This is a genomic window from Actimicrobium sp. CCI2.3, from assembly GCF_035019065.1.
In the GTDB taxonomy this organism is placed as follows: Bacteria; Pseudomonadota; Gammaproteobacteria; order Burkholderiales; family Burkholderiaceae_D; genus Actimicrobium.
On the sequence record NZ_JASJWR010000005.1, the window covers coordinates 115343 to 167761 of the forward strand.

Here is a 52419-nt window from a genome sequence, read left to right on the forward strand (position 1 = left end):
ACTCAACGGAGCCCATCCATGTCACAAGACGCCGCAAGACAGCCTGCCCTGCCACTGACCCTCAACGACCCGACCCTGCTGCGCCAGCACGCTTATCTCAATGGCGAATGGATCAGCGGCACCCGCAGTTTTGCCGTCACTAATCCAGTGGATGATGCGGTGCTCGGTACCGTGCCCAACCTCGGTCCGGCCGAAGCACAGCAAGCCATCGATGCCGCCGCTGCCGCCTTCCCCGCCTGGTCAAAAAAGACCGGCAAGGAACGCGCAGCCATCCTGCGCAAGTGGTTCGACCTGATGCTGGTCCATGCCGACGACCTCGCTGCCATCATGACTGCCGAACAAGGCAAGCCGCTGGCCGAAGCCAAAGGTGAAGTGATGTACGGTGCCAGTTTCCTCGAATGGTTTGCCGAAGAAGCCAAGCGGGTTTCCGGCGACGTGATGGCCTCGACCTGGAGCGACAAGCGCATGGTCGTGCTCAAGCAGCCGATCGGCGTATGCGCCTCGATCACCCCGTGGAATTTCCCGATCGCGATGATTACCCGCAAGGTCGCGCCAGCAGTCGCTGCGGGCTGCACCATCGTCATCAAGCCGGCCGAGCAGACTCCGCTGTCGGCGCTGGCACTGGCCGAACTGGCGCATCGCGCCGGCTTGCCGGCTGGCGTCATCAACATCGTCACGGCGGATGCCGACCACTCGGTCGAAGTCGGCAAGGTGCTGTGCGCCAGTCCGCTGGTACGTCATCTGTCGTTCACCGGCTCAACCCCGGTCGGCCGCATCCTGATGCAGCAATCGGCGCCGACCGTCAAGAAACTGGCGCTTGAACTGGGCGGCCATGCGCCGTTCATCGTGTTCGACGATGCCGACCTTGATGCCGCCGTCGAAGGGGCATTGCAGTCGAAATACCGCAATGCCGGCCAGACCTGCGTCTGCACCAACCGCTTCTATGCACATGAATCGATCTATGACCGCTTCGTTGAAAAACTGGCAGCTGGCGCAGCGAAAATCCAGGTTGGAGATGGCTCCTCCGCAGGCGTGGTACAGGGTCCGTTAATCGATGACCAGGCCATCGCCAAGGTCGAAGATCATGTGCGCGATGCGCTGGCCAAGGGTGCGACGCTGGTCACCGGCGGCAAGGTGCATGCACTGGGCGGCACCTTCTACGAACCGACAGTGCTGTCGAACGTCACGGCCGACATGAAAATCATGCACGAAGAGACCTTCGGGCCGGTCGCGGCAGTCGTGCGTTTTTCGAGCGAGCAGGAAGTCGTCGCGGCCGCCAACGATACCGATTTCGGGCTGGCCAGCTATTTCTATTCACGCGATATCGGGCGGGTCTGGCGCGTTGCCGAGGCGCTTGAATATGGCATGGTCGGCATCAACACCGGACTGATCTCCAATGAAGTCGCACCGTTCGGTGGCGTCAAGCAATCGGGCCTCGGCCGCGAAGGTTCGCGTTACGGGATGGATGAGTATCTGGAGATCAAATACCTGTGCATGGGCGGGATTTGATTCTTTCCAGATCATTGCCAGATCAATGACACGGCTCGTTTGAGCCGTGGTCGGTGCAATATCAGAGTGACTTCAACGGCACGCTGACGATTGCCTTGAGCACCCAGCGGTCACTCGCCGGCGTCAACCCGCGACCCACACCGAGATTGACATCCCAGCCATGGATGTCGGTATCAATGACGCCAAACAGCGTCTGGCTCTGCTGGTTCAGATGGCCAAGATGCTTGATCTGCCCAAAACCGTTGTAACTCTCCGCCCCCACCTCGTAACCCGCATCGGTCTTGTAAGCCAGCTTGGAATCGACACCCAACATCGCCGGCCCGGCAACCGGTCCCGCGATTTTCCAGTCGATGTTCGGATTGGCCGCCATCGTCCAGCGTGTGGTGCGGTAACCGATGATGCCCTTGAGCTGGCCATTCCACGGGTTTTGATCGAGGCGGTGTGCTACCCGACCGACTTCCAGATTCGCTCCCCAGAAATATGCTTGTCCCTCGTATTTCGGCGCAATGAACTTGAGACGGATTTTTTCACCATCCACCGAGGTCATGCCACCCGGACCGATCGAGGTCAGCAAATATGCGCCGAGGTCCAGCGTCGGTGTCAGACCGACCGACAATTCCGGCGTCAGGCGAAACACCTTGCCGGGAGCCTGGGCACCCGGATAGTCCGGCGTGCGATTGCCCTTGACGACGTAATTGCTGTGAACATCCAGACCAAACGCACCAGGAGCATTCATTTCGTCCATGTAGACCTGGATTTCTTCGGAAGCGGCGTAAGCGTGACTGGCGCTAGCGCCAACTAGCAGCAGGCCGATCAGGCGGGACAGAGGGGTGTTGCGAGGGAAGTGATTCATTGCGAGGCTCGGTGAAAAGATGGAAGCGGATGAGCAGGATACTGGTATGCATTCTGCTGATTATGTTAACAAAAAGAAATTTATTAACCATCATGCCACCGCCCCGATTTTCACGTATTTTAAGGAATTTACCTAAAGGCAATTCCCGTTACTCCCTTTACACTGTGTCGAAACCACTGGACGCGATCGCCTTCGACAAGGCGACCGCAGGCTAACCGGCAGCAATCAAATCACGCCATTGCGAATGTGCGTGCGGTGCGCTCCACACGTCCAGATGCAACTGCGACAGCACCAGCGGATCCTGCAGCAGCAGCCGGGTTTGTTGCGGCGTCAGCGCGTCCGCACCCTGCTCCAGCGCTGTCAGGGCCAGCGCTGCATGACTGGCTTGCGCGGCGGCAGGCAAGCCCGGACGCGCAGTCGCGCAGGCACACACCAGCGCATTGAGTTGCGGATCGACGACCGCATCGGCGAAGGTCGGTGCCGGCGCGGTCGCGGCGAGGTAAGCCGTGGTGGCGCGCAGCTCCGGTGGCGGTTTGATTTCTTCGGGAATCACAAACAGGCCGAGGCGTCGCAAGCGCCGTCCCAGCGATACCCGGCTTGACAGCACCGACAACGGAATCGACAACGCCAGCGAGCCGACGATCGGCATCAGCCACCACAGAAAGCCCGGCTCCAGCCAGTACACGCCCGCGCCCCAGACCAGACCGAGCAGCGACTGCAGGCCATGCTTGCGGACAGCTTCGGCCCAGCTGGTTTCGGTATCGCCACGCGGTGGCGATTTCCAGTGCATTTCCCAGCCGAGAAAAGCCGCCGTCACAAAACGCGTATGAAACAGCATGCGTACCGGGGCCAGCAAGGCCGAGAACACCAGCTCGATCAGCATTCCAAGGAACAGCCGCAGCGTGCCGCCGTAACGCTTCGCGCCCTGCAGCGCAATAAGCGCCACGCTCATCAGCTTGGGCAGAAACAGGAGCGTCGCCGTCGCGGTAAATAAGGCCAGTGCTTTTTCGGGATGCCATTCGGGCCAGGTCGGAAACAACTGGCGCGGCATCGTGAAATACTCGGGCACCATCAAGGTATGCGCCGCCAGCATGCCGGTCGACAACGCCAGAAACAGAAACCACAACGGTGCCGACAGGTAAGCCATCACGCCGGTGGCAAACACGGTGCGATGGACCGGATGCATGCCATGCGCCATGAACAGGCGGAAGTTCATCAGGTTGCCATGGCACCAGCGCCGGTCACGCTTGAGTTCATCGAGCAGATTGGGCGGCATTTCTTCGTAGCTGCCCGGCAGGTCATAGGCAATCCAGACCGCCCAGCCGGCGCGTCGCATCAACGCGGCTTCGACAAAATCATGCGACAGGATGTCGCCGGACAAGCCGCCGGTTCCCGGCAGCGGTGCCAGCGCGCAATGGCGCATGAACGGTGCAAGCCGGATGATCGCGTTGTGGCCCCAGTAATGGGATTCGCCCAGCTGCCAGTAATGCAGGCCAGCCGTGAACAGCGGACCATAAATCCGCGTCGAAAATTGCTGGATACGCGCGTACAGCGTATCGCGGCCGGAGGCACGCGGCGCGGTCTGGATGATGCCGGTACCGGGATTGGCTTCCATCAGTCGTACCAGCGAGGTCAGACAGGACCCGCTCATTACGCTGTCGGCATCGAGCACGATCATGTAACGGTAGCTGGCACCCCAGCGCCGGCAGAAGTTATCGATATTGCCGCTCTTGCGCTTGACGCGCAATTGGCGATGCCGGTAAAAAATCTGCGCGCTGCCGTCGACATCGCGGCAAAGCTGCTGCCAGGCGGCCAGCTCGGCAACGCACAGATCGGGGTCGCTGCTATCGCTCAGGACAAAGAAGTCAAATTGCGCCAGCGCATCGCTCCGCCTGACCGAATCGACTGTCGCCCGCAAACCGGCAAAGACCCGGCCGACATCTTCGTTGCAGATTGGCATGACGATGGCGGTGCGCGCCGCAGCCTCGACGGGGCTACCCGCATCGCTTGATGAAATCAGGTAGCGGTCGCCCCGGCGCAGCAGCACCAGAAAACCCGCCATCGCTGTCCAGAACCCGACCGACACCCAGCCGAACAGAATGGCAAACAACGCCAGTGTCACCATTTCCATCGGCTTGGCACCGTGATACGGCAATACTTCACTCATGAAATAGGTGGCCATGCCGCCCTGGCTAATCATCAGCAACAGCAACACAATGCGCCGTATGCTGCCGCCACGCTGCCAGTTACTGCGCGGATCAGGCGCATCAGCCGAGCTTGGCCCGCGGCGAACTTCCTGCGAGGCGCGATCGTACCGGCCGGTCATCGAATGAAACCAGCGCACCAGCGGATTGAGCTCGCCCCATGGCTGGGGAACCATCGAGGTCCGCTTGAGCGCAGGCGTTGTCGGCATGATCTTGCCTCCGACGCGGCGCTCGGTGCCGATCGCTGGCCCGCCCGCCAGGTGCAGCCGTGCAGCGACCGATGAATACGCTGATCCATAAGCCGGATAGTCGGCATGACGGTCACCGGCCAGCTCGGCATGGATTGCCTGCATCGCTGATTGCGGATCGCCAGCAGCGGCCACCGCTTCCAGCGCGCACCGTTGTGACGGTGTCAGCTGCAGCCGGTCCAGATAGGCGGTGCATTGCGCATCAAGCGGGGCCAGGAGAGGGTTCAGTTGGGCGGCAATATGTAGCTCCAGGTTTCTGATAGGACTTCTTTGCCGTTGCGCAGATGGGCGGTCAGTTCGACCGGTTTGGTGTCGTCGTTGCGGTCAAGCCGCACGGCGATACGCCAACCACCTGTGACTTCATTACGGTACGTATTGGATTCCATCAATTTGCCGTTGGCATCAATGGTGACGGCACCTTCGAGCTTGGTGTCGGCCGGCAATTTCTTGAAAGCCGGGCCATCGAAATCGACAATCAACGCGATACTGCCATCGACTTTTTTGGCGTAGCCGTGACCACGCCGGGTCTGCGTCACCCAGGCATTCGGCGGCTGCGTTTCGGACTCTTTTTCCCAGCGCATCGTGTACTCGACGTTGTACGGCTGCCCCGGTTTCGGCATCAGTTCCGGCACCCAGAAGGCCACCGCGTTATCGTTGGTTTCATCGGCAGTGGGCAACTGAACCAATTCGATACGGCCCTTGCCCCATTTTCCGGTCGGTTTTATCCAGACGCTGGGCCGTTTTTCGTAGCGCGCTTCAAGGTCCTGAAAGCTGGAAAAATTGCGCTCGCGCTGCATCATGCCGAAACCCTTCGGACTGTCGAGCGCAAACGAGGTCACCAGCAAACGCTTCGGATTGACCAGCGGTCGCCAGATCCATTCGTCGCTGCCGGTCTGCACCGATACGCCGTCCGAATCATGCACTTCGGGACGGTAATCCTCGACCGGCGCACGCTGATTTTCACCGTAGAAGTACATGCTGGTCAGCGGCGCAATCCCGAGTGTCGTCACGTTTTCGCGCAGGAACAGCTGCGCCTTGACATCGACCTCCGTATCGTTACCGGGCTTGATGGTGAAGCGATAGGCCCCGGTCGCGCGACGCGAATCCAGTAGTGCATAAATCGTCATTTCCTTATCGTTGCCCCGAGGACGCACTAGCCAGAATTCGGAAAACTGCGGAAACTCCTCACCGGAATTTTGCGCCGTATCAATCGCCAAACCACGCGCTGACGCACCGTACGCCTGCCCTTTGCCAAGCGCCCGGAAATAACTGGCACCCAGAAACACGACGACCTCGTCCTTGTATTTTTTTGAGTTCAGCGCCGTATGCACGCGAAACCCGGCAAAACCGAGCTGGGCAAGCTGCGCCGGATCAGTCGGGTTCTTACCGTAATTGAAGGACCGTGGATCGAATTTGATCTCGCGCACTCTTTTCTGAATCACTTCGTTGATCTTCACCGGATGATCGTAAAACAAGCCTTGATGAAAAAAAGCCACCTCGAAAGGCAGCTTGGCGCTGCGCCACAGCGACTTGTCCATGTCGAAACGGATGTCGCGGTACTGGTCGTAGCTGAGGTCATCGACTGCCTTGGGCAAATTGGTGGCCGGTTTTTTATAGCTACTCTGCGATAGCACCTTGGCGCGCTGGGCCACATCGGCAAAATCAAAGGCATACGCGCTGGACCCTGCCAGCGCTGACGAGAGTGCCAGCAGCAAGGCAAGCATGGACCAGAAAGAAAAAACGGAGTGTGACGGCCGTGTTGTTGAATGCATGAATATCCCGTGGAAAACTGTGATTGATGCGCTGACGGCGGCAGGACAAACCGCAGCGACGGGTGCAATGAGAAGTGGATTAGTTCACGACATTGACTTTTCGTTCCCTTGGGAGATGCCGCAGTGTTCACCGGCAAAATTGAATGGCAAAGGCATATTAACCGCGTTATCTCTGCCTGGAATGGAAATAACGTTAATTGTTACCTCCCAAAACCAACAAGAATTAAGCATCAACAACCAGCTTTAACACCGCACGAAAAAACAGGTCGACAATCTCTTTACCGAACCCATCGACAGATTTAGGCAGACGTTTTCCAGCCGTGAAGTGCGTACCATCAATCACTCACCACTCAATGAAAGGAACGTTCCATGAACCTGCAAATGGTTGCCCAGGATTTCTCCCTCACTCCGTCGCTACAGAATTACCTGCAACGCCGCCTCGGTGCCGCGTTTGCACGCGCCAGCAACCGCGTGATGCGCATCGTCATTCGTTTGCGCGATATCAATGGTCCGCGCGGCGGCTGCGACATGGTCTGCCAGATCAGCGTGACGATACCGGGCCAGCCGGAAGTGGTCATCCGCGAAGTGCAAACCGACATGTACAAGGCGATCAACGCAGCAGTCAAGCGTGCCGCTTATCGCACCCGCCTGATCACCCACAGGCGCAGCACGCCCCGCTACGAAAAAGCAGGCCCCAGCCCGGATGCATCCCAAATGAACGAGGAGACCAGCGATCGTGATTAAGACTGCAGGCCTCAGGAAACTGGGGCTGACCCTGCTGAAAATTCCGCCACTGCTGCTATTGGCAGTGGTCAGTCTGCTGATCGGACTGGCCGTCATCGTGGCTCTGAAATGGCGCAAGCCAGCTTCCTTGCCGCCGATGCTGCGCACCTTGCAACTCCCTCGTCTCAAGGAATAAAGGAAGGTATGGCCAAATCATTTCGGGAATGGCTGCGTCACGCCGACATGATCAAGAAGCATCCGCATATCGCACGCTTGCTGGGCAAGGCCCAGCCAGAAATATGGGTACCGCGCCGTCGCTCGGTGGCACTGGGTGCGGCCATCGGCGGCGCGGTCAGCATCATGCCGCTACCCGCGCAAACCATCATTGCCGCGCTGCTGGCGATACGCTTCAAGGCCCATCTGCCAACCGCCGTGGTGCTGACCTTCCTGAGCAATCCGTTCACCGCGTTGCCGCTCTTGTGCCTGGCCTGGATGCTGGGGGCACTGTGCCTCGGCTTGCCGCTCGCCTGGCCGGAGCAATCCGTTGGCACCAGCGGCGTGCAGTGGCTGGACTGGATCAGGCATGCAGGCAAACCGCTGTTGCTCGGGATGCCGTTGCTCGCCACGCTGCTAAGCCTGTCGCTGTTCGGCCTGATCCATGCCGGATGGCGTCTTGCCATCGTGCGTCAATGGCGCAATCGCCGCATTGATCGCGACAGGCGCAACCAGCAAACCATACGGTAATACCCTGCCGCGATCGGCTAGCCGGGAATTTTCTTCGCGCCGAAGCGCCGGCATTGCTCGCGCATGAGCCGGTCATCGACTGCCGCCCCGGCACTGAGGAAGCCGCGCACGAATCCTGCGCTGCCGGCCAGTTCCAGCGATCCGTCCTGCAACTGTCTGAGCAAGCGGTCCGCCACGGCGGCATCGTTACTGGTCCCCAGCTGGTCCTGCAACATCGCCAGTCCTTCTGCATACCGACGCATTTTTTTTGCCGGGTAGAGCGAGGCAAAGAACTCGATGGCGTAGCGCATTTTCTTGACCGCGATACGCAGACGATGGCGTGCCTGCACGCTGCCATCCTCCAATTGCTTGCCGCGCTGACGCAGGCGACGCTGGTGGTGTTCAAGCATGTCGCGCGTATAGCTGGGCAAGCGCTTCATCTGCTGGTCCGGTTGAGCGTCGACCACCAGCAACCAGCGTGACAGTCCCAGCATCAGGCGAGTGGTGCGCGGAGCCGCAACCGCTGCACCAGCCGCCGCGTGCGTCTCACGTGAATGCACCAGCGCCGCCAGTCCGAGCGCCGTCAGCCGCACTTCTCCGCGAGCCGCAGTGGCGACCGCCGGTAAGGTCGTATCAACCAGCGCATCCCAGTCACGCGCAGCACCCAGTTGCGCCATGAGCCAGTCGAGGTCGGTCTGCAACGCCTGCGGTAACGGCTGCAAACCGCGAAACAACTCGAACGCACAGCGCAACCGTCGCAATCCGACGCGCATCTGGTGCAGGCTTTCGGTATCGAGTCGATGCACGACACCGGCCTCGTTGCCCTGAACCTGCGCCAGGCAATTGGTGGCGATGGCCTGAAACGCCTGCACGATCGTCATCTGCCGGTGCAACTGCAACGGCTGCGCGGTCACCGGCGCGACCGGCTGCGGCCTGTACAGTGCGTAACCACGGTCCGCCTTGCTCAGGTTGCTGATCTGCAGCGAGACATCCTGTTGCAACGCCAGCGCCACATCGAACAGGTGGAGCGGATCGCCTGCCTTGAGCTCGAGTTCGATTTCACTCACATCGACGCGCTGCCCGTCGCGCTCAAGATAGCCAAGGTCGAGCACGCATTCGATCTCGTTGCCATCGGCCAGCTCCAAGTCCCAGATGGAACGGGTCACCTGTGTGCTGAATATCGGTAGCAGACTTTGCTCGCACTCTGATGACCGCAACAACTTGCCCCAATCGCTCTTGCGATCGACCAGTGCCCGCAGCATTGCCAGCTCCGGTGCCGGACCGGCTACCGGCGTTTCCCACTCATGCCGGCTATGCAACCCGCCCGCCACGCTGCCGCCGGCCTTCAGTGTCTGGACCCAGTCCTCGCCAACGAGTCGGACCCGCAATCCGGCACCGCCCGCACGCAATTGCAGATCCGGCGTGTCGAAATAAATGTCATGCATCAGTTGTTCGCGCGGCGCGGCGCGGGCGAATTTTTTCAATATCGGATGTTTGCGCAAAGCACTGACATCACGCGGCTTGACCAGCAATTTCAATTCAACTTCCATGAGCAACGATCCTGGTGAACCGGCATGTCACCGGTATGAGTAGGGTAAGAGCAAGGGTAAGAGCGGGCCAGTAAAAAATGGCAAACAACGGCGAACAATGACAAAAAAAACACGCTTGTCGCGTGTTTTTTTTTGAAAAATCAACCGGCACATTGCTGGTTGATCAGCCCTTCTTGGCGTACGCGCTGCACCAGCCCGTAGCCGCAACTTGTTTGCCAGGGAACAGAGCACAATTGCCGTAGCCTGTTGCTGCACCGGCGTACAACTGGCAGCCAGCGCACTTCTGCTCCGCAGTGTGTTTTGGAAACTTGACTTTATCCGTCTTGGTGCTGTCTTCCTTGTACGCAAGGGCAACCGCCTGTGCATCAGTTTCTGAGACTTTGGCAGCTTGTGCCTGGCTCAACGAAGCGGTGGCCAGTGCGGCGGAACCAAGAATGGAATGGATAACGAACGTGCGGCGGTTCATGGTCATATTGAATCCTAAAAGGTGGGACATCAGTTGGCTGGAGAAAAGGCTTACTGCCCGGATCACGTAAAGCGGGCAAAGTCTAGCACCGTTGGAGCGAAGTTTCAGGCCTCCGATGCGGTATTACCGGGTAGCAGACACAAGTGCGCCAGCGCACAGACAACTGGTCCGCGCGCAGCTTACGGTGGTGAAAAAATGTTCATGCGGGCCGGAAAACGCCCCTGCACGAACGACTTCCCTCCCCGATACGAAAGGCACACGATGCATATCCTGATGGTACTGACCTCGCACGACAAACTCGGTGATACCGGCAAAAAGACCGGTTTCTGGCTGGAAGAATTCGCCGCACCGTATTACATTTTCAAAGACGCCGGCGTCACCCTGACACTGGCCTCCCCGCTCGGCGGCCAACCGCCGCTGGACCCGAAAAGTGATGACGCGTCGGCGCAAACCGATGCCACCGGGCGCTTCAAGGAAGATGCTGAAGCACAAGCCGCACTGGCCACCACAGTGAAACTCGCCGGTGTCGACGCCGGCAAGTTCGATGCGGTCTTTTATCCGGGCGGCCACGGACCGCTGTGGGACCTCGCCGAAAACACCTCGTCGATCACACTGATCGAGACCATGCTGGCCGCAGGAAAACCGGTCGTCGCGGTATGCCATGCGCCCGCCGTACTGCGTCATCCAAAAGCCGCCAATGGCAAATCCGTCGTGGATGGCAAAGCCGTCACCGGCTTTACCAACACCGAAGAACAGGCAGTCGGGCTGACCGATGTCGTACCGTTTCTGGTCGAAGACATGCTGCGGCAAAATGGCGGCACGTATTCCAAACTGGAAGACTGGCAGCCGTATGTCGTCACCGATGGTTTGCTCATCACAGGACAGAATCCGGCGTCGTCGGCCCCGGCTGCCAAGGCATTGATGAAATTGCTGGGTTAGATAAAAGTCGGTGTGCCTGGTGCAATGCCCTTCGGTTATTGCACCCTACGGTTGAGGTCGGCCTGGTGCAATGCCCCCTCCCCCAAAACCCCGCACCGTCCTGCAGAACTTTGCAACCAAAACCGCATCTCGCACCAACTTTTCACGACGCTCCATCGGCCTTTCACCCTGCAATAATGTTGCTCCCGCGACGCTAAGTTTCCAAAAAACATCGTTTTTAAACCTATGCTAATGTCATCTCCATAGTTAATACTTTGGAGACACTTTTGCGTAATACTTCGTTGCTCTCCCTCCTTTTGGTGCTTCCGGGCATGGCCTTTGCCGCCGAGGGAATGTGGACACTGGACAACCTGCCGACCGACCGTTTGCAAGCTGCCTACCAATTCACCCCGACCGCCGCATGGACCAACCGCATGATGCAAGGCTCGGCGCGGATCGCTGGCGGCTGTTCGGCGTCGTTCATCTCCAAAGATGGGTTGGTGATGACCAATCACCATTGCGCGTCGGAGTGCGTCGACCAGCTATCGACCGCCACCAAAAACTACATGCAGGATGGTTTTCTGGCACGCCAGCGCGAGCAGGAAGTGCGCTGCCCGGAAATCGAACTGAACCGGCTCGAACTGATTACCGACGTAACCAGTCAGGTCAAGGATGCCACCCGGGGTTTGCAGGGAGAAGCCTTCAAGGCGGCCCAGAACGAAATCAAAGCCACACTGGCCTCGGCCTGTATCGGCAAAGAACGCGAGACAGTGCGCTGTGACGTCGTCGATCTGTATCACGGTGGTCGCTATCACCTGTACCGTTACCATCGTTTCCAGGACACCCGGCTAGTCTGGGTACCTGAAAAGGACAGCGCCTTTTTTGGCGGCGATCCGGATAACTTTAATTTCCCGCGCTTCGACCTCGACATCGCGCTGGTGCGCGCCTACGAAAACGGCAAGCCCGCCGCCATCTCCCATTTCCTGCCATTTAGCAAGAACGGTGCTGCCGACAATGAACTGGTGTTCGTCACCGGCCACCCCGGCTCGACACAGCGACAGCTGACGATGGCGCAACTCGATACCATCCGCGACCTCGGCCTGATCGGCGGCTTGCTGGAACTGGCCGAACTGCGTGGCGTGCTGGAGCAGTTCGGTAAAAGCAATCCGGAAGCCGCACGGATTTCCGAAGGCACGCTGTTTGGTGTTGAAAACAGCTACAAGGCGATGTTCGGTGAACTGACCGCCCTGCTCGACCCGGCCCTGCGAGAACGCAAGCTGGCCGAAGAAGCCGAACTGCGTCGCTACACCGCCGCCAGCACAGCCCTTGCCAGCAGCGTCGGTCCGGCCTGGGATGCCATCGCTGCCGCCGAACAAGCCTATCGCCAACTGGAAAAACCGTACGTCCTTATCGCGCGCGGACGTGCTTTCAACACAACCTATTTCGAGACAGCCCGTTTGCTCGTGCGTGCCGCCCGCGAACGCAGCCTGCCGAACGGCCAGCGCCTGCCGGAATTCACTGACGGCAAGCTGCCCGAACTGGAACAGCAACTGTTTTCCAGTGCCCCCGTCTATCCCGCGTTTGAACAGGTCAAGTTCGGCTTTTCGCTGACCAAGCTGCGCGAACGGCTCGGTACCGATCATCCGCTAGTCAAGCAGGTGCTGGGCCGGCAGTCGCCGGAACAACTGGCCGCTGCGCTGATCGGCAGCACCCGTCTTGGCGACCTCGCCGTGCGCAAGGCACTGTGGGAAGGCGGGCAAGCAGCCATCGAGCGCTCCGATGATCCATTCATCCGCCTTGCGCTGGCGATCGATCCGGCTGCGCGCGCACTGCGCAAGGACTACGAACGCGAGGTCGAATCGGTCGTCGAACGCAACGCCGAGCTGATCGCCCAGGCCCGCTTTGCCCAGCGCGGCACCGGCGACTATCCGGATGCGACCTTCACGCTGCGCCTGTCGTATGGCGAAGTGAAGGGCTGGGAGGAAGCCGGCCAGCCGGTCGCGCCATTCACGACGCTCGCCGGTGCGTTCGAGCGTGACACCGGCGTCGCGCCGTTCGCCTTGCCAGCTTCGTGGCTGGCTGCGAAACCCCGACTCAATCTCTCGCAACCGTTCAATTTTTCGACCACTAACGACATCATCGGCGGCAACTCCGGCAGTCCGATGGTCAACCGCAATGGCGAAATCGTTGGCCTGATTTTTGACGGCAATATCCACTCGCTGGGCGGCGCGTTCTGGTTCGACCCGCGCCTTAACCGGGCGGTCGCCGTGCACAGCGGTGCCATCCTCGAAACCCTGTCCGTGATTTACGGCGCGACCGCACTGGTGCACGAAATCCGACCTGACTGATCACGCAGCACACCTCTTTACCCACCGACAGCAGGGGGAGCAGCCGCTCCCGAACTGCGTCGGACCGCTGTACCTGCCGGAACACTATCCTGTGCCCGGCAACCCGAGGATGAAGACTGGAATCAACGATGAAATCCACGACGAGAAGCATCAAGATCAAGGCGCTGGCGCTGGGCAGTCTGGCCCTGATGCCACTGGCAATCCACAACGCCCATGCGCAGCAGGTTGACGGCGACAAGGTTCAGCGGGTCGAAGTGACCGGATCAAACATCCGCCGCATCGACAAGGAAACGCCCAGTCCGGTACAGGTCATCACGCTGCAAGACTTAAAAGCGTCGGGCTATACGGATGTCTCCAGCGTCTTGCGCAATATCACGGCCAACGGCGCGGGCACGCTGTCGCAATCGTTCAACGGCGCGTTTTCCAGCGGCGCCAGCGGTGTTGCGTTGCGCGGCCTGACGGTCGGCGCGACGCTGGTACTCATTGATGGCCACCGGATGGCACCGTATGCCTTGTCCGATGACGGCCAGCGCAGCTTTGTCGATATCAGCCAGATTCCGTTCGAGGCAATCGACCGCATCGAAGTCCTGAAAGACGGCGCTTCGTCGGTGTACGGCTCGGATGCGGTTGCCGGGGTGGTCAACGTGATCCTGAAAAAAACCTACGTCGGCCAGGAGATCGCGGCAGAAACCGGGACCAGCACGCGCGGTGGCGGCACCACCAGCCACGCGTCCGGCATCATCGGCTGGGGCGATCTGGCCGAAGACGGCCACAACTCTTACCTGTCGGTCGAATACCGCAAGCAGGACAAGATTCTGGTCTCGCAGCGCAGCGGCATGGCCTTCACGAACACCGACCTGACCAGCCAGGGTGGCAACAACCTGACTTCGGGCGTACCGAACAACCTCAACGCCGGTTATCCGGGCAGCATCACCGGTTACCTGCTCGATCCGGCCAGCGGCAACATCAGCGGCTTCCTGCCGGGTTGCGATGCCACCCGCCTCGCCGCCGGACAATGCGCGTACCGCAATGCCAATATCGAGATCCAGCCACAGACCCGCAATATCAACATCGTGGGTTCGCACACGCAAAAACTGGCCGGTGACTGGGAGCTCAAGCTCAAGGGCTCGCTGTTCGATTCGCAAGCCGAACAGATCAATGGCTATTCCGGCACCGGTGGCCTGAGCGGCCTCTCATCGGTGGCCTACAAGCCAGGCGGCATTCCTTACATCACGCCAGCCAACGCGCCGCTGCTGATCACGGTGCCGTCCAGCTATCCGGGCAACACGACCGGCGCGACGCAAGTCTTGCAATACAACTTCGCCAACCTTGGCGGCAGTTCAACCAGTGTCGATTCGCAGACCTACCGTTTTGTCGGCGACCTCACCGGTACCATCGGCAAATGGGACGTCACCGCCTCGGCCGGATTCACGGAAAATATCGTCAAGCAAACCGGTCACGGTTCGATCAATTTTCTGAACCTGCAATCGGCGCTGAACAATCCGACCACACCGTATCTGGTCGGTCAGGCAGCAGGTGGCAACAGTGCCGCCGCCAACGCGTTTGTCGCACCGCAAACCAATTCAAAAGCGACCGACATCCTCGAATTTGTCAGTCTGCGCGGCACGCGTGAATTGATGGCATTGCCGGGCGGCCCGCTGGCCGTTGGTGTGGGTACCGAGTTCACCCATCGCGAGCTCAATGCGCAAGCGGCCGATGCTTTCGCCAATGGCACGCAGGTCGGCAACAATGCCTTTGCCATCGGCAACCAGAACATATCGGCCGCCTATGTCGAACTGGTCGCGCCGGTACGCAAGAACCTCGAACTCGATGGTGCGGTCCGCTTCGACAAATACAACGGCAGCAGTAGCGCAACCAGTCCGAAAGTCGGTTTCAAGTTTGCGCCCCTGGAAATCGTCACCTTCCGCGGCACCTATGCCGAAGGTTTCCGGGCACCGAATCCGGCCGAGAACGGCAACGCCGGTCAGTCGTTTTACTACACCACGTACCGCGACAATGCGCTATGTCCGAACACCTCGCCGGGTGTCGATCCGGCCACGCTGGCCGGCAACTATCCGCGTCAATGCGCCATCGGACTGCTCGGCGTGCAGCAACCGAACGCCAGGCTCAAGCCCGAAACCTCGAAGTCGTACACGCTGGGCGTCATCTTCGAGCCGACCAAGCAGTTCAACATGTCGGCCGATTTTTATGACATCCGCATCGCCAACCAGATCATCTCCAGCTCGGGCGACCCGACCTACAGTTTTGCCGGCAATCTGGTCCGATCGTCGCCGACGATCCAGCCATTCAACGGCGCGGGCGGCAGCGTCAACCAGACGCCGGGCGCGGGCAACATCCTGTTCGCGCCGTTCCCGTATGAAAATGCCCAGAGCACCCATACGCGCGGCATCGACCTGGATATGCGCTACACGATGAACCTGAAAGCCGCCGGCAAACTGACCGTCGAATTCCAGGAGTCGCACATGCTCAAGTACGAGCAAGTCGGGGCCGACGGCACCATCTACCAGCTGGCCGGCACGCATGGTCCATCGGGCGTCTCGGGGGATACCGGCAACCCGCGTGACCGCGCCCATCTGATCACGACCTGGGAAAAAGGTCCGCTGAGCGTTGCCGGTACGGTCAACTGGATCAGCAGTTTCAAGGTCACGGATCCGACTGTCGGTGCCGTCGATTGCGCCAGTGCGATCAACAACTCGTTCAGCGGCCCGGCATTCTCGGGAGCGGTCCCGGCGCAGTATTGCCGCGTCGCCAGCTTCACCACGCTCGATGTGTACAGCAGCTACAAGTTCGACAAGAACTGGACTTTCCACGCGTCCGTGCAAAATGCATTAAACAAGGCACCACCGCTGGATTACCAGACTTACGGCGGTGCCGGTGGTACCTTCTTTGACGCCGCCTTGCATCAGGCCGGTGGCGTCGGGCGCTTCATCAATATCGGCGCGGCCTACAAGTTCTGACCGGAGCCAGCAGGTCCGGCATCCCCGCCTGGTGAAATGACCAGCGGGGGTTTTTATTGGATCACCACGGAGTCACCATGAATCGCAGAAATTTCATCAAGCTGAGTGCTGCTGCTGGCACCATCGGCACCATCGCCACGCCAGCCAATGCAGCCGGTAGCAAGCTCAATCTGGTCGAGGCCGACGTCGCGCAATTGCAGGCGGCGATGCGCAGCGGCGCGCTGACATCGCACGCGCTGACCGTGCACTATCTGGCCCGCATCAAGGCATTCGACAAATCCGGTCCGCATCTCAATGCCGTCATCGAGCGCAATCCCGACGCGCTGGCCATCGCCAGCGCCCTCGATGCCGAGCGCAAGGCCAGCGGTCCGCGCGGTCCGTTGCATGGCATCCCGGTCCTGATCAAGGACAATATCGCCACCGCCGATGCGATGCAGACCACCGCCGGTTCGCTCGCCCTGATCGGTGCCAAAGCACCGCGTGACGCGTTCCTTGTCACGCAGTTGCGTGCCGCCGGCGCAGTCATCCTCGGCAAAACCAACCTGAGCGAATGGGCCAATATCCGCTCGACCCGCTCGACGTCGGGCTGGAGCGCGCGCGGTGGGTTGACCCGTAATCCGTATGCGCTGGATCGCAATACCAGCGGCTCGAGTTCCGGTTCGGCAGCGGCCATCGCCGCCAGCCTCGCCGCGATTGCGGTGGGCACCGAAACCGATGGGTCGATCACCTCGCCGGCTTCACTGTGCGGACTGGTCGGCCTGAAACCGACGGTTGGCCTGATCAGCCGCGACGGCATCATTCCAATCTCGCACAGTCAGGACACGCCCGGCCCGATGACGCGCAGCGTCGCGGATGCCGCCGTGCTGCTGGGGGCGATGACCGGTGTCGATGCACGCGATACTGCCACCGCTGTCACGGCCACCAACACCGGCAAGGCACAGGATTACACCCGCTTCCTCGATGCCGATGGCTTGCGCGGCGCGCGTATCGGCGTCGTTACCAATGCCCGCTCCGGCAACCCTTACGTGCAACAGATCGCCGATGCCGCGCTGCTGGTGCTCAAAGCCAGGGGCGCGATCCTGATTGATGTCGAGCTGCCCAATATGAACAAGTACGGCGACTCGGAACTTGACGTGATGCTGTATGAACTCAAGGCCGACCTCAATGCCTATCTGGCCGAATTCGGACAAGGTGCTGCAGTCAGTTCGCTCAAGGACGTGATTGCCTTCAACCTGATCCACCGGCCGGTCGAAATGGCGTTCTTTGATCAGGAACTGTTCGTGCGGGCCGAAGCCAAGGGCGGTCTCGACAGTCCGGAGTACCGCGAGGCCCTGGCCAACAATCACCGCTATGCGCGTACCGAAGGCATCGATCAGGTACTGGCCGAATTCAAGCTCGATGCGCTGTTCGCACCGACCGGTGGTCCGGCGTGGCTGACCGATCCGATCAATGCCGATCACTACGGCGAGAGTTTTTCGAGTCCGGCAGCGGTGGCCGGTTATCCGCACATCACGGTACCGGCCGGCTTCATAGCGGGCCTGCCGGTGGGGATCTCGTTCGTTGCCGGTGCCTATGCCGAAGGCACGCTGATCAAGCTGGCCTATGCCTACGAGCAGGCGACCCGGCATCGGCGCGCACCGACTTTCCCGGCCAGCGTGACACCGCACTTCGGTTAAACTCCGGCCATGACAATTCTGCCCTTGCGACGCCTGCTGGTCGTCTTCGTTGCCCTCCTCAGCGTGCTGTTCGCACAGCTGGCGCTGGCGGCGTATGTGTGTCCGGGGCAGGCCAGCAGTCTGACGATGCGGGTGATTCAGGTGATGCCGGATTGTGCCGACATGGACATGGTGCAACCGGCACTTTGCCATGCCCATCAGCACGATGGCCATCAGCTGCCGGACAAACCGGTCACGCCGCATGCGGCACTATTCATTCCGGCAGCGCTGGTGCAGCAACTGGCACCGGCCACGCTACCGACCTCACGTCGCATGTTGCCGGGCTTCATTCTGGCGCGCACGACCGCTCCGCCCAAACCCATCCTGCACTGCCGCTTCCTGCTCTGATTTTTCGGGACTGACCCTGTTCGTGTCACCGCCTCGTGCGGTGCCGTTGCGTTCTGTCATCCGGAGAAATCATGCGTCATTCGTTCGTCCTCTTTTATTTCACCTTGCTGGCTGCCGGCACACTGCATGCCGCCCCGCTGACGCTGACACTGGCTGCCGCCCAGCAGCAAGCGCTCGACTATTCACGCCAGCTCGATAGCCATGTCGCAGCGGCAGACGCGGCGCGTTCGCTGGCGATCGCGGCGGGCCAGTTACCGGACCCGGTCTTGAGGATCGGTATCGACAACATCCCGGCCGACGGCATGGACCGCGGCAGCCTCGGTCGCGATTTCATGACGATGCGCCGCGTCGGCATCCAGCAAGAACTCACTGGCAGCGACAAACGCAGCGCGCGACGCGACGTGCAATTGCGCACTGCCGACAAGGCCGAAGCGCAACGACGCGCCGCCACGGCTGCACTGCGTCGCGCCACCGCGATGGCCTGGCTTGATCGCTATTACGCCGAACAGAAACTCGCGCTGGTGGAACTGCAAGCGACGCAGGCCCGGCAAGAAATTCTCGCCGCTGACGGCGCTTATCGCGGCGGACGCGGCAGTCTTGCCGATGTGCTGGCCGCGCGCAGTGCGGTGGTATTAATCGACGATCAGCGTGATGAACTGGCGCAGCGCGCTCGCGCCGCGGCCACGATGCTGGCGCGCTGGACCGGCACCACCGGCAACGACACACTGTCCGGCCCGCCCGATATCGATCACCTGGCGCGCGAGCCCCTCGCACCCGACCTGTCGCGCGAATCGGAAATTGCGGTACTCACTGCGCAGGAACAGGTCGCCGCGGCCGAAGCAAGGCTGGCGCTGACCGAAAAAAAATCCGACTGGAGTGTCGAGGTTGGCTACGCGCAGCGCGGACCGGCTTACGCCAATATGGTGTCGGTCGGGCTGTCGATCCCGTTCCAGCTGGACCAGGCCAATCGGCAGGACCGCATGCTGGCCGCACGTCTGGCCAGCGTCGGGCAAGCGCGTGCCGAACGCGACGAAGCACTGCGTGAACGCCAGGCGCAAACCCGCAATCTGCTCGATGCGTGGCGCACCGACCTGGCGCGCCACCAGCGTTACGAAATGGACCTGATCCCGCTGGCGCAGCAGCGCAGTGCGGCCGTGCTGGCAGCCTGGCGCGGCGGCAAGGCGACGCTGCCCGAATTGTTGCTGGCGCGGCGCAATGAAACCGAGGTGGCCTTGATGGCCGTCGATCACGCTGCCAGCGCTGCCCGCCTGTGGGCGCAACTTAACTTCCTGCTCGACGACGACTCCGGAGTCACCCGATGAAAAACCGCCAGCTGTTCCCCGTCCTTGCCGTCGTCGCCATACTCATTGGTACCGGTCTGTACCAGCTAGGCAAGCGGCAAGCCACCGTCATGCCGGTCGCTGCCAGCCCCGCCGCAGACAAAAAAGTTTTGTACTGGCATGACCCGATGGTGCCAGGACAAAAATTCGACAAACCAGGTCCGTCGCCGTTCATGGACATGGAACTGGTGCCGGTCTACGCCGAGGCTGGCAGCGGTGCTAGCAATGACGTCGGCGGCATCGCGATCAGTGCGCGCATGCAGCAAAACCTCGGCGTACGCACCGCCACGGTCACGACCGGCACGTTGCCGGCGACCTTCGCCGCCGTCGGCACCATCGCCTGGAACGAGCGCGATGCAGTCGTGCTGCAAGCGCGCGCGAACGGCTTTGTCGAACGCTTGCCGGTGCGTGCCGTGCTGGACCCGGTGCGGCAAGGCCAGACGCTGGTCGAGCTGACCGTGCCGGACTGGATCGCTGCACAGGAAGAATTTCTGACCGTGCAGCGTCTGCCCGATAACGCGCTGCTGCTCGACGGTGCCCGCCAGCGCATGGTGCTGGTCGGCATGAACGAGACGCAAATTGCGCACGTCGCCAGCAGCGGCAAAGTACAGGCGCGCATGACCTTGCGGGCACCGGTCAACGGTGTCATTACCGACCTGTCGATACGGCCCGGCAGTACCGTGATGGCCGGTGCACCGCTGCTGCGGATCAATGGCACCGGTACCGTCTGGCTGCATGCCGAACTGCCGGAAAGTCTGGTCGCGCGGGTCACACCGGGGATGGCCGTGACCGCGCAGATCGCCGCGCTACCCGGCAAGACATTCAGCGGCCGGGTCGATGCCATCCTGCCGGATGTCAGCGCGGCGACGCGCACGCTGAAGGTGCGTATCGAACTGGCCAATCCGGCCGCGCTGCTGGCGCCTGGCATGTTCGCGACATTGCAATTCATCGCACCAGCGGGTGCACCGGTGCTGCTGATTCCGACTGAGGCAGTAATCCGCACCGGCAAGCGCACGGTCGTGATGCTGGCCAATGACGGCGGTACTTTTACGCCAGCCGATATCGAGACCGGTGCCGAAGAAAACGGCCAGACCGTCGTGCTGCGCGGCGTGCAAGCCGGCCAGAAAGTGGTCAGCTCGGGCCAGTTCCTGATTGACTCCGACGCCAGCCTGAAAGGCATCACCAGCCGGATGAGCGCGCCATGATCGCACTGCTAATCCGCTGGTCGATTATCAATCGCGTGCTGGTCTTGCTGGCCACGGTCGTCGTCACGTGCTGGGGGTTGTGGGCGCTCGACAAAACGCCGCTCGATGCGCTGCCGGACCTGTCGGACGTGCAGGTCATTATCCGCACCACCTATCCGGGGCAGGCACCGCAACTGATCGAGGATCAGGTCACGTATCCGCTGAGCACAACGATGCTGTCGGTACCGGGTGCGAAGACTGTGCGCGGCTATTCGTTCTTTGGCGATTCGTTTGTCTACGTGTTGTTCGAGGAGGGTACCGACCCGTACTGGGCCCGTTCACGCGTGCTCGAGTCGCTCGGTCAGGCGCAATCACGCATGCCGCCGCAAGCGCGCAGCACGCTCGGTCCGGATGCCACCGGGGTCGGCTGGATTTATGAATACGCGCTGGTCGATCGCACGGGCAAGACCGACTTGTCGCAGTTGCGCGCACTGCAGGACTGGTTCCTGAAACCGGAACTCAAGACCGTGCCCGACGTGGCCGAAGTCGCCAGTCTGGGCGGCATGGTACGTCAGTATCAAATCGTGCTCGATCCGGACAAGCTGCGTGCCTTCGGCATCACGCACGAGAAGGTGATCGAAGCCGTCAAGCGTGCCAATCAGGAAACCGGCGGTGCCGTGCTCGAGATGGGCGAAGCCGAATACATGGTGCGATCGAACGGTTACCTGCGTTCACTCGCCGACTTCCGGGCGATCGGCCTGAGCGCCAGCGATGCCGGCGTGGCGGTACGACTGGGTGATGTCGCGCAAGTGCGGATCGGGCCGGAGATGCGGCGCGGCGTGGCCGAACTCAATGGCGAAGGCGAAGTCGCCGGTGGCGTGATCATCCTGCGTTCCGGCAAAAATGCGCTGAGTACCATCGCTGCCGTCAAGGCAAAAATCGCCACGCTCAAGCGCAGCTTGCCGGCCGGTGTCGAGATCGTCACCACCTACGATCGCTCGGACCTGATTGAACGCGCGGTCAGCAACCTGCACGAAAAACTGCTGGAAGAATTCCTTGTCGTGGCGCTGGTCTGTGCGCTGTTTCTCGGCCATCTGCGCTCGGCACTGGTGGCCATCATCACGCTACCGATTGGTATTCTGGCGGCCTTCATCGTCATGCATGCGCAAGGCGTCAATGCCAACATCATGTCGCTGGGCGGGATTGCAATTGCCATCGGCGCGATGATCGACGCGGCCGTGGTGATGATCGAAAACGCCCACAAGCATATCGAAGCCTGGGAGCACGATCATCCGGACCAGAAGCTGATGCCGACACAGCGCTGGCGCGTGATCGGCGATGCGGCTGTCGAAGTCGGACCGGCGCTGTTTTTTTCCTTGCTGATCATCGTGCTGTCATTCATTCCGGTGTTCACGCTGCAAGCGCAAGAGGGCAAACTGTTTGCGCCACTGGCCTTCACCAAGACCTATGCGATGGCTGCCGCCGCGTTATTGTCAGTCACGCTGATCCCGGTATTGATGGGGTATCTGATCCGCGGCCGGATTCCGGCCGAGCACAGCAATCCGCTGAACCGCTGGCTGGGTGCGCTGTACCGGCCCTTGCTCGATGGCGTGCTGCACTTCCCGAAAACTACGGTCGCCGTGGCATGCTGCGCGACGCTGCTGACGCTGTGGCCGGCGTCGCAACTGGGCAGCGAATTCATGCCGCCGCTCGATGAAGGCGATCTGCTGTACATGCCGTCGGCGCTGCCGGGGATCAGCATCGGCAAAGTGACCGAACTGCTGCAGCAAACCGACCGGCTGATCAAGACCGTGCCGGAAGTCGCCACCGTTTTCGGCAAGGCAGGACGGGCCGAGACCGCGACCGATCCGGCACCGATGGAAATGTTCGAGACCACGATCCGCTTCAAGCCGCGCGATCAGTGGCGTACCGGGATGACGCCAGCGTTGCTGGTCGACGAACTCGACCGCATCGTGCGCGTGCCGGGACTATCCAACCTGTGGGTGCCGCCGATTCGCAACCGCATCGACATGCTCGCCACTGGCATCAAGAGTCCGGTCGGCATCAAGGTGAGCGGCCCCGATCTGCAGACCATCGACCGACTCACGCAGCAGATCGAGCAGATCGTCAAACCGCTGCCGGGGATCAGCTCGGCGCTGGCCGAGCGGCTCAATGGCGGGCGCTATATCGACATCGATATCGACCGTGCAGCGGCAGCGCGTTACGGCATGCCGGTCGCCGAGGTGCAGAGCCTCATCGCAGCGGCCATCGGCGGCGAGAATATTGGCGAGACGGTCGAAGGCTTGCAGCGCTTCCCGATCAATGTGCGCTATCCGCAAGGCTTGCGTGACTCAGTCGGTGCGCTGCGTGACTTGCCGGTGCTGACCGGGCGCGGTGCGCAGATTCGTCTTGGCGATCTGGCCGCAATCCGTGTCAGCGATGGTCCGCCGATGCTGAAAAGTGAAAACGCGCGCTTGTCCGGCTGGGTCTATGTCGACATCCGTGAACGCGACTTGCGCTCGGCCGTGCGCGAGATGCAGCAAGCCGTGGCAAAGCAGGTGACGCTGCCAGCCGGTTATGCCATTTCCTGGTCGGGTCAGTTCGAATACCTCGAACGCGCCACCGAACGCCTGCGCATCGTGGTGCCGGCCACGCTGGCCATCATCGCGCTGCTGTTGTACCTGACTTTTCGCCGCCTCGATGAAGCCGTGCTGATCATGGCCACGTTGCCGTTTGCGCTGGCCGGTGGCATCTGGTTGCTGTGGCTGCTCGACCAGCACATCTCGGTCGCCAGCGCGGTCGGCTTCATTGCGCTGGCCGGTGTATCGGCCGAGTTCGGCGTGATCATGCTGCTGTATCTGCGCCAGGCCTGGGATGCGAGTCTGGCGCGAGGCGCGGGCAGCGAAGCCGATCTGCTGACGGCCATCCGGGCGGGTGCGGTGCAACGGGTACGGCCCAAGGCGATGACGGTGGCCGTCATCATCGCCGGTCTGTTGCCGATCCTGCTCGGGGCCGGCACCGGCTCCGAAGTGATGCAGCGCATCGCCGCACCGATGGTCGGCGGCATGATCACCGCACCGCTGCTGTCGATGTTCGTGGTGCCGGCGGTGTTCCTGCTGATCCGGCGTCGCCGCAAGGAGTTGTAAGCCATCGCCGGCACCAGCGACAAAGGGCCACAGCAGGTAGACTTTACTGCACATTCCTCGAGGGAGAATCCATGAACCGACGTCAACTGATCCAGAAACTATCCGGCCTGTTCGGTGGCGCGACGCTGCTCAAGATGGCACCGTCGGCCTTTGCTGCACCGACCACTTTTGCTGTCAGCAAGTCCCCGGCGCAATGGCAACAATTGCTATCGCCAGCCAGTTACAACGTGCTGTTTGAAGAAGGCACCGAGCGCCCCGGCAGCAGTGCGCTCGATGCCGAAAAGCGCAGTGGCACGTTCGTCTGTGCCGCGTGCAGCAACCCGCTGTTCAAGAGCAGCACCAAGTTCGACAGTCGCACCGGCTGGCCGAGTTTTTATGATTTCATCCCGGCCGGGATCGTGACCAAAACTGATTACAAGATCCTTTTCCCCCGCACCGAATACCACTGCGCACGGTGCGGCGGGCATCAGGGTCATGTCTTCAACGACGGACCCAAACCGACTGGCCTGCGCTACTGCAACAATGGCGTTGCGCTGCAATTCATCCCCGCCGACCAGGCTCTTCCGGAGTTACGAACATGAACCGTCTTTTTATATTGTTATCCGCGCTGCTACTCAGTGCTGCTGCCCATGCACAAAAGCCGGCCGCACCGGCCGCACCAACGGTACCAACCGCAAGCGCCGTGTTCGGTGGCGGTTGCTTCTGGTGTATCGAAGCCGATTTTGAAAAATTGCCAGGGGTACTGGAAGTCGATTCAGGCTACAGCGGCGGCAAGCTCGTCAATCCGACTTACGAACAGGTCAGCGCCGGCAACAGCGGCCATATCGAAGTCGTCAAGGTCATTTACGATCCGGCCAAGGTCAGCTATGCGACGCTGCTCGATTACTTCTGGCATCACATTGACCCGACCGTCAAGAATCGTCAGTTTTGCGACGTCGGCAGCCAGTACCGCAGCGCGATCTTTGTAGAGAATGACACCCAGCGCGCCGCCATCGAAACCAGCAAGACCGCGATCCTGAAAGCCGGCATCATCAAACAGATCGAGACCGAGACAATCCCGCTGACAACCTTCTATCCAGCCGAGGGCTACCATCAGGATTACTACAAGAAAAATCCGATCCGTTACGCGTACTACCGCAACGGTTGCGGGCGCGATGCGCGGGTAGCGGAAGTGTGGGGGACGGCGAAGCATTGAGCTTGTGATTCGGTGCAATGCCCTTCGGTTATTGCACCCTACGATTGAGCGGGAATCGTGGGGGTTGATGTTGATGTTGATGTTGATGTTGAAGTGGCAGTTGACCTTGACCTGTTCCGCATTGAAGCAGCTGCCAAAAGTCGGGGTCAGGCAGGGGATAAGAGTGACGCATGTTTGAGCGAAGCGAGTTTGCGGCACTCCCCCTGACTGGCTCCGACTTTTGGGAACCCGAAGGGCAGCCGCTTCGCGGTCGCCTTTTTCTTGGTTACTTCTTTTTGGCGAAGCAAAAAGAAGTGACCGGCTGCCGGGCCGCCCCCGGCTTGGTCGTGACGGAGCGCATGCAGAATCAGCAACCGCAGTCAGTGCATTCGGTGCAATGCCCCATCAATGCGACAACAAAGAACACCGCCCCACCGGCACCAGCAAGCTCCGCGTGACACCACCCAGCACCCATTCCAGCAAGCGGCTATGCCCGAACGCACCGGCAACAATGACATCGGCATGCTGGTCGTTGGCAATACCTTGCAACTGTTTCGCTTCATCGCCATGGGATACCGCTGTCACTGCCGTGGCGTCGATGCCATGGCGATGCAACCATGCGCAAACGTCGTCGAGTCGATTGTGGGCAGCGTCCTGCTCGTTGGCATAATCGAGCTCGACCACCACCACCTGCGTTGCCATTTTCAGCAACGGTAACGCGTCGGCGACAGCGCGCCGGGTTTCACGCGTATCGCTCCAGCCAATGAGCACGCGTTGCAGCAACGGTGCTGCTGGCGGCACCACCAGCAATGGTCGCCCTGCCTGCATGACCAGATCATCGAGATTCAAACGCCGCTGCACATCGGCTATATCCGGCGCAGTACTTGCCACGATCAGGTCGGCGGCGCGTGCGGCGCGCGCAATGTAATCGGCGATCGACGAGCATGACAGATTGCCTCGCCATGACAATGCACCGACAGAGCCCGCCAGCGCAGTGCGAAACTGCTGTTCGGCGGCCGCCATTTCGGCCACGATCAGCTGATCGTTTTCGGCAAGCAAGTCGCCGCAGATGTAGCCGTCACCAACCACCATCTGCATCGGCTGGCACCCTGCAATACCGATCACGGCCGCATCGAAACGGCGCGCCAGATCCGCCGTAATACGCAGCACGTCGGTATTGGGCTGGCCGAGTTCAAGCTGAACCATCAGGGTTGAGTAGGTCATAGCACACTCCTCATAACAAGTCGTTGTTCCCGGCCGGCAGACCGCATCAGTCACATCAGTCACATCAACCGGCAGCGAGGGAAAAGTCGATTACTACCCGTGATGGTACCTCGCCCTTTTCGAGCCGACCAAGAATCTGGTTGATCGCCGACAGCGGCTGCAATTCGACGACGGCCTTGACCTTGCCGGAAGCGCCAAAAGCGAGCGCCTCGTTCATGTCCTGACGCGTGCCGACAAACGAGCCACGGATCGTGATGCAGTTGGCCACCACGTCGAATAGTGGCGTCGGGAATTCGCCGGGTGGCAGGCCGACCAGGACGCAGGTGCCGCGCTTGCGCGTCATGCCGACGCCTTGCTTGAAGGCGATCAGCGATGGTGCCGTGATCAGCACGCCGTGCGCACCGCCGTCAGTGGCCAGCCGGACCGCTTCCACCGCATCGCCTTTTTTGGCATTGACGACGACATCGGCACCCAGCTTGGTCGCGTGGGCCAGCTTGCCATCGTCGATATCGACCGCACACACCAGCAGGCCCATGGCCTTCGCATACTGGACCGCGAGATGGCCGAGTCCACCGACACCGGAAATGACGATCCACTGACCGGGGCGGGCAGCCGTTTCCTTGATGCCTTTGTAGGTCGTCACACCCGCGCAAATGAGCGGTGCCGCGTCGACCGCCGACAGGCCTTCCGGAATATGGGCGACGTAATTCGGATCGGCCAGGATGTATTCGGCAAAGCCGCCGTTCTTGGTATAGCCACCAAATTCGGCCTCGGCGCAGACGGTTTCCCACGCGGCCAGGCAGTGCTCGCAATGCCCGCATGCCGAATACAACCACGGCACGCCGACCCGTTCGCCTTCGCGCACGCTGGTGACACCGGCACCGAGCGCCACCACAATGCCGATACCCTCATGACCCGGGATAAAGGGCAGCGCCGGCTTGAGCTGCCAGTCACCATGCATCGCATGCAGGTCGGTATGGCAGACACCGCACGCCTCGGTCTTGACCAGAATCTGGCCTGGTCCCGGCGTCGGGATCGGGCAGGCTTTTATCACCAGCGGCTGGCCGAATTGCTCCACCACCGCTGCTTGCATCGTCTTGTTCATGGACTACCTTTCTTAAAAGGGAAAATCAGGCTGTATGGCGCTTGACCCAATCGACATACTTGTCCATCCAGGCCTGCAGGAAGGGTTTGCTGTCGGGACCGATATTACCGGTCTCATCGAACAGGCTGTCCTTGGCCTGGAGGAAGGCTTCCGGCTGCCCTAACGTCGGAACATCCAGATACGCCAGCACGTTTCGCAAATGCTGTTGCGCCATGGCGGTGCCGATCGCTCCCACCGACACGCCAAGCACGCCGGCGGGCTTGCCGGCCCAGACACTCTGGCCATACGGACGCGAAGCGTGGTCAATCGCATTCTTGAGCACGCCTGGTAGCGAACGGTTGTATTCGGGCGTCAGGAACAGCAGGCCCTGCGCCGAGGTAATCGCGGCCTTCAGGCGCAGCACGGGCGCGGCCTGATTGGCATCATCATCTTCGTTGTACAGCGGCAGGTCGCCGATTTCGAGCTGGGTAAAAGTAAATTCCGGCGGGGCCAGCCGGGCGATGGCGGTGGCCATCCTGCGATTGAAAGAATCTTTACGCAAGCTGCCGACAACGACGGCGATCTGAAATTGACTCATGATGTGTTCTCCGAAAAAGGTTAGCGAACGGCAGGGTCTTGCGGAAAATCAGCCCCGCGCGAGACAGCTTCCCACGCGGTAAATTCCGTGCGCAGCAAGTCGAGTTTTTCGATCGCGCCGTCGTAGGCTTGGTTCCCCAGTAGCAGCCGGTGCGGCGGCTGCGCGGCCGAGACGGCGGTGATGATGGCGTGGGCGGCACGCTTCGGATCGCCCGCCTGCTTGCCCGACGAGGCCCGCACCTGTGCGCGCCAGGCACCGGCCGTGGCGACGTAATCGTCGATCGAAACGGCACTCTCGTTGGCCGAGCGACCCGCCCAGTCAGTGCGAAACCCGCTCGGCTCGACCAGCATGACCTTGATGCCGAGTGGCTCGACTTCCTGCCACAACGCTTCGGACAGGCCCTCGACGGCATACTTGGTGGCGTTGTAATAACCAACCGCCGGGAACGAACGCAAGCCACCGATCGATGAAAGATTGACGATAAAGCCGGCACGCCGCTGGCGCATGCCCGGTAGCACGGCGCGAATCATGCGGCTCACGCCGAAGAGATTGATCTCGAACATGCGCCGGACCTGCTCTTCATCACTTTCCTCGACCGCCGCAAAATAGCCGATGCCGGCATTGTTGACCAGCACATCAATACGGCCGAAGTGGACCATGGCCGCCTGCACGGCGGCATCGACCTGGGACTGGTCGGTCACGTCCAGCGCCAGCACCAGCGCATCGCCCAGCGCGGCCAGGTCGCTGACATCGGCCGGATTACGGGCGGTCACGACAGTGCGATAGCCTTGTTCCAGTGCTTGCGTAGCCAGTTCGCGGCCAAAGCCGGTCGAGCAACCGGTGATGAACCAGACCGGGGTATCGGAACCAGCGTGACTATTTATTTTTGAAACCATATTCAATTCTCCGGTGGGGCCGGGCGCGATCATGCGGGCCGGGCCAACATCTGGTGCGCAGGGGCGCACAAGCATCCCGCACACAATGCGCAGATTGGCGGACAAGGTCTGTACGCTGCCTCGCATACCCCTCTGGCAGACCCTGTCATTGGCAACCGAAACACTTCTGAAAGCGGCCAGGTCAGCTATTTTTGAAGACCGTAAGAAGGCGGTAAGAAATGGCTGATAAGGTTCACCGCGCGTTGGTTTTTATAACGTCAGAAGCGGCGTAGCTCACGTTCAAAAAAGCAGCACGGCAGCATTCACATAAAAACAGGAGACAAAGATGGAAGACAACCTCGTTGAACGGGTGATGGCCAATCCCAACTACCAAAAACTGGTAGCGACACGCTCGTCCTATGGCTGGACGATGACCTGGCTGATGTTAATCGTGTACTACGGTTTCATTACGCTGATTGCTTTCGATAAAGAATTGCTGGGTGCCAAAATCGGTGCTGGCGTCATGACGTGGGGCATGCCAATCGGCCTGTTCGTGATCGTTTTTACCGTCATCATCACCGGCATTTATGTCCGACGCGCCAATGACGAGTTCGACACGCTGACCGCAGCCATTCGCAAAGAGGTTCTGTAATGCCGACTATCAAACGCCTTTTCATGGCCGCAGCGCTGCTCGCTCTGGCTGGTACTGTCTATGCTGCCGGTCCGGATCTCGGTCAGGTCGCCAAGCAACCGACCAACTGGACTGCCATCGGGATGTTCAGTGCCTTCGTCATTTTCACGCTATTCATTACCAAGTGGGCCGCTGCCAAGACCAAATCGGCCTCGGACTTCTACACGGCCGGCGGTGGCATCACCGGCTTCCAGAACGGTCTGGCGATTGCAGGTGACTATATGTCAGCAGCGTCGTTCCTCGGTATTTCGGCTGCCGTGTACCTCAATGGTTACGATGGCCTGATCTACTCGATCGGCTTTCTGGTCGGCTGGCCAATCATTACCTTCCTGATGGCAGAACGCTTGCGTAACCTCGGTCGCTTCACCTTTGCCGACGTCGCCGCCTATCGCTTCCAGCAAGCACCGATCCGTATCTTTGCGGCATCCGGCACGCTGGTTGTCGTGGCGTTCTACCTGATCGCGCAAATGGTCGGAGCGGGTCAGCTGATCAAGCTGCTGTTCGGTCTGGAATACTGGATCGCCGTCGTCGTGGTCGGTAGCCTGATGATGATTTACGTGCTGTTCGGCGGCATGACCGCGACCACCTGGGTGCAAATCATCAAGGCGGTGATGCTGCTGGCGGGTGCCACTTTCATGGCCTACATCGTGATGCAGCAGTTCAGCTTCAGCCCGGAAGCCTTGTTCGCCAAGTCAGTTGAAGTCCATACCAAAGGTCAATCGATCATGGGCCCGGGTAACTTCATCAAGGATCCGATCTCGGCAATTTCATTCGGCATGGCACTGATGTTCGGTACCGCTGGTCTGCCGCATATCCTGATGCGCTTCTTCACCGTCCCGAATGCCAAGGAAGCCCGCAAGTCAGTGTTCTGGGCCACCACCTGGATTGCTTACTTTTACATCCTGACCTTCATCATCGGCTTTGGCGCAATCGTTCTGGTCAGCACCAATCCTGAATTCAAGGATGCAGCCGGCAAACTGTTGGGCGGCAATAACATGGCAGCGATTCACCTTGCCAAAGCGGTCGGCGGCAATGTGTTCCTCGGCTTTATCTCGGCGGTCGCTTTTGCCACCATCCTGGCAGTAGTCGCCGGACTGACCTTGTCCGGCGCGTCGGCGGTATCGCATGATCTGTATGCCACCGTCTTCAAAAAAGGCCAGGCAACCAGCGCCAGTGAATTGAAAGTATCCCGCATCACCACACTGTGCCTGGGCATCATCGCTGTCGTACTCGGTATCGTGTTCGAGAAGCAAAACATCGCGTTCATGGTGTCGCTGGCGTTTGCGATTGCCGCATCGGCCAACTTCCCGGTCCTGTTCATGTCGGTACTGTGGAAAGACTGCACCACACGCGGTGCGACCATCGGTGGCTTCATGGGCTTGATCACCGCAGTGGGCTTGACGGTTGTTTCGAAGTCGGTCTGGGTTGACGTCTTCGGTTACGCTGACGCAATGTTCCCGTACACGTCACCGGCGCTGTTTTCGATGACGGCCGGTTTCGTCGGCATCTGGCTGTTCTCGATCACCGACAACAGCGAGCGCGCTCGCCTCGATCGCGCTGGTTATCCGGCTCAGAAAGTCCGTTCGGAAACCGGTATTGGTGCCTCGGGTTCTTCAGGACACTGATCCACGCAGCATTCGTTGACAAAAAACCCCGGGCGTAATCCCCGGGGTTTTTTTATGCCCGAACAGTTCCGGTAGCACCTGATCGCCATTGAAAGCGATGCAGCACACATACTTCCCAGCGGTAATCTGCGATCCTTCAGGCAATAGTACGAGCGTGCCCTACCCCGACCCGGATATTTCTACCGTGGCGGGCTTTTTCGTTTGTGCGACAGCGCTCTGTTAAGATCGCGCCCGCTTGACCGGAACAGAACCTCTTTTCGGCGAGCACCGCTGTCAATGATGGCGATTTACCTGGATTTTCACCATGCAACTCATTCTTTCCGCCGGCTCGATTCTGGCCATTGTTCTTTGGGGCCTGCTATCACCGACCTCCCTGAGCGCCGTATTCGACCAAGCGCTGGCTTTTATTACCCATGACTTTGGATGGCTGTACCTCTGGGTGGTGCTGGCGCTGGTCCTCCTGACGTTGTACCTGGCGTTCAGCCGTTACGGCAACATGAAACTGGGCAAGGAAGACGATGAACCGGAATTTTCGGTTCCCGCCTGGTTCGCCATGTTATTTGCTGCCGGCATGGGTATCGGACTGGTGTTCTGGGGTGTGGCAGAACCGATTTCGCACTATGGCACGGCACCACCGGGCTACCTTTCCAACACGCCAGCCGCCGCCAACGCCGCGATGCGCTACAGCTTTTTCCACTGGGGCCTGCATCCTTGGGCGGTCTACAGTATCGTCGCGCTGGCCATCGCCTTCTTTCAGTTCCGTCGCGGGCAACCGGCACTGGTTAGCACCTCGATTGAAGCACTGCCATGGAAACTGGCAAAAAAATCTGCCGTCGTGGTCAATGTGCTCGCGGTCATTGCCACCGCATTCGGCGTCGCCGCCTCGCTCGGAATCGGCGCATTGCAAATCAATAGCGGGCTCAGTGCGCTTTTCGGACTGCCGGTCAGCGATACGTCGCAGGTCGCCATCATCGCCATCACGACCGCGTTGTTCATCACTTCAGCGGTCACCGGCGTGGAGCGCGGTATCAAATGGCTCTCGTCGATCAATCTGATCCTGGCTGCACTGCTGGCGCTGGCCGTCTTCGTGGTCGGACCGACGGTTGCCATCATCAACACCTTTACCAATACGCTGGGCAGCTACCTGAGCGAGTTCGTCAACATGAGCCTGCGCATGACCCCTTTCAGCGAAGGCAACTGGGTCGGCGGCTGGACTATTTTCTACTGGGCCTGGTGGGTTTCCTGGTCGCCATTTGTCGGCCTGTTCATTGCCCGCGTGTCACGCGGCCGCACCATCCGCGAATTCATCATCGGCACCGTGCTGGCACCGACACTGGCTGCCTTCGTCTGGTTTTCGGTCTTTGGTGGCACCGCGCTGTATCTGGAAATCTGGCAGAACGTGCCACTGACCGAAGCGGTCAAGCTCGATGTCTCGACAGCGCTGTTCACGATGTTCAATGCGCTGCCATTCGGCATGCTGATGTCCGGCGTGGCGACCGTGCTGGTGATGGTGTTCTTCGTCACCTCGGGTGACTCCGCCACGCTGGTGCTCGGCATGATGAGTACCGGCGGCAATCCGAATCCGCCGAACAAGGTCAAGATCATGTGGGGCGTGCTGGTGGCAGGCATCGCGATCAGCTTGTTGCTGGCCGGTGGTCTCAAGGCCGTGCAAACTGCAACGATTGTCTTCGCGCTGCCCTTCACGATTGTCATCATGCTGATGGCCTACTCGCTGTGGCGCGCGATCCGCGAAGACTGGCTGGTAGAACAGAAACAGGAAAAACTGTTGCGCCAGAAAATGCGTGCGATGACGGCATCATCCACAACGGCGTCCTGAGATGGCCATCGAACTATTGGTGCTGTTAGGTAAAAGCTTCCTGTTCGTGCTGGCGGCGCTGCTGCCGATTCTCAATCCGGCAGCCACCGCGCCGATCTTCCTGAGCCTGACACAGGGCGCATCGACCAAGACGCGTGCGCTGCTGGCGCGCAAAATTGCACGCAACATGTTTGCGCTGATGGCCGGTTCGATGCTGGTCGGCTCGTACGTTCTGGAGTTTTTCGGCATCTCGCTGCCGATCGTCCGGGTCGGTGGCGGGCTGATCGTCGCGGCCAATGCCTGGCGTTTGCTTAATGCCAGCCATGTCACCGACGATCGCCGCACCGAACTGGCAGACCAGTATTCGAATGAACAAACACTGCGCCAGGCGTTCTACCCGCTGACCTTCCCGATCAGCTGCGGGCCGGGATCGATCGCGGCAGCCATCACGATCGGCGTTTCGCTCAATGACCAGCGCCTCGCGCTGTCGCTGGCGCGCATGAGCGGCGGCGTGCTGGCACTGCTGGTCATCGCCTGCTTGCTGTATCTGGCGTTTCGCTATGCGCAGCGTCTGCTCAAACCACTGGGCGAAGCGGGCACCGTGATTTTCATGCGGCTATCAGCATTCATCTTGATGTGCCTTGGCGTGCAGATTGTGTGGGAAGGCGTGAGCGAATTGTTGCGCAGTTTGCTGGTGCCGGTGGCGGGCTGAGTGGGGTCGGTGCAATGCCCTTCGGTTATTGCACCCTACGGCTGATCCGGCCGGTGGTGAGAAGGACACACTGACACATCCACCCTATCAAAACATGGCAAACAGGTCGACGGGGCTTGTTGAAACCCCCTATCTAAATTAGAATCATTCTCATTGGAGGAAAATCCAGCCCGATCAGTAGTGTTGCCCCACCTATTCCCATGCCATCAAGTACTTCCTGCCGATCATCCATCGCCCGACATGTCCCGCTGCTGAGCAACACCCGCATCGTGCTGTTCAGTTTGCTGATTCTGTCTGGCTGCGGCGGAGGCGGCAGCAGTAACACCGCAATGACTCCCGCAGTGGCGTCTCCCTCGACGATGACTCTCAGTGCGGCAGCGCTGCTGGGCCAGAAAATCTTCAGCGATACGTCGTTGTCGGCGTCCGGCCAGATGGCTTGCGCCACTTGCCATAATCAGGCCAACGCCCATGCGCAATCGAACGACCTGTCGGTGCAACTCGGCGGTACCAATCAGCAAATGCCGGGCACGCGCGCCGTCCCGTCGTTACGTTATCTGAACTTGCTGCCGTCTTTCTTCTTTGCCAAAGATGGCACGCCGACCGCCGGTTTCAATCGGGACGGCAGTGCCGCGACGCTGACCGAGCAGGCTCGCGTGCCGTTGCTGGCCGCGCATGAAATGGCCAACATCAGCGCCGTCGATCTGACGGACCGTCTTGCCAAGGCAACCTATGTCGAAGAATTCCGCCAGGTATTTGGGAGCGACATCCTGAGTGCCCCCGAACAGACAGTCGATCGCATCGGTTTCGCGTTGCAGCAATACCAGAAAGAGGACCACGAGTTCTTCCCGTTCGACGCCAAATACGACCAGTTCCTGGCCGGCAAAGTCGCGCTCAACAGTACCGAGTTGCGCGGGCTGGCGCTGTTCAACAATCCCGCCAAGGGCAACTGCGCCGCCTGCCATGTCAGCGCGCGAGGCACCGATGGCAGCCCGCCGCTGTTCACCGATTTCAGCTACGACAACATCGGTGTACCGCGCAATCCGGCCATTCCAGCCAATGCCGACCCGGCCTATTTCGACCTCGGCCTGTGCGGCCCACTCCGCAGTGACCTGAGCAGTCGCACCGATCTATGCGGTGCCTTCAAGGTGCCGAGCTTGCGCAACGTCACGACCCGTAAAGTGTTTTTCCATAATGGCCGGTTCACTAATTTGCGCGACGTGCTCGGCTTTTATGTCCGGCGCGATACCAATCCGGAGGAATGGTATCCGCGTGCCGCCGACGGCAGCATCGACAAGTTCGACGATCTGCCGGCCGCCTACAAAAAAAATGTCAACACCACCGAAGTGCCGTACAACCGCCTGCCCGGCATGGCCCCGGCCTTGTCGGCGCAGGAAATCGACGACGTGATCGCCTTTCTCGGCACGCTCAACGATGGTTATCAAATCACCCCTTAACTTTCCATCCACACCATGAAACGCAATCCTGCTGCCCGCGCTGTCGCGCTCGCCTTCTGTACCCTTCCAATGCTGGCGCATGCCAGTGAAGCTGATCTGATGCAACGCCTCGACAAGCTCGCGGCCGAACTGGAGCAGGTCAAGGCTGAACTAGCCGCGACCCGCAAGAAAAGCGACGCCGTCGAAGCCCGCCAACTGGCTGAGCCAGCGCCCGTAAACACAAGCGAGGTCAGCCTGCGCAGCGAACCACAAACCGTCCTGTCCGGCTATGGCGAAGTCAATTACAACCGTCCGACCAAAGATGCCAGCGCCGCCCAGACCGATGTCCGGCGCGCAGTCATCGGCATCCAGCACCGCTTCGATGCAAAGACCAAGCTGGTCACCGAATTCGAATGGGAACACGCCGTCACCTCGGCCACCGACAAGGGCGAATCCGAAGTTGAACAGCTCTACATCGAACGCGAATTCGACAATGGTTTGCGCGCCAAGGTCGGCCTGTTCCTGATGCCGACCGGCCTGCTCAATACCAACCACGAGCCGACCGCGTATTACGGCGTCGAACGCAATTTCGTCGAGACGGCCATCATCCCGTCGACCTGGCGCGAAGCCGGTATCGGCCTGTCGTCAACGCTGGACAACGGCCTGAGCTGGGACCTCGGTCTGACCACCGGATTCGATCTGGGCAAGTGGGACGCTGCTGCCGCAGAAGGACGCGAATCGCCCTTGGCCAGCATCCATCAGGAAGGCCAGTTGGCCAAGTCGCGCAACCTCAGCGGCCATGCCGCACTGAACTGGCGCGGTGTACCGGGCCTGCTGCTGGGCGGCTACGTCTTCAGCGGCGAAGTCGCGCAGGGGGCCGCCAATTTTGCGGCACCCAATTCACGCGTGATCTTGTGGGATGTGCATGCCCGCTACACCCCCGGAAAATGGGATCTGGCGGGCGTGATTGCGCGCGGCACGATCAGCCAAACCGGTACACTCAATGCGACCTTCTCCGGCAATCCGACGCCGGTGCCGTCGGCATTCGATGGCTGGTATCTGCAAGCGGCTTATCAGGCCTGGAAATCATCGGACTACGCCTTCTCGCCGTTCATCCGTTACGAGCAATTCAACACCGCACACAGTTATGCCGGACAAGCCCAAGGCGTCGGTGTCGCGGCAGGGCCAACTGAAAAAGTCGCCACCGCCGGAGCCAACTTGCGCGTCGGTGAAGGCGTCGTGCTCAAAGCCGACTACCAGAAATTCCAGACCGACCCGACCCGCGACCGCCTCAACCTCGGCATGGGTTACGCGTTTTGAACCACGCGACCGGGAGTGTGCTGCTTGGCTGTACGTTACTGGCCAGCGGCAGCGCTTTCGCCACGCAATACCTGACGGCAGAAGAAGCCCGGCAGGTCCTGTTCGCCGACGCCACGGCGTTCAAGGCGCAGCCGCTGGAGCTGAGCGCGGCACAAATGCGCGAGGTGCAACAACTGGCCGGTCTGCCGGCACGCTCGGTGCAATGGCGTGTCATGTCGGCATGGCGTGGCGAGATGCTACTGGGCTATGTCGTGCTCGATGACGTGATCGGCAAATACGAACTGATTTCGTATGCAGTGGCACTGAACCCCGATGCCACGGTGCGACAAATCGAGATCCTGACCTACCGCGAAAGTCACGGCTTTGAAATCCGCAGTCCGGCCTGGCGCAAGCAATTCGTCGGCAAGTCGGCGCAATCTGGCCTGACGATCGGCGAAGGCATCAGCAACATCAGTGGCGCAACGCTCTCATCGAATCACGTCACCGATGGCGTGCGCCGCATCGCTGCGGTCGTACAGGTCGCCCTCAAAAAATGAAGTGCCGTGCGCAACCGTGGCTGGGCACGCTGGTCGATATCCGGATCGCCGATGAGCTCGAACCACGCCAACTGGCAGCGGCGTTCGCAGCCGCGTTTGATCGTATCGCCACGGTGCACCGGCTGATGAGTTTTCATGATGCCGATAGCGATGTCAGCCGCCTCAATCGTGCGCCGGTCGGTGTGCCTGTTGCGATCGATGCCCACACGGCACGCGTCATTGCCTGCGCGCTGCAACTGCATGCCGACAGCGACGCCTTCTTCAATATCAGCTGTGCGACCCAACTGGCGCGATGGGCGTATTTGCCGTCCCCCCCACAGCCCTTGCCAACTTACTCCGCAGCCGATTGCGGATTGCTGCTGGAGGCCGATGGCTGCCTGCGCAAAACACGCGATGTGCTCATTGACCTCGGCGGAATCGCAAAGGGTTATGCGGTCGATGTGGCCATCGCCGCCTTGCAGCAAGCCGGCATCACCTCGGCCTGCGTCAATGCCGGTGGCGATGTGCGCGTGCTCGGCACGACGCCGTTTGCGATCGCGATCCGCGACCCGATCTCCCTCACCGGAAGCACGGTCACGATCGACCTGACGGAGGCCGCACTGGCCACCTCGGCCACCTATTTTTCGGCCAGGCAAATCGGATCGCGACACGTTAGCGCGCTGGTCGATGGCCGCAGCGGTGAGGCGATCGACACGCGTCACAGTGTGACCGTGCAGGCAGCCGATTGTTTGCACGCCGACGCGCTGACCAAGGTGGTCATGGCCAGCGGTGATGTCCGGCATCCCTCACTGGCGCGTCATGACGCGCAGGCTTTTCTACTCTGACCAATGCGCCCTCCCAAAGCCACCTTGCATCATCCGTCGCGCAGCATCGCCACGCCCATGCCGATGGAACGCTGGCAGCGTCGCGCCGTTTATCTGACGATCGTGCTGCTGACCCTGAGCGGATTGTTGTGGCTGGCCGCGCATTTTTTTCTGCGGCCAGTCACCGAGTTCGGTGAATCAGTCAGTCCGCTCGAACCGTGGTCGATGAAGCTGCATGGTGCTGTCGCGATGGTGATGCTGTTCCTGCTCGGCAGCCTGCTCAACAACCACATCCGACGTGGCCTGCGGGCGCGGCGCAACCGCAGTTCGGGCTGGAGCATGATGGTGATGACGGCCTTGCTGGTGCTGACCGGGTATGGGTTGTATTACGTCGCTGGCGAGGTATCGCGACCGCTGTGGTCGTGGGTGCACTGGATCATCGGGATTGGCTTTGTAGCGGCATTACCAGTGCATGTGTGGTGGGGGCGCAGGCACAGGAGCTGACACAATTTGCGTCCGCTATTCGTTGCTTTTATGCAGAGTGCTTTAGCGGTTACGCATAGTCCTCAATCATCATCATTCAACGCCTTTCTGGACTCGATCAATGCACGGTCCCGACGCAGTTCGGTCTGGAGCTCTTCTTCGGTAGGAAGCAGTGCACGATATCGGCTAGCGAATAATTGCGGACTATCAGCGAGCAACGAATAGCGGGCCACTGCATCGTTACGCTCCGAGCAAAGTATCAGTCCGAGCGTTGGGTTATCTCCCGGCTGGCGCAATTTCTGGTCGCAAACGCGTACATACATGTCCATTTGGCCCACATCCTGATGTGAAAGCTTGCCCACTTTTAACTCAACGAGTACAAAGCATCTCAACAGAAAATTGTAGAAAACCAAATCGACAAAGCAATCTTCACTCTCAATACGCAAATGCTTCTGGCGCGCCACGAATGCAAACCCTTTGCCCAACTCCAGCAAAAAATGCTGCAACTGGTTCAGTAATCCTTGTTCCAGATCTTTTTCATACAAAGTCGCGTGTGTGCTAGCGCCCAGGAACTCAAGAACGTAAGGGTCACGAATATAGTCACGCGGATCTGCTGACGCATCGCACGCTATCAGTCGGTCCGCCTCCGTCTTGACAGACTTCTGGTCCTGACTCGACAGCAGTCGTTCAAAATAAAGCGTACTGACTTGCCGCTCGAGTGCCGCAACACTCCAGTGTTGCGCGATAGCTTCCTGTGCATACCAGTGACGCGCCTCGATTTTTTCTATGCGCATCAGCAGACGGTAGTGGGACCAGCTCAATTCGCTACCTGCCGTGTAGCGAATCTCATCAGCACGATAAGTCTGGAAAAATTGCCGAAAATTGCGAAGGTTGGCCAACGAATAGCCTTTGCCGAATTGCGCAGTTAATCTGCGCGACAGCAGCTCGAGAGTACCTTTGCCATACGCTGCGCGCACCGCACCGCTTTGTTCCTCTTGTACGATGAGTCGACCAATTTGCCAATAGGCCTGGACCATCGCATCGTTCACTGTCCTGCGCACTTCGTGCCGCGCCGTCACCAGCAAATTGCTAATCTCTTTGAAGAGGCGATCAACCTGCTCAGTTGCAGTGATTGCCGATGTGGAGCTGCTCATTATTTCGCTCCGTCCGATGCCGTGCAGAGAAAACTGCCTCAGCGAAACCAAGAGTATAAGAGCGTTATTCCGGTGGACTTTTCAAGGCATCAAGATGGCGTCACTTCAGTTGGAGAAATACATACATCTCTGAGCGGCAAACAAATTTCGTGGCTGACTACCCCCCCCCTCTGTCAGATAAAAAAGACACCCCTCACGGCAACTCACAAATACTGCAACTATGCCCCTTGCAGTTATGCAGCACGCTATTGCGAATCCGCCGCGTGCTGGTGCCCTGCCCGGCAACGCCGTTGCCGGCCAGTCGTTCCGCACCGGTGCGTGGCTTCCAGGTATCGGTAACTTGCAGACTGACGCGCGACGCATTCAACGCCGGACGCGCGATAGTTTGCTGCTTGCAGTACGGGCATTCCATCTCGGTATGCAGGTCACTGACCTTGAGCATGCGCTCGAAAATGCCTTCGCATTCGCTGCAGTGGATGTCATAGAACGGCATGATGATTTCCTTGAAAAAATGAGGCGACAAGGTCACCGACCTCGCCGCAATACGGACCTGTTACGGCTGCTTGCGACCCCAGTGGGCGAGGTCGTTGAGCATGCCTTTTGGCGTGATGTCCTGATCGAAAATCTCGGTCGGGATCGACACCGTGCAGGCACAGTTCGGAATATCGACGATGCCGCCGATGCGACCTTCGACCGGTGCGGCCGTGAGCAACATGTAGGCTTGCGGTCCGGTGTAGCCGAAGCGGGTCAGGTAATCGATCGCTTTCAGGCAAGCCTGTCGATATGCTACCGTTGCATCGAGGTAGTAGTTCTTGCCGTTCTCGACGCTGATGCCTTCGAAAGTGATGTACTTGCTGTAGTGTGGCTTGACTACGCTAGGCAAGAAAATCGGTGCGGTCAGGCCGTACTTGGCCATGCCGCCCTTGATCAGATCGAACGCCACATGGGTCGCGCCATCCATCTCGATCGCGCCGCAAAAACCGATTTCGCCATCGCCCTGCGAGAAGTGCAAGTCGCCCATCGAAAAGCCTGCGCCCTTGACATAGACCGGGAAGAAAATCCGTGTGCCGGAAGACAAATCCTTGATGTCGGTATTGCCGCCATGCTCGCGCGGTGGCACCGTGCGCGCCGCTTCGGCGGCCATCCGATCAAAGGCCGAACCGGTCACGCCACGCAGGACCGCCGTCTTCGGATCCGGTGGTTTGGCCAGGCCGAGTTTGGCCAGTGGCGCTTCACGACGATTCCATTCATTGAGCAAATCCATCGACGGCAGACAACCCATCAGACCCGGATGGGTCAGTCCGGCAATGCGCACACCAGGGATATGGCGCGAGGTCGCGTACAAGCCCTTCAAATCCCAGATCGCTTTGGCTGGCTCCGGAAAATAATCCGCCAGAAAACCGCCGCCATTGGACTTTGCAAACACGCCCGAAAAACCCACTGGCGTGATCGGTTTGATGTCGAGCAGATCGACCACCAGCAAGTCGCCCGGTTCGGCACCTTCGATATAGAACGGACCGGTCAGCGGATGGGCGCGGGTCAGGTCGACATCGCGGACATCGGCGACATCGTCGTTGTCATGAATCTGGGCATCAAGGAAGTCGAGTGATTCAATGATGATTTCTTCACCCGGTTTGACGCGCGACAGGAATGGAATATCCGGATGCCAGCGGTTGTGACCCAGTTCAGGTTGCTCGGCCAGTGGGACGCCCGGTTTGATGGTGAAGTGCTGCATGGTTGCTCCTTGTTGGGTAACAAAAAATGGGAATCAGGAAGACGAATCAGGAGGAAGGAAACGCGCCTGCAAAGCAGCCGGCCTGATAACCGCCACTGACGGTGTCATCCTTGATCGTGGTGCACACCAGCTTGACCCACTCGTCCTGCTGCAGCACGGTACCGTCCGGCAGCACGCCGCCGGATGCCGTGAACGAGAGCAGGCAGACCGGGCAGGTTTGCGCCGAAGACGCACAGCGCGCCTTGCCGCTGTCGGTGAATCCGGCGGTGCCGAATTTGTTGTAGTGCATGAAGCCAATCATCGCGATTCTCCTTGTGCAGAAAAAAATCAGGTGTTCGGGGTGTTCGGAATTCCGTCGATCGGGCATTCCGGTGTGCCAGCCGTCGACCGCGTCAGTGCTTCCGATTGCGCCCGCGCAGCTTGCGGATTGTTGACCCAGGTCTTGTAGAAATCGAACGGGCAATCGGCCTTGCCTGCCGGGTCTTCGCCGGAATTGATGGTGCCGGTGTAACCACGGTGCAGCAGCTTGTACAAATGGTTCTGTGATTGCCAGTTGCGGCGCGCATCGCGGATGCTGCTGACCGACAGTTCGGCGTAGTTGATGCCCATTTCTTCGGTACCGCATTCGCCCAGCGTGCGACCGTCGTAGCCGACCAGTGCCGAATGACCGAAGTACGAATACACGCCATCGAAACCCGTCGCGTTGGCCACGGCCACATAGACGTTGTTCATGAACGCCATCGCCTTCGAGACCAGCACCTGCTGCTCTTTCGACGGATACATGTAGCCCTGGCAGCGCACGATCAGCTCGGCACCTTTCATCGAACAGTCGCGCCAGATTTCGGGGTAGTTGCCGTCGTCGCAAATGATCAGGCTGATCTTCAGGCCTTTCGGGCCGTCGCTGACATAGGTCGTGTCGCCCGGATACCAGCCTTCGATCGGCGTCCACGGCATGATCTTGCGGTACTTCTGCACGATCTCGCCCTTGTTGTTCATCAGGATCAGCGTGTTGTACGGGGCCTTGTTCGGGCGCTCTTCGTGCTGTTCGCCGGTGATCGAGAACACGCCCCAGACATTGGCCTTGATGCAGGCAGCGGCGAAGACATCGGTCTCCGGGCCGGGGATGGTGGACGCAGTGTCATACATCTCTTGCGCGTCGTACATGATGCCGTGGGTCGAGTATTCCGGGAAAATCACCAGGTCCATGCCGGGCAAGCCGGTTTTCATACCGACCAGCATCTCGCCAATCTTGCGAGCATTGTCGAGTACCTCGGCACGGGTGTGCAGGCGGGGCATCTTGTAGTTGACCACTGCAACGCCGACGCTGTCGTTGCTGCTGGAAATATCACCGTGTCTCATTCGAACTCCTTGATTAGATTGCGTACAACTCAATGATCATTTTTGCTTGCCGCCCTGGACTTGGCGCGGGTTGGTGGGGCATTGCGCCGTCGTTCACACCGACTACACCGACAAATACTTGCTAATGGTCGGCGCATCCACATTGGCGCGCGTGTCTTCATAAACAAAACGCCCCTTGTCGATCACCAAAAACCGGTCGGCAATGTCGAGCGTAAAACTAAGCACCTGCTCGGAAACAACGATGGTCAACTGGCGCATCGTGCGAATCTCTTTCAGGTTGCGTGCGATGTCCTTGATGATCGACGGCTGGATGCCTTCGGTCGGCTCATCCAGCAGCAGCACTTTCGGGTTGGTCGCCAATGCGCGGGCAATCGCCAGTTGCTGTTGCTGACCACCCGACAGGTTGCCGCCCTTGCGACTGCGCATGTCATAGAGCACCGGGAACAACGCATATAGTTCTTCGGGCACCTTGCCGCGCGCCTTGGCCGGCAGGCCGGTCTGGATATTTTCCAGCACGGTCATGTTGGAAAAAATCATCCGGCCCTGGGGCACGTAGGCGATGCCGCTCTCGACGCGCTCGAAGCTTTCCATGCCGCCGATTTCCTGCTGGCCGATGCGGATGCTGCCGCTGCGCTTGGGCAGCACGCCCATCAGTGTCTTGAACAGCGTGGTCTTGCCCATGCCGTTGCGCCCCATGATGGCGACGATTTCATTTTTCTCGACGTGGAGGTTGATGTCGTGAATGACCTGGCTCTGGCCGTAGCCGGAAACGAGATTGGTGATGCTCAACATGGTGTTTCCTTTCGGGCTTAGTGACCCAGGTAGACTTCGATCACTTTCGGATTGGCCTGCACCGATTCCATGCTGCCTTCGGCCAGCACTTTGCCCTGATGCAGCACGGTGACCCGGTGTGCAATGCTCTTGACGAATTCCATATCGTGCTCGATGACCAGCACCGAACGACCCTGGCTGATGCGGCCCAGCAGCTCGGCCGTCTTGCTGCGCTCCGAGACACTCATGCCGGCGACCGGCTCATCAAGCATCAGCAATTCCGGCTCCTGCATCAGCAACATGCCAATCTCCAGCCATTGCTTCTGGCCGTGCGACAACAGGTCGGCCTGCTGATGCAATTGCTCGCTCAAAAAGATGTCGGCAGCGACTTCATTGACGCGGGCGATGACATCGGCCGAGCGCTCGAACACCAGCGCACCGAAGACCGAACGACCTTTCGGAAACGACATTTCGAGGTTGTCGAAAACGCTCAGGTTTTCGTAGATCGACGGCGTCTGGAACTTGCGGCCCACCCCGGCACGGACGATGTCGTACTCGGCCATTTTGGTCAGTTCGCGTTCGTTGAAACGGATGCTGCCGGAAGTGGCCTGGGTCTTGCCGCAGATCAGGTCGAGAACAGTCGTCTTGCCAGCCCCGTTCGGGCCGATCACGACATGGACTTCATTGCGGTTGACGTACAGATTCAGGTTATCGACTGCCTTGAAACCATCGAACGAAACAGTCAGGCCTTCGACCGCCAGCACGGGCCGGTGGGTATTCTTGACGCCAATCGGTGCGTTACTCATTTGACAGTCTCCAGTTCGGCGGCAGGTTGAACACTGGATTGAGGTGCAGGTTTGGCGCGAGCTTTCGGCAACCATTTCGCCAGCAACGGACGGCCATGCGACTCATATAATCCGGCGATGCCGTCCGGGAAATACATCACCACGGTGATGAACAAACCGCCCATCAGGAATAGCCACAGTTCCGGCAGCGTTTCGGAAAAATACGTCTTGCCGAAGTTCACCAGCAGCGTGCCGTAGATCGCACCGAGCAGCGACATGCGACCACCGACGGCGGCGTAAATCACCATCTCGATCGATGGCACGATGCCGACAAACGACGGCGACATGAAACCCACTTGCAGCGTGAACATCGCGCCGCCGATGGCCGAGAAAGCCGCCGCCACACAGAACACGAAGATCTTGAAACTGGCCACGTCGTAACCGGAGAAACGCACACGCTCTTCCTTGTCGCGCATCGCCATCAGTAGCCGACCCAGTTTGGAAGTGAGAATGTAGCGACCGAACAGTACGCAGACAAACAGCAGGGCGACCGTGACGAAGTACAGGATCAGCTTGGCCGAATCAGTGCGAATGTCCCAGCCCAGCATGGTCTTCAGATCGGTGATGCCGTTGACACCACCCGTGAGGCCTTGCTGACCGACGATCAGGATGGCGAGAATGGCGGCGACGGCTTGCGTGACAATCGAAAAATACACGTCGCCGACCCGGCGCTTGAACATCGCCACACCGAGGATGAAAGCGATCAGTGTCGGTACCGCAATGACCAGCAACAGGGTCAGGCCGAGGCTATGAAACGGCTGCCACATGGCCGGCAACGAGGTGATCTGGTTCCAGTCCATGAAATCCGGGATACCGGGGGTCGACTGGATTTTGGTGCTGATCGGGTCCGACGCTTCGAGCTTGAGAAACATCGCCATGCAATAGCCGCCGACGCCGAAGAACACGCCCTGACCGAGGCTCAAAATACCGCCATAACCCCAGCACAGCACGAGTCCAACGGCGACAAAAGCGTACGACAGATACTTGCCGACCAGCCCCAGACGAAAGCCATCGAGCAGCAGCGGAAACACGACGAGCAGCAGCGCGCCCAGCACCAGCAGGCCGATGGCACCCTGCCGCCCTCCCAGTAATTTTTCGTACAGTGTGTTCATGGTCGGTCCTTGGAGGTAAAAAACTACTTGCGGACTTTGGAAGAAAACAGGCCTTGCGGACGCAGCATCAGAATCACGATCACTGCCGACAGCGTGAGTACCTTGGCCATCGATCCGGACAGGAAGAACTCGGCGGTCGACTGGGTCTGGGCAATCGAGAAGGCTGAGGCAATCGTGCCGATCAGGCTTTGCGCGCCGCCAAACACCACCACCAGAAAGGTGTCGACGATGTAGAGCGAACCGCTGGTCGGGCCCGTCGACGCGATGGTCGTGAAAGCCGACCCGGCCACGCCGGCCACACCGCAACCGAGGGCAAACGTGGTGCGATCAACCTTGCGGGTATTGATACCGACCGCGCCGCTCATCAAGCGATTCTGCATCGTGGCGCGGACCTGCAAGCCCCAGCGCGAACGGAACAGCAGCAGGAAAATACCGCCGGTCATGATCACCGTCAGGCACATCATGAAAGCACCGTTGATCGGGATGTCGATCGTGTCGGTCGGCTTGAACGAACCCATCAGCCAGTCAGGCAAGGTGGCGCTGACTTCCTTGGCACCAAAGATCGAGCGGAAAGTTTGCTGCATCAGCAGGCTCAGGCCCCAGGTCGCCAGCAAGGTATCGAGCGGACGTTTGTAGAGGCGGCTGATCATCAGCCGTTCGGTCAGGTAGCCAACACCGTAGGCGGCGACGAATGACAGCACGATCGCCAGGAAAAAATAATAGGGCTGGAAAGACGGTGCGTATTTTGTCGTCAGTGACGACAGGTAATACGTCATGTAGGCACCGATGGTGAGGAACTCGCCATGCGCCATGTTGATCACGCCCATCTGTCCGAAGATGATGGCTAGTCCGAGTGCCATCAACAGCAGCACGCAAAAAACCGACAGGCCGTTAAAACCCTGCATCGCGAAGATGGCGCCGAATTCAGATAACCACTCCATGGTGACTCCCGTTGATGCTGCGTAAGAAATTGGGTGATGCGGTACCACCGCGTCGGGTGGCCACGAAGAACCGTGCCCACCCGACGCATGACGCAGGTTACTGATAGCCCTTAGGGAACGGGTTCGGCTCGATCAGCTCCGACTCGTAGACCACCTTGAACTGGCCGTCTTTCTGTGCCTGGCCGATGCGGGTCTTGCTCCACAGGTGATGGTTTTCATGGACCTTGACGTAGCCTTCCGGTGCCGTTTTCAGCTCCAGTCCGGCGGAGGCGGCGATGACCTTGTCGACATCGAAACTACCGGCTTTCTCGACAGCCGCTTTCCACAACCACGGGCCCAGATACGCGGCCTGCGTGACGTCACCCATCACGGCATTGGCACCGTATTTGGCCTTGAAGTCCGCCACGAATTTCTTGTTGTTCGGGTTCTCCAGGCTCTGGAAATACTTCATTGATGCGTAGAAGCCTTCGACGTTTTCGCCACCGATACCGAGCATTTCATCTTCGGTGACCGAGATAGTCAGCAGGGTCTGGGTCTTGGCGGTCACGCCCGCGGCCTTGAGCTGCTTGTAGAACGCGACATTGCTGCCACCGACGACGTCAGTAAAAATCACGTCCGGTTTTTTCAGCTTGATCTTGTTGATCAGCGAGCCAAACTGGGTGTTGCCCAGCGGGTAGTACTCTTCGCCGACGACCGAACCCTTGATCACGTTCTCGATATGTTTGCGTGCAATTTTATTGGACGTGCGCGGCCAGATGTAATCGGAGCCGACCAGAAAAAACGTCTTGGCTTTCTTTTCCTTGGCGATCCAGTCGAGACCGGCCAGCACTTGCTGGGTCGCTTCCTGACCGGTGTAGAACACGTTTTTGGATTGCTCCAGACCTTCATAGAAAGTCGGGTAGTACAGCAAGCCGTTTTCTTTTTCAAAGACCGGCAACACCGCTTTGCGCGAGGCTGAAGTCCAGCAACCGAACACCGTGGCAACGCGATCGCTGACCAGCAATTTCTTGGCTTTTTCAGCGAAGGTTGGCCAGTCGCTGGCGCCGTCTTCCTGAATGATCTTGATCTTGCGACCAAGGATGCCGCCCATCGCATTGATCTGATCGATCGCCAGCCGCTCTGCCTGGATCGAACCGGTTTCGCTGATGGCCATCGTGCCGGTTGCCGAATGCAACTGACCGACCGTGACTTCGGTATCGGTAATGGCCAGCTTGGTCGTATTGATTTTCGACGTCGCCAGGGATTGGGCAAAGCCCATCATCGGCAATGCCAGCGTGGAGGCAACAGCCAGACCCATGAGAACCTTGCGGCGCTGGGCAGACTTGATATCGGCAGGGGAACGAGTTGACATGCAGTGCTCCTTTCAGATGGTGGTAGTGCGGAAAATTGATGCGGAAAATTCGCTGGCAAGCGGGATTGTGCGAGCGGCATCACCACGTTCTGGTGTTGCCTGTCTGGAAAGCGTTTTGCCTTGCGACGTAGATTAGGAGCTGCGCCGCGGTGCAGCAATACGTCGTTTGACGTAAGCGCCCTGACCGGCCGACGGTACCTTGGCTGACCGCGCCCGCACTGCGCACCACACCAAGGCAGAGCGCATCCATCTCAGTGCGCCATGGCGCACATCACGCACGACAACGTGCATGGCACCGTGACCCGGCATGGTTTAAAACTTGCTACTGCACCGGGTCCCTCACCTCCCGAGAATCCCGTGTCAACGGCAGCCCCCCAACGCATCATCAAGATTCGCCGCGACTACAACACGCTCGTCGCCAATGAAACGCTGGAGGACTACGCGTTGCGCTTCACGCCGCGCGCGTTTCGCAAGTGGTCCGAATTCAGCTTGGCCAATACCGCCATGGGTGCCGTCTCGTTCCTCGCGCTTGAAGCAATCGGCGGTGCGATCACGCTGAGCTATGGGTTCACGAATGCGTTCTGGGCCATCCTGTGCGTGTCGGTGCTGATCTTCCTGACCGGTCTGCCGATCAGTTATTACGCGGCCAAATACGGCGTCGACATGGACTTGCTCACGCGTGGTGCCGGCTTCGGCTATATCGGCTCGACCATCACGTCGCTGATCTATGCGTCGTTCACGTTCATCTTTTTTGCCCTCGAAGCGTCCATCATGGCGCAGGCCGTGCAGCTGTATTTCGGCTTGCCGCTGGCGCTCGGTTACATCGCCTGTTCGCTGCTGATCATCCCGATGGTGGCGTGGGGCATCACCTGGATCAGCCGGTTGCAACTGTGGACCCAGCCAGTCTGGATCGTGCTGCTGGTGCTGCCCTACGTCTGCGTGCTGTACAAGGAGCCCACCGTACTGAACGACCTACTGCATTTTTCCGGCCGTGCTGACGAGGGCGGCGCGTTCAATCTGGCGCTGTTTGGTGCTGCCACAGCGGTGGCTTTTGCCTTGATCGCGCAGATCGGCGAGCAGGTCGACTTTCTGCGTTTCCTGCCTGAAAAAACGCCGGCCAACCGCGTGCGCTGGTGGTCGGCCCTGCTGCTGGCCGGACCCGGCTGGATCGTGCTGGGTGCGGCCAAGATGCTCGGTGGCGCACTGCTGGCGTACCTCGCGATCCAGCATCAGGTGCCGCTGGAGCAGGCCATCGAACCGACCCGGATGTATCTGGTGGCGTTCGGCTACGTGTTCTCGAATCCGGCCTGGGTGCTGGCAGCGGTGACGCTGTTCGTCGTCGTCTCGCAAGTCAAGATCAACGTGACCAATGCGTATGCCGGTTCGCTGGCCTGGTCAAATTTTTTTGCGCGCCTGACGCACAGCCATCCGGGTCGCGTGGTGTGGCTGGTCTTCAATGTCCTCATCGCCATCCTGCTGATGGAGCTGGGCGTATTCGAGGCACTCGAACGTGTGCTGGGGATGTATTCGCTGGTACCGATCTCGTGGATCGGTGCGGTGGTGGCCGACCTGGTCATCAACAAACCACTCGGCCTGAGTCCGCCGCAGATCGAATTCAAGCGCGCCCATCTGTATGACATCAATCCGGTCGGCGTCGGCGCAATGCTGGGCGCGACGCTGCTGTCGGCCGTTGCGCTGGCAGGATCGTTCGGCGCGATGGCGCAGGCACTCGCACCGTTCATCGCCCTGGGCAGCGCGCTGCTGCTGGCCCCGCTGATCGCGATCGCCACACGCGGACGCTACTACCTCGCGCGCGTTGACTCGTTGCCACGCGACGGACTGGTCACGCACCGATGCGTCATTTGCGAGAACACGTTCGAGTCCGAAGACATGGCGCACTGCCCGGCCTACCAGGGCGCGATCTGTTCGTTGTGCTGCACGCTCGACGTGCGCTGCAATGATCGCTGCAAGGTCGATGCACGCGTGCCCGAACAGCTGATGGCAACCTTGCCCGGCAAGCTGGCCCGCCGTCTGCAAACCCGCCTGAGCCGCTACCTGATCATCCTTGTCTTGCTCGGCAGCGGGCTGGCGCTGCTGCTGTGGCTGCTGTATGCACAGGAACTGACAACGCTGTCGTCGATGGCCGGGCACGACCGGCTCGGCTGGATTTTCCTCAAGCTGTTTTGCAGCCTGCTGCTGTTGACTGGCGTGGGCGTCTGGTGGCTGGTGCTCACCGCCGACAGCCGTCGCATCGCGCTGGAAGAGTCGGAACGCCAGACCCAGTTGCTGTTGCAGGAAATCGCCGCGCATGAAAAAACCGATGCCAAACTGCAGCGAGCCAAGGAATCGGCCGAATCTGCCAACCTCGCCAAGACCCGCTTCATCACCGGCATGAGCCATGAACTGCGCACGCCGCTCAACAGCATTCTCGGTTACGCGCAAATCCTGCAGTTCGATCCGGCCATGCCGCCACACCGCAAGGACGCGATCGACGTGATCCATCGCAGCGGCAACCATTTGCTCAGCCTGATCGACGGCTTGCTCGACATCGCCAAGATCGAAGCCGGCAAGATGCGGCTCGAATCCGACGAGCTGGCGCTGCCGGCGTTCCTCGAACAGATCGTCCAGATGTTCGCGCCGCTGGCCGCCGAAAAAGGCCTGACCTTCGCGTTCGTCTGCAGCAGTCGCCTGCCCGATGTCGTGCGCGCCGACCACAAGCGGGTACGCCAGATCCTGATCAATTTGCTCGGCAATGCGGTCAAGTTCACCGATACCGGTTCGGTCACGCTGCGCCTGAATTACCAGCGCGACATGGCGCACTTCTCGGTCGAAGACACCGGTATCGGCATGACGGCCGACGAAGCCGAGCGCATCTTCCACCCGTTCGAGCGCACCGCCAGCGCTGATTTGCGCGCCGCCGCCGGCACTGGCCTGGGCCTGACCATCAGCAGCATGCTGACCCACATCATGGGCGGCGAACTCACGGTCACCAGCACGCCCGGCAGCGGCAGCTGCTTCCTGCTCAAGCTCTATCTGCCGACCATCCACGCACCCCGTGCGGCGCTGACGCTGGCCGATCCGCTGTCGGGTTACCTTGGTCCGCGCCGGCGCATCCTGATCGTCGACGATCAGGCCAGCCAGCGCACGATGCTCGCGCAGATGCTCTTGCCGATGGGGTTCGCGATCACCGAAGCCGACAGCGGTGCCGCTTGCCTGGCCAGCATCCGTACCGAATTGCCCGACCTGGTGCTGCTCGATATCGCGATGCCGGTGATGGATGGCTGGGCGGTCAGCCGCGCCATCCGCGACCTGAACCTGCCCGGCACCACCACCCTGCCGATTCTGATCGTCTCGGCCAATGCCTTCGATCTGGCGGCGGGTCGCGCCGGCTTTCCGTGCCATGACGGCTTTGTCGTCAAGCCGGTGTCATTGCTGGAATTGCTGGCCAAAATCAGGATTCATCTGCGTCTGGAGTGGATTGCCGCACCAGTGCCGGCGACCGCCTTGACCACGACGGTGGCGACGCAGCCATCACTCGACGACCTGACCGCACTACTCGAACTCGGCGCGATCGGCTATGTCAAAGGCATCCTCGCCAAACTGAGCGAACTGGAACGGCGCACGCCTTCCCAGCTCGCCTTCACCACCGAACTGCGCGAACTGGTCAGGCGCTTTCGCCTGAACGACTTTGCCACCCGATTGAAAGAAGCCATTCGCGATGCTCCCCCTGCGCCCTGACCAGCATGTGATCCTGATCGTCGACGATGTACCCGAAAATCTGGCGGTGCTGTCGGATGCACTCGACGAAGCCGGCTACATGGTGCTGGTCGCCACCGATGGGGCCGGGGCGCTGGAGCGGCTCGGCTATGTCACACCGGACCTGATCCTGCTCGATGCGGTGATGCCCGGCATGGACGGATTCGAGACGTGCCAGCGCATCCGCGCCCTGCCCGGTGCCAGCCACATCCCGGTGATCTTCATGACCGGGCTGACCGAAACCGAACACGTGGTGCGCGGCTTCGACGTAGGCGGCAATGACTACGTGATCAAGCCGCTGCAACCACGCGAAGTGATCGCCCGCATCGTTGCCCAGTTGCGCAGTGCCAGTCAGATTTCGCTGGCCAACACGGCCAGTGAAGCCAGTGCGCATGCCGTCATCGTGCTCGACCGGCAGGGCCAGCCAATCTGGCAGACCAGCAAGGCGCTGGCCTGGATGGAGCAGTATTTTCCCGGTGACGACACGACGACGCTGCCACCGTCGCTGCGCAGCTGGATAATTCAACACCTGACGCAGGCCAGTACGGATCCGGGAGCAGTGCCACCGCTGCGGGTGCAGCAGCAGGACGGCGCGCTCTGCATCCGGTTTTCGCACGGCGAACGCAGTGGCGATTTACTGCTGCTATTCGACGAGTCCGCGCCCGTCAAACCAGCGAGCCCACCGATGGACGGCTACCAGCTGACGCCTCGCGAGCAGGACGTGCTCGCCTGGCTAGCCAAGGGCAAAACCAACCGCGACATCGCCGACATCCTCGGCATGAGCCCGCGCACCGTCAACAAACACCTCGAACATATATTCGTCAAACTCGGTGTCGAAACCCGCACGGCAGCAGCGGCATTGGTGGCACGCCAGCCATGATCCGTCTTGGCGAGCGCCGGCGGTGCAATGCCCTTCGGTTATTGCACCCTTGTATGCTGTTTTTAACGGTTGATTTTGATTAGATTGATGTGGCATCAAAGATATCGGAAAGAGCG

The 52419-nt window shown here is 60.0% G+C and carries 45 protein-coding genes; 26 read left to right on the forward strand and 19 right to left on the reverse strand.

Features of this window, described 5'->3' with window-relative positions; translation table 11 throughout:
• Positions 1-18: 18 nt before the first annotated feature.
• The gene (locus QN370_RS04725; protein WP_322126372.1) at positions 19-1509 is read left to right on the forward strand and encodes an NAD-dependent succinate-semialdehyde dehydrogenase; all 1491 of its coding nucleotides are present in this window, start codon (positions 19-21) and stop codon (positions 1507-1509) included.
• Positions 1510-1570: 61 nt separating this feature from the next.
• Here the strand turns inward: QN370_RS04725 and QN370_RS04730 are convergent, their stop codons facing one another.
• The 3 genes from QN370_RS04730 to QN370_RS04740 form a co-directional block, all read right to left on the reverse strand.
• The gene (locus QN370_RS04730) at positions 1571-2362 is read right to left on the reverse strand and encodes a hypothetical protein (RefSeq protein WP_322126371.1); all 792 of its coding nucleotides are present in this window, start codon (positions 2360-2362) and stop codon (positions 1571-1573) included.
• Positions 2363-2573: 211 nt separating this feature from the next.
• Complete coding sequence (gene mdoH, locus QN370_RS04735) at positions 2574-5066, reverse strand: glucans biosynthesis glucosyltransferase MdoH (protein ID WP_416172130.1); 2493 nt, start codon at positions 5064-5066, stop codon at positions 2574-2576.
• Positions 5039-6586, reverse strand: a complete 1548-nt coding sequence (locus QN370_RS04740) for a glucan biosynthesis protein G (RefSeq protein WP_416172111.1) — start codon at positions 6584-6586, stop codon at positions 5039-5041. Before QN370_RS04740 ends, mdoH begins: the two co-directional genes overlap by 28 nt.
• Here QN370_RS04740 and QN370_RS04745 point away from each other — a divergent pair.
• From QN370_RS04745 to QN370_RS04760, 4 genes are all read left to right on the forward strand, one after another.
• Positions 6537-6833, forward strand: coding sequence for a hypothetical protein (locus QN370_RS04745; protein ID WP_322126369.1), 297 nt, complete (start codon positions 6537-6539; stop codon positions 6831-6833). The genes QN370_RS04740 and QN370_RS04745 overlap by 50 nt on opposite strands.
• 122 nt (positions 6834-6955) lie before the next feature.
• Entirely contained in the window at positions 6956-7330 is a 375-nt protein-coding gene (locus tag QN370_RS04750; RefSeq protein WP_322126368.1) for an HPF/RaiA family ribosome-associated protein, read from the forward strand.
• A complete protein-coding gene (locus tag QN370_RS04755) occupies positions 7323-7505 on the forward strand; it encodes a hypothetical protein (RefSeq protein WP_322126367.1) in 183 nt (60 codons plus the stop codon). The genes QN370_RS04750 and QN370_RS04755 overlap by 8 nt, the downstream gene beginning before the upstream one ends.
• Positions 7506-7513: 8 nt before the next feature.
• Positions 7514-8053, forward strand: coding sequence for a DUF2062 domain-containing protein (locus tag QN370_RS04760; RefSeq protein WP_322126366.1), 540 nt, complete (start codon positions 7514-7516; stop codon positions 8051-8053).
• A 17-nt stretch (positions 8054-8070) separates the two neighbouring features.
• Here the strand turns inward: QN370_RS04760 and QN370_RS04765 are convergent, their stop codons facing one another.
• Both QN370_RS04765 and QN370_RS04770 read right to left on the reverse strand, forming a co-directional pair.
• The gene (locus QN370_RS04765) at positions 8071-9582 is read right to left on the reverse strand and encodes a CHAD domain-containing protein (RefSeq protein WP_322126365.1); all 1512 of its coding nucleotides are present in this window, start codon (positions 9580-9582) and stop codon (positions 8071-8073) included.
• Between the two features lie 163 nt (positions 9583-9745).
• Positions 9746-10054, reverse strand: coding sequence for a high-potential iron-sulfur protein (locus QN370_RS04770; RefSeq protein ID WP_322126364.1), 309 nt, complete (start codon positions 10052-10054; stop codon positions 9746-9748).
• Between the two features lie 255 nt (positions 10055-10309).
• On the opposite strand from QN370_RS04770, the gene QN370_RS04775 reads away from it, so the two are divergent.
• The 10 genes from QN370_RS04775 to msrA all read left to right on the forward strand — a co-directional run bounded on the left by QN370_RS04775 (position 10310) and on the right by msrA (position 25220).
• Positions 10310-10987 carry a type 1 glutamine amidotransferase domain-containing protein gene (locus QN370_RS04775; RefSeq protein WP_322126363.1) on the forward strand — a complete coding sequence of 226 codons (678 nt, stop codon included), beginning with the start codon at positions 10310-10312 and terminating at the stop codon, positions 10985-10987.
• A gap of 311 nt (positions 10988-11298) precedes the next feature.
• A complete protein-coding gene (locus tag QN370_RS04780; protein ID WP_322126362.1) occupies positions 11299-13314 on the forward strand; it encodes a S46 family peptidase in 2016 nt (671 codons plus the stop codon).
• A gap of 128 nt (positions 13315-13442) precedes the next feature.
• The gene (locus QN370_RS04785) at positions 13443-16292 is read left to right on the forward strand and encodes a TonB-dependent receptor plug domain-containing protein (RefSeq protein ID WP_322126361.1); all 2850 of its coding nucleotides are present in this window, start codon (positions 13443-13445) and stop codon (positions 16290-16292) included.
• 77 nt (positions 16293-16369) lie between these two features.
• Positions 16370-17968 carry an amidase gene (locus QN370_RS04790; RefSeq protein ID WP_322126360.1) on the forward strand — a complete coding sequence of 533 codons (1599 nt, stop codon included), beginning with the start codon at positions 16370-16372 and terminating at the stop codon, positions 17966-17968.
• A 9-nt stretch (positions 17969-17977) separates the two neighbouring features.
• On the forward strand, positions 17978-18355 hold the full coding sequence (locus QN370_RS04795) for a hypothetical protein (RefSeq protein ID WP_322126359.1): 378 nt from the start codon (positions 17978-17980) through the stop codon (positions 18353-18355).
• 71 nt (positions 18356-18426) lie between these two features.
• Positions 18427-19677: a TolC family protein gene (locus QN370_RS04800; RefSeq protein ID WP_322126358.1), complete on the forward strand. Its 1251-nt coding sequence runs from the start codon at positions 18427-18429 to the stop codon at positions 19675-19677.
• Entirely contained in the window at positions 19674-20900 is a 1227-nt protein-coding gene (locus QN370_RS04805; protein WP_322126357.1) for an efflux RND transporter periplasmic adaptor subunit, read from the forward strand. The genes QN370_RS04800 and QN370_RS04805 overlap by 4 nt, the downstream gene beginning before the upstream one ends.
• The gene (locus QN370_RS04810; protein ID WP_322126356.1) at positions 20897-24025 is read left to right on the forward strand and encodes an efflux RND transporter permease subunit; all 3129 of its coding nucleotides are present in this window, start codon (positions 20897-20899) and stop codon (positions 24023-24025) included. Before QN370_RS04805 ends, QN370_RS04810 begins: the two co-directional genes overlap by 4 nt.
• Before the next feature lie 71 nt (positions 24026-24096).
• Positions 24097-24606 (forward strand): peptide-methionine (R)-S-oxide reductase MsrB, encoded by a 510-nt coding sequence (gene msrB / locus QN370_RS04815; protein WP_322126355.1) that lies wholly within the window; start codon positions 24097-24099, stop codon positions 24604-24606.
• Positions 24603-25220 (forward strand): peptide-methionine (S)-S-oxide reductase MsrA, encoded by a 618-nt coding sequence (gene msrA, locus QN370_RS04820; RefSeq protein WP_322126354.1) that lies wholly within the window; start codon positions 24603-24605, stop codon positions 25218-25220. The genes msrB and msrA overlap by 4 nt, the downstream gene beginning before the upstream one ends.
• 384 nt (positions 25221-25604) lie before the next feature.
• Here the strand turns inward: msrA and QN370_RS04825 are convergent, their stop codons facing one another.
• From QN370_RS04825 to QN370_RS04840, 4 genes are all read right to left on the reverse strand, one after another.
• On the reverse strand, positions 25605-26423 hold the full coding sequence (locus QN370_RS04825) for a universal stress protein (RefSeq protein ID WP_322126353.1): 819 nt from the start codon (positions 26421-26423) through the stop codon (positions 25605-25607).
• Between the two features lie 64 nt (positions 26424-26487).
• Positions 26488-27528, reverse strand: a complete 1041-nt coding sequence (locus QN370_RS04830; RefSeq protein WP_322126352.1) for a zinc-dependent alcohol dehydrogenase — start codon at positions 27526-27528, stop codon at positions 26488-26490.
• 25 nt (positions 27529-27553) lie between these two features.
• Positions 27554-28105, reverse strand: a complete 552-nt coding sequence (locus QN370_RS04835; RefSeq protein WP_322126351.1) for an NADPH-dependent FMN reductase — start codon at positions 28103-28105, stop codon at positions 27554-27556.
• A gap of 20 nt (positions 28106-28125) precedes the next feature.
• Positions 28126-29001, reverse strand: a complete 876-nt coding sequence (locus tag QN370_RS04840; RefSeq protein WP_322126350.1) for an oxidoreductase — start codon at positions 28999-29001, stop codon at positions 28126-28128.
• 325 nt (positions 29002-29326) lie between these two features.
• On the opposite strand from QN370_RS04840, the gene QN370_RS04845 reads away from it, so the two are divergent.
• The 9 genes from QN370_RS04845 to QN370_RS04885 all read left to right on the forward strand — a co-directional run bounded on the left by QN370_RS04845 (position 29327) and on the right by QN370_RS04885 (position 38420).
• Positions 29327-29632: a DUF485 domain-containing protein gene (locus QN370_RS04845; protein WP_322126349.1), complete on the forward strand. Its 306-nt coding sequence runs from the start codon at positions 29327-29329 to the stop codon at positions 29630-29632.
• Entirely contained in the window at positions 29632-31296 is a 1665-nt protein-coding gene (locus tag QN370_RS04850) for a cation acetate symporter (protein WP_322126348.1), read from the forward strand. The genes QN370_RS04845 and QN370_RS04850 overlap by 1 nt, the downstream gene beginning before the upstream one ends.
• A 304-nt stretch (positions 31297-31600) precedes the next feature.
• Positions 31601-33133, forward strand: coding sequence for a BCCT family transporter (locus QN370_RS04855; protein WP_322126347.1), 1533 nt, complete (start codon positions 31601-31603; stop codon positions 33131-33133).
• Between the two features lies 1 nt (position 33134).
• Positions 33135-33824 (forward strand): MarC family protein, encoded by a 690-nt coding sequence (locus tag QN370_RS04860; RefSeq protein ID WP_322126346.1) that lies wholly within the window; start codon positions 33135-33137, stop codon positions 33822-33824.
• A 200-nt stretch (positions 33825-34024) separates the two neighbouring features.
• A complete protein-coding gene (locus tag QN370_RS04865; RefSeq protein WP_322126345.1) occupies positions 34025-35278 on the forward strand; it encodes a cytochrome-c peroxidase in 1254 nt (417 codons plus the stop codon).
• A 15-nt stretch (positions 35279-35293) separates the two neighbouring features.
• Positions 35294-36577: a hypothetical protein gene (locus QN370_RS04870; RefSeq protein WP_322126344.1), complete on the forward strand. Its 1284-nt coding sequence runs from the start codon at positions 35294-35296 to the stop codon at positions 36575-36577.
• Positions 36574-37113 (forward strand): FMN-binding protein, encoded by a 540-nt coding sequence (locus tag QN370_RS04875; RefSeq protein WP_322126343.1) that lies wholly within the window; start codon positions 36574-36576, stop codon positions 37111-37113. Before QN370_RS04870 ends, QN370_RS04875 begins: the two co-directional genes overlap by 4 nt.
• Positions 37110-37937, forward strand: coding sequence for an FAD:protein FMN transferase (locus QN370_RS04880; protein WP_322126342.1), 828 nt, complete (start codon positions 37110-37112; stop codon positions 37935-37937). Before QN370_RS04875 ends, QN370_RS04880 begins: the two co-directional genes overlap by 4 nt.
• A 3-nt stretch (positions 37938-37940) precedes the next feature.
• Complete coding sequence (locus QN370_RS04885) at positions 37941-38420, forward strand: DUF4405 domain-containing protein (protein WP_322126341.1); 480 nt, start codon at positions 37941-37943, stop codon at positions 38418-38420.
• A gap of 62 nt (positions 38421-38482) precedes the next feature.
• On the opposite strand, the gene QN370_RS04890 is transcribed toward QN370_RS04885, so the two are convergent.
• From QN370_RS04890 to urtA, 10 genes are all read right to left on the reverse strand, one after another.
• A complete protein-coding gene (locus tag QN370_RS04890) occupies positions 38483-39553 on the reverse strand; it encodes a PDDEXK nuclease domain-containing protein (protein WP_322126340.1) in 1071 nt (356 codons plus the stop codon).
• 193 nt (positions 39554-39746) lie between these two features.
• Positions 39747-40046 carry an FmdB family zinc ribbon protein gene (locus tag QN370_RS04895; RefSeq protein ID WP_322127201.1) on the reverse strand — a complete coding sequence of 100 codons (300 nt, stop codon included), beginning with the start codon at positions 40044-40046 and terminating at the stop codon, positions 39747-39749.
• A gap of 60 nt (positions 40047-40106) precedes the next feature.
• Positions 40107-41288, reverse strand: a complete 1182-nt coding sequence (fmdA, locus tag QN370_RS04900) for a formamidase (RefSeq protein ID WP_322126339.1) — start codon at positions 41286-41288, stop codon at positions 40107-40109.
• A 46-nt stretch (positions 41289-41334) separates the two neighbouring features.
• Entirely contained in the window at positions 41335-41589 is a 255-nt protein-coding gene (locus QN370_RS04905) for a hypothetical protein (protein ID WP_322126338.1), read from the reverse strand.
• 26 nt (positions 41590-41615) lie between these two features.
• Positions 41616-42647: an aliphatic amidase gene (locus QN370_RS04910; RefSeq protein WP_322126337.1), complete on the reverse strand. Its 1032-nt coding sequence runs from the start codon at positions 42645-42647 to the stop codon at positions 41616-41618.
• A 102-nt stretch (positions 42648-42749) separates the two neighbouring features.
• On the reverse strand, positions 42750-43439 hold the full coding sequence (gene urtE / locus QN370_RS04915) for an urea ABC transporter ATP-binding subunit UrtE (protein WP_322126336.1): 690 nt from the start codon (positions 43437-43439) through the stop codon (positions 42750-42752).
• Between the two features lie 17 nt (positions 43440-43456).
• A complete protein-coding gene (urtD, locus tag QN370_RS04920; protein ID WP_322126335.1) occupies positions 43457-44224 on the reverse strand; it encodes an urea ABC transporter ATP-binding protein UrtD in 768 nt (255 codons plus the stop codon).
• Complete coding sequence (gene urtC, locus QN370_RS04925) at positions 44221-45375, reverse strand: urea ABC transporter permease subunit UrtC (protein WP_322126334.1); 1155 nt, start codon at positions 45373-45375, stop codon at positions 44221-44223. The genes urtD and urtC overlap by 4 nt, the downstream gene beginning before the upstream one ends.
• A gap of 23 nt (positions 45376-45398) precedes the next feature.
• Positions 45399-46316 carry an urea ABC transporter permease subunit UrtB gene (urtB, locus tag QN370_RS04930; protein ID WP_322126333.1) on the reverse strand — a complete coding sequence of 306 codons (918 nt, stop codon included), beginning with the start codon at positions 46314-46316 and terminating at the stop codon, positions 45399-45401.
• 97 nt (positions 46317-46413) lie between these two features.
• Positions 46414-47667 (reverse strand): urea ABC transporter substrate-binding protein, encoded by a 1254-nt coding sequence (gene urtA / locus QN370_RS04935; RefSeq protein WP_322126332.1) that lies wholly within the window; start codon positions 47665-47667, stop codon positions 46414-46416.
• Positions 47668-48024: 357 nt separating this feature from the next.
• Here urtA and QN370_RS04940 point away from each other — a divergent pair, with 357 nt between their 5' ends.
• Together QN370_RS04940 and QN370_RS04945 are read left to right on the forward strand one after the other, a co-directional pair.
• The gene (locus tag QN370_RS04940) at positions 48025-51405 is read left to right on the forward strand and encodes an ATP-binding protein (protein ID WP_322126331.1); all 3381 of its coding nucleotides are present in this window, start codon (positions 48025-48027) and stop codon (positions 51403-51405) included.
• Entirely contained in the window at positions 51386-52303 is a 918-nt protein-coding gene (locus QN370_RS04945) for a response regulator transcription factor (protein WP_322126330.1), read from the forward strand. The genes QN370_RS04940 and QN370_RS04945 overlap by 20 nt, the downstream gene beginning before the upstream one ends.
• The last annotated feature ends 116 nt before the right edge of the window (positions 52304-52419 follow it).

Coding starts and splice junctions, on each gene's coding strand:
- QN370_RS04725 (WP_322126372.1), top strand. CDS start 19: ATGTCACAAGACGCCGCAAGACAGCCTGCCCTGCCACTGACCCTCAAC.
- QN370_RS04730 (WP_322126371.1), bottom strand. CDS start 2,362: ATGAATCACTTCCCTCGCAACACCCCTCTGTCCCGCCTGATCGGCCTG.
- QN370_RS04745 (WP_322126369.1), top strand. CDS start 6,537: ATGGACCAGAAAGAAAAAACGGAGTGTGACGGCCGTGTTGTTGAATGC.
- QN370_RS04740 (WP_416172111.1), bottom strand. CDS start 6,586: ATGCATTCAACAACACGGCCGTCACACTCCGTTTTTTCTTTCTGGTCC.
- QN370_RS04750 (WP_322126368.1), top strand. CDS start 6,956: ATGAACCTGCAAATGGTTGCCCAGGATTTCTCCCTCACTCCGTCGCTA.
- QN370_RS04760 (WP_322126366.1), top strand. CDS start 7,514: ATGGCCAAATCATTTCGGGAATGGCTGCGTCACGCCGACATGATCAAG.
- QN370_RS04765 (WP_322126365.1), bottom strand. CDS start 9,582: ATGGAAGTTGAATTGAAATTGCTGGTCAAGCCGCGTGATGTCAGTGCT.
- QN370_RS04770 (WP_322126364.1), bottom strand. CDS start 10,054: ATGACCATGAACCGCCGCACGTTCGTTATCCATTCCATTCTTGGTTCC.
- QN370_RS04775 (WP_322126363.1), top strand. CDS start 10,310: ATGCATATCCTGATGGTACTGACCTCGCACGACAAACTCGGTGATACC.
- QN370_RS04780 (WP_322126362.1), top strand. CDS start 11,299: ATGGCCTTTGCCGCCGAGGGAATGTGGACACTGGACAACCTGCCGACC.
- QN370_RS04785 (WP_322126361.1), top strand. CDS start 13,443: ATGAAATCCACGACGAGAAGCATCAAGATCAAGGCGCTGGCGCTGGGC.
- QN370_RS04790 (WP_322126360.1), top strand. CDS start 16,370: ATGAATCGCAGAAATTTCATCAAGCTGAGTGCTGCTGCTGGCACCATC.
- QN370_RS04795 (WP_322126359.1), top strand. CDS start 17,978: ATGACAATTCTGCCCTTGCGACGCCTGCTGGTCGTCTTCGTTGCCCTC.
- QN370_RS04800 (WP_322126358.1), top strand. CDS start 18,427: ATGCGTCATTCGTTCGTCCTCTTTTATTTCACCTTGCTGGCTGCCGGC.
- QN370_RS04805 (WP_322126357.1), top strand. CDS start 19,674: ATGAAAAACCGCCAGCTGTTCCCCGTCCTTGCCGTCGTCGCCATACTC.
- QN370_RS04810 (WP_322126356.1), top strand. CDS start 20,897: ATGATCGCACTGCTAATCCGCTGGTCGATTATCAATCGCGTGCTGGTC.
- msrB (WP_322126355.1), top strand. CDS start 24,097: ATGAACCGACGTCAACTGATCCAGAAACTATCCGGCCTGTTCGGTGGC.
- msrA (WP_322126354.1), top strand. CDS start 24,603: ATGAACCGTCTTTTTATATTGTTATCCGCGCTGCTACTCAGTGCTGCT.
- QN370_RS04825 (WP_322126353.1), bottom strand. CDS start 26,423: ATGACCTACTCAACCCTGATGGTTCAGCTTGAACTCGGCCAGCCCAAT.
- QN370_RS04830 (WP_322126352.1), bottom strand. CDS start 27,528: ATGAACAAGACGATGCAAGCAGCGGTGGTGGAGCAATTCGGCCAGCCG.
- QN370_RS04835 (WP_322126351.1), bottom strand. CDS start 28,105: ATGAGTCAATTTCAGATCGCCGTCGTTGTCGGCAGCTTGCGTAAAGAT.
- QN370_RS04840 (WP_322126350.1), bottom strand. CDS start 29,001: ATGGTTTCAAAAATAAATAGTCACGCTGGTTCCGATACCCCGGTCTGG.
- QN370_RS04845 (WP_322126349.1), top strand. CDS start 29,327: ATGGAAGACAACCTCGTTGAACGGGTGATGGCCAATCCCAACTACCAA.
- QN370_RS04850 (WP_322126348.1), top strand. CDS start 29,632: ATGCCGACTATCAAACGCCTTTTCATGGCCGCAGCGCTGCTCGCTCTG.
- QN370_RS04855 (WP_322126347.1), top strand. CDS start 31,601: ATGCAACTCATTCTTTCCGCCGGCTCGATTCTGGCCATTGTTCTTTGG.
- QN370_RS04860 (WP_322126346.1), top strand. CDS start 33,135: ATGGCCATCGAACTATTGGTGCTGTTAGGTAAAAGCTTCCTGTTCGTG.
- QN370_RS04865 (WP_322126345.1), top strand. CDS start 34,025: ATGCCATCAAGTACTTCCTGCCGATCATCCATCGCCCGACATGTCCCG.
- QN370_RS04870 (WP_322126344.1), top strand. CDS start 35,294: ATGAAACGCAATCCTGCTGCCCGCGCTGTCGCGCTCGCCTTCTGTACC.
- QN370_RS04880 (WP_322126342.1), top strand. CDS start 37,110: ATGAAGTGCCGTGCGCAACCGTGGCTGGGCACGCTGGTCGATATCCGG.
- QN370_RS04885 (WP_322126341.1), top strand. CDS start 37,941: ATGCGCCCTCCCAAAGCCACCTTGCATCATCCGTCGCGCAGCATCGCC.
- QN370_RS04890 (WP_322126340.1), bottom strand. CDS start 39,553: ATGAGCAGCTCCACATCGGCAATCACTGCAACTGAGCAGGTTGATCGC.
- QN370_RS04895 (WP_322127201.1), bottom strand. CDS start 40,046: ATGCCGTTCTATGACATCCACTGCAGCGAATGCGAAGGCATTTTCGAG.
- fmdA (WP_322126339.1), bottom strand. CDS start 41,288: ATGCAGCACTTCACCATCAAACCGGGCGTCCCACTGGCCGAGCAACCT.
- QN370_RS04905 (WP_322126338.1), bottom strand. CDS start 41,589: ATGATTGGCTTCATGCACTACAACAAATTCGGCACCGCCGGATTCACC.
- QN370_RS04910 (WP_322126337.1), bottom strand. CDS start 42,647: ATGAGACACGGTGATATTTCCAGCAGCAACGACAGCGTCGGCGTTGCA.
- urtE (WP_322126336.1), bottom strand. CDS start 43,439: ATGTTGAGCATCACCAATCTCGTTTCCGGCTACGGCCAGAGCCAGGTC.
- urtD (WP_322126335.1), bottom strand. CDS start 44,224: ATGAGTAACGCACCGATTGGCGTCAAGAATACCCACCGGCCCGTGCTG.
- urtC (WP_322126334.1), bottom strand. CDS start 45,375: ATGAACACACTGTACGAAAAATTACTGGGAGGGCGGCAGGGTGCCATC.
- urtB (WP_322126333.1), bottom strand. CDS start 46,316: ATGGAGTGGTTATCTGAATTCGGCGCCATCTTCGCGATGCAGGGTTTT.
- urtA (WP_322126332.1), bottom strand. CDS start 47,667: ATGTCAACTCGTTCCCCTGCCGATATCAAGTCTGCCCAGCGCCGCAAG.
- QN370_RS04945 (WP_322126330.1), top strand. CDS start 51,386: ATGCTCCCCCTGCGCCCTGACCAGCATGTGATCCTGATCGTCGACGAT.